This is a genomic window from Acidibrevibacterium sp. (assembly GCF_049965395.1).
GTDB lineage: Bacteria > Pseudomonadota > Alphaproteobacteria > Acetobacterales > Acetobacteraceae > Acidibrevibacterium > Acidibrevibacterium fodinaquatile.
Genome location: NZ_JBMFWJ010000015.1, coordinates 1 through 57,240 on the forward strand (window position 1 = coordinate 1; position 57,240 = coordinate 57,240).

Annotated in this window: 47 protein-coding genes (1 of these 47 only partly in view); 29 read left to right on the forward strand and 18 right to left on the reverse strand. The window is 66.2% G+C overall.

Translation table 11 applies throughout. From position 1 onward, the window contains the following. The first annotated feature begins 60 nt into the window (after positions 1–60). The 7 genes from lysA to ACP5M5_RS06610 all read left to right on the forward strand — a co-directional run bounded on the left by lysA (position 61) and on the right by ACP5M5_RS06610 (position 10,754). A complete protein-coding gene (gene lysA / locus ACP5M5_RS06580; protein WP_427936304.1) occupies positions 61–1,386 on the forward strand; it encodes a diaminopimelate decarboxylase in 1,326 nt (441 codons plus the stop codon). Beyond that, positions 1,383–4,040, forward strand: coding sequence for a DUF4175 domain-containing protein (locus ACP5M5_RS06585; protein ID WP_427936305.1), 2,658 nt, complete (start codon positions 1,383–1,385; stop codon positions 4,038–4,040). Before lysA ends, ACP5M5_RS06585 begins: the two co-directional genes overlap by 4 nt. 242 nt (positions 4,041–4,282) lie before the next feature. Next, positions 4,283–4,765: a MarR family winged helix-turn-helix transcriptional regulator gene (locus ACP5M5_RS06590; protein ID WP_427936306.1), complete on the forward strand. Its 483-nt coding sequence runs from the start codon at positions 4,283–4,285 to the stop codon at positions 4,763–4,765. Between the two features lie 3 nt (positions 4,766–4,768). After that, positions 4,769–8,236, forward strand: coding sequence for an FAD-dependent oxidoreductase (locus tag ACP5M5_RS06595; RefSeq protein WP_427936307.1), 3,468 nt, complete (start codon positions 4,769–4,771; stop codon positions 8,234–8,236). Between the two features lie 22 nt (positions 8,237–8,258). Then, positions 8,259–9,452, forward strand: a complete 1,194-nt coding sequence (locus tag ACP5M5_RS06600) for an amidohydrolase family protein (protein ID WP_427936309.1) — start codon at positions 8,259–8,261, stop codon at positions 9,450–9,452. 68 nt (positions 9,453–9,520) lie between these two features. After that, positions 9,521–10,408 (forward strand): alpha/beta fold hydrolase, encoded by an 888-nt coding sequence (locus ACP5M5_RS06605; protein WP_427936310.1) that lies wholly within the window; start codon positions 9,521–9,523, stop codon positions 10,406–10,408. Between the two features lie 88 nt (positions 10,409–10,496). Then, positions 10,497–10,754 (forward strand): hypothetical protein, encoded by a 258-nt coding sequence (locus ACP5M5_RS06610; protein WP_427936312.1) that lies wholly within the window; start codon positions 10,497–10,499, stop codon positions 10,752–10,754. On the opposite strand, the gene ACP5M5_RS06615 is transcribed toward ACP5M5_RS06610, so the two are convergent. Next, positions 10,708–13,620 carry an ATP-dependent DNA helicase gene (locus tag ACP5M5_RS06615; RefSeq protein ID WP_427936313.1) on the reverse strand — a complete coding sequence of 971 codons (2,913 nt, stop codon included), beginning with the start codon at positions 13,618–13,620 and terminating at the stop codon, positions 10,708–10,710. The genes ACP5M5_RS06610 and ACP5M5_RS06615 overlap by 47 nt on opposite strands. A gap of 61 nt (positions 13,621–13,681) precedes the next feature. Here ACP5M5_RS06615 and ACP5M5_RS06620 point away from each other — a divergent pair, with 61 nt between their 5' ends. Beyond that, positions 13,682–15,292 carry a lysine--tRNA ligase gene (locus ACP5M5_RS06620; protein WP_427936314.1) on the forward strand — a complete coding sequence of 537 codons (1,611 nt, stop codon included), beginning with the start codon at positions 13,682–13,684 and terminating at the stop codon, positions 15,290–15,292. Positions 15,293–17,258: 1,966 nt separating this feature from the next. Here ACP5M5_RS06620 and ACP5M5_RS06625 read toward each other — a convergent pair. The 4 genes from ACP5M5_RS06625 to ACP5M5_RS06640 all read right to left on the reverse strand — a co-directional run bounded on the left by ACP5M5_RS06625 (position 17,259) and on the right by ACP5M5_RS06640 (position 20,664). Then, complete coding sequence (locus tag ACP5M5_RS06625) at positions 17,259–18,536, reverse strand: TRAP transporter large permease (RefSeq protein WP_427936315.1); 1,278 nt, start codon at positions 18,534–18,536, stop codon at positions 17,259–17,261. A 17-nt stretch (positions 18,537–18,553) separates the two neighbouring features. After that, entirely contained in the window at positions 18,554–19,096 is a 543-nt protein-coding gene (locus ACP5M5_RS06630; protein WP_427936316.1) for a TRAP transporter small permease, read from the reverse strand. Then, positions 19,077–20,105 (reverse strand): TRAP transporter substrate-binding protein DctP, encoded by a 1,029-nt coding sequence (dctP, locus tag ACP5M5_RS06635; protein ID WP_427936317.1) that lies wholly within the window; start codon positions 20,103–20,105, stop codon positions 19,077–19,079. Before dctP ends, ACP5M5_RS06630 begins: the two co-directional genes overlap by 20 nt. Before the next feature lie 121 nt (positions 20,106–20,226). Continuing rightward, a complete protein-coding gene (locus tag ACP5M5_RS06640) occupies positions 20,227–20,664 on the reverse strand; it encodes a phasin family protein (RefSeq protein ID WP_114912781.1) in 438 nt (145 codons plus the stop codon). Positions 20,665–20,855: 191 nt separating this feature from the next. Here ACP5M5_RS06640 and lepA point away from each other — a divergent pair, with 191 nt between their 5' ends. Next, the gene (lepA, locus tag ACP5M5_RS06645; protein ID WP_427936318.1) at positions 20,856–22,658 is read left to right on the forward strand and encodes a translation elongation factor 4; all 1,803 of its coding nucleotides are present in this window, start codon (positions 20,856–20,858) and stop codon (positions 22,656–22,658) included. Between the two features lie 111 nt (positions 22,659–22,769). Here the strand turns inward: lepA and ACP5M5_RS06650 are convergent, their stop codons facing one another. Beyond that, positions 22,770–23,450 carry a lipid-binding SYLF domain-containing protein gene (locus ACP5M5_RS06650; protein WP_427936319.1) on the reverse strand — a complete coding sequence of 227 codons (681 nt, stop codon included), beginning with the start codon at positions 23,448–23,450 and terminating at the stop codon, positions 22,770–22,772. 259 nt (positions 23,451–23,709) lie between these two features. Between ACP5M5_RS06650 and ACP5M5_RS06655 the strand changes: the two genes are divergently transcribed. The 3 genes from ACP5M5_RS06655 (at position 23,710) to ACP5M5_RS06665 (ending at position 26,208) form a co-directional block, all read left to right on the forward strand. Next, on the forward strand, positions 23,710–24,513 hold the full coding sequence (locus ACP5M5_RS06655) for a TerB family tellurite resistance protein (RefSeq protein WP_427936364.1): 804 nt from the start codon (positions 23,710–23,712) through the stop codon (positions 24,511–24,513). Next, entirely contained in the window at positions 24,510–25,235 is a 726-nt protein-coding gene (locus ACP5M5_RS06660) for an N-acetylmuramoyl-L-alanine amidase (RefSeq protein WP_427936320.1), read from the forward strand. Before ACP5M5_RS06655 ends, ACP5M5_RS06660 begins: the two co-directional genes overlap by 4 nt. A 241-nt stretch (positions 25,236–25,476) precedes the next feature. Continuing rightward, entirely contained in the window at positions 25,477–26,208 is a 732-nt protein-coding gene (locus ACP5M5_RS06665) for a PEP-CTERM sorting domain-containing protein (protein ID WP_427936321.1), read from the forward strand. Here ACP5M5_RS06665 and kdsA read toward each other — a convergent pair. The 4 genes from kdsA to tpiA all read right to left on the reverse strand — a co-directional run bounded on the left by kdsA (position 26,205) and on the right by tpiA (position 30,003). Continuing rightward, positions 26,205–27,074 carry a 3-deoxy-8-phosphooctulonate synthase gene (kdsA, locus tag ACP5M5_RS06670; protein WP_427936322.1) on the reverse strand — a complete coding sequence of 290 codons (870 nt, stop codon included), beginning with the start codon at positions 27,072–27,074 and terminating at the stop codon, positions 26,205–26,207. The genes ACP5M5_RS06665 and kdsA overlap by 4 nt on opposite strands. A gap of 12 nt (positions 27,075–27,086) precedes the next feature. Then, positions 27,087–28,718, reverse strand: coding sequence for a CTP synthase (locus ACP5M5_RS06675; protein WP_427936323.1), 1,632 nt, complete (start codon positions 28,716–28,718; stop codon positions 27,087–27,089). 62 nt (positions 28,719–28,780) lie between these two features. Next, on the reverse strand, positions 28,781–29,179 hold the full coding sequence (gene secG, locus ACP5M5_RS06680; protein WP_427936324.1) for a preprotein translocase subunit SecG: 399 nt from the start codon (positions 29,177–29,179) through the stop codon (positions 28,781–28,783). A gap of 50 nt (positions 29,180–29,229) precedes the next feature. Then, positions 29,230–30,003, reverse strand: coding sequence for a triose-phosphate isomerase (gene tpiA / locus ACP5M5_RS06685; protein ID WP_427936325.1), 774 nt, complete (start codon positions 30,001–30,003; stop codon positions 29,230–29,232). 251 nt (positions 30,004–30,254) lie between these two features. On the opposite strand from tpiA, the gene ACP5M5_RS06690 reads away from it, so the two are divergent. Next, complete coding sequence (locus ACP5M5_RS06690) at positions 30,255–31,139, forward strand: S-methyl-5'-thioadenosine phosphorylase (RefSeq protein WP_427936326.1); 885 nt, start codon at positions 30,255–30,257, stop codon at positions 31,137–31,139. A gap of 10 nt (positions 31,140–31,149) precedes the next feature. On the opposite strand, the gene ACP5M5_RS06695 is transcribed toward ACP5M5_RS06690, so the two are convergent. Next, positions 31,150–31,932, reverse strand: a complete 783-nt coding sequence (locus ACP5M5_RS06695; protein WP_427936327.1) for a DUF1217 domain-containing protein — start codon at positions 31,930–31,932, stop codon at positions 31,150–31,152. A gap of 213 nt (positions 31,933–32,145) precedes the next feature. On the opposite strand from ACP5M5_RS06695, the gene ACP5M5_RS06700 reads away from it, so the two are divergent. Continuing rightward, entirely contained in the window at positions 32,146–33,381 is a 1,236-nt protein-coding gene (locus ACP5M5_RS06700; RefSeq protein WP_427936328.1) for a flagellin, read from the forward strand. Positions 33,382–33,458: 77 nt separating this feature from the next. Beyond that, complete coding sequence (locus ACP5M5_RS06705) at positions 33,459–33,878, forward strand: flagellar biosynthesis regulator FlaF (protein ID WP_427936329.1); 420 nt, start codon at positions 33,459–33,461, stop codon at positions 33,876–33,878. Here the strand turns inward: ACP5M5_RS06705 and folK are convergent, their stop codons facing one another. Continuing rightward, a complete protein-coding gene (gene folK, locus ACP5M5_RS06710; RefSeq protein WP_427936365.1) occupies positions 33,879–34,430 on the reverse strand; it encodes a 2-amino-4-hydroxy-6-hydroxymethyldihydropteridine diphosphokinase in 552 nt (183 codons plus the stop codon). It abuts the gene before it with no gap. Between the two features lie 126 nt (positions 34,431–34,556). On the opposite strand from folK, the gene ACP5M5_RS06715 reads away from it, so the two are divergent. Further along, entirely contained in the window at positions 34,557–35,153 is a 597-nt protein-coding gene (locus tag ACP5M5_RS06715; RefSeq protein ID WP_427936330.1) for an NYN domain-containing protein, read from the forward strand. Next, entirely contained in the window at positions 35,140–35,826 is a 687-nt protein-coding gene (locus ACP5M5_RS06720; protein WP_427936332.1) for a uracil-DNA glycosylase, read from the forward strand. Before ACP5M5_RS06715 ends, ACP5M5_RS06720 begins: the two co-directional genes overlap by 14 nt. Before the next feature lie 72 nt (positions 35,827–35,898). On the opposite strand, the gene ACP5M5_RS06725 is transcribed toward ACP5M5_RS06720, so the two are convergent. Further along, entirely contained in the window at positions 35,899–36,858 is a 960-nt protein-coding gene (locus tag ACP5M5_RS06725) for an NAD(P)H-dependent flavin oxidoreductase (RefSeq protein WP_274965961.1), read from the reverse strand. 212 nt (positions 36,859–37,070) lie between these two features. On the opposite strand from ACP5M5_RS06725, the gene ACP5M5_RS06730 reads away from it, so the two are divergent. The 12 genes from ACP5M5_RS06730 (at position 37,071) to ACP5M5_RS06785 (ending at position 52,152) form a co-directional block, all read left to right on the forward strand. Beyond that, positions 37,071–38,306, forward strand: coding sequence for a branched-chain amino acid ABC transporter substrate-binding protein (locus ACP5M5_RS06730; RefSeq protein ID WP_427936334.1), 1,236 nt, complete (start codon positions 37,071–37,073; stop codon positions 38,304–38,306). A 29-nt stretch (positions 38,307–38,335) separates the two neighbouring features. Then, entirely contained in the window at positions 38,336–39,274 is a 939-nt protein-coding gene (locus ACP5M5_RS06735; RefSeq protein WP_427936335.1) for a branched-chain amino acid ABC transporter permease, read from the forward strand. A gap of 1 nt (position 39,275) precedes the next feature. Beyond that, the gene (locus ACP5M5_RS06740; RefSeq protein WP_427936336.1) at positions 39,276–40,571 is read left to right on the forward strand and encodes a branched-chain amino acid ABC transporter permease; all 1,296 of its coding nucleotides are present in this window, start codon (positions 39,276–39,278) and stop codon (positions 40,569–40,571) included. Continuing rightward, a complete protein-coding gene (locus tag ACP5M5_RS06745) occupies positions 40,568–41,329 on the forward strand; it encodes an ABC transporter ATP-binding protein (protein WP_427936337.1) in 762 nt (253 codons plus the stop codon). Before ACP5M5_RS06740 ends, ACP5M5_RS06745 begins: the two co-directional genes overlap by 4 nt. Continuing rightward, positions 41,326–42,030 (forward strand): ABC transporter ATP-binding protein, encoded by a 705-nt coding sequence (locus tag ACP5M5_RS06750; protein WP_427936338.1) that lies wholly within the window; start codon positions 41,326–41,328, stop codon positions 42,028–42,030. Before ACP5M5_RS06745 ends, ACP5M5_RS06750 begins: the two co-directional genes overlap by 4 nt. A 27-nt stretch (positions 42,031–42,057) precedes the next feature. Next, complete coding sequence (locus ACP5M5_RS06755) at positions 42,058–44,172, forward strand: 3-hydroxyacyl-CoA dehydrogenase NAD-binding domain-containing protein (protein ID WP_427936339.1); 2,115 nt, start codon at positions 42,058–42,060, stop codon at positions 44,170–44,172. 16 nt (positions 44,173–44,188) lie between these two features. After that, positions 44,189–45,868: a dicarboxylate--CoA ligase PimA gene (gene pimA, locus ACP5M5_RS06760; protein ID WP_427936340.1), complete on the forward strand. Its 1,680-nt coding sequence runs from the start codon at positions 44,189–44,191 to the stop codon at positions 45,866–45,868. A gap of 13 nt (positions 45,869–45,881) precedes the next feature. Next, complete coding sequence (locus ACP5M5_RS06765; RefSeq protein WP_427936342.1) at positions 45,882–47,063, forward strand: acetyl-CoA C-acyltransferase; 1,182 nt, start codon at positions 45,882–45,884, stop codon at positions 47,061–47,063. 161 nt (positions 47,064–47,224) lie between these two features. Further along, positions 47,225–48,424 (forward strand): pimeloyl-CoA dehydrogenase large subunit, encoded by a 1,200-nt coding sequence (gene pimC, locus ACP5M5_RS06770; protein ID WP_427936343.1) that lies wholly within the window; start codon positions 47,225–47,227, stop codon positions 48,422–48,424. Positions 48,425–48,431: 7 nt separating this feature from the next. Beyond that, on the forward strand, positions 48,432–49,571 hold the full coding sequence (locus ACP5M5_RS06775; protein WP_427936344.1) for an acyl-CoA dehydrogenase family protein: 1,140 nt from the start codon (positions 48,432–48,434) through the stop codon (positions 49,569–49,571). A gap of 65 nt (positions 49,572–49,636) precedes the next feature. Continuing rightward, positions 49,637–50,983: an amidase gene (locus ACP5M5_RS06780; protein ID WP_427936345.1), complete on the forward strand. Its 1,347-nt coding sequence runs from the start codon at positions 49,637–49,639 to the stop codon at positions 50,981–50,983. After that, complete coding sequence (locus tag ACP5M5_RS06785; protein WP_427936346.1) at positions 50,980–52,152, forward strand: MFS transporter; 1,173 nt, start codon at positions 50,980–50,982, stop codon at positions 52,150–52,152. Before ACP5M5_RS06780 ends, ACP5M5_RS06785 begins: the two co-directional genes overlap by 4 nt. Here the strand turns inward: ACP5M5_RS06785 and ACP5M5_RS06790 are convergent. The 5 genes from ACP5M5_RS06790 to dcd form a co-directional block, all read right to left on the reverse strand. Beyond that, positions 52,053–52,691 (reverse strand): phosphatase PAP2 family protein, encoded by a 639-nt coding sequence (locus ACP5M5_RS06790; protein ID WP_427936347.1) that lies wholly within the window; start codon positions 52,689–52,691, stop codon positions 52,053–52,055. The genes ACP5M5_RS06785 and ACP5M5_RS06790 overlap by 100 nt on opposite strands. After that, a complete protein-coding gene (locus ACP5M5_RS06795) occupies positions 52,688–54,049 on the reverse strand; it encodes a cytochrome P450 (RefSeq protein ID WP_427936348.1) in 1,362 nt (453 codons plus the stop codon). Before ACP5M5_RS06795 ends, ACP5M5_RS06790 begins: the two co-directional genes overlap by 4 nt. A gap of 229 nt (positions 54,050–54,278) precedes the next feature. Then, positions 54,279–55,280, reverse strand: a complete 1,002-nt coding sequence (locus tag ACP5M5_RS06800) for a 4-hydroxyproline epimerase (protein ID WP_427936349.1) — start codon at positions 55,278–55,280, stop codon at positions 54,279–54,281. An 8-nt stretch (positions 55,281–55,288) separates the two neighbouring features. Next, positions 55,289–56,545 carry a UDP-N-acetylglucosamine 1-carboxyvinyltransferase gene (murA, locus tag ACP5M5_RS06805; protein WP_427936350.1) on the reverse strand — a complete coding sequence of 419 codons (1,257 nt, stop codon included), beginning with the start codon at positions 56,543–56,545 and terminating at the stop codon, positions 55,289–55,291. A 149-nt stretch (positions 56,546–56,694) separates the two neighbouring features. Next, a protein-coding gene (gene dcd, locus ACP5M5_RS06810) for a dCTP deaminase (protein ID WP_427936352.1) crosses the window boundary here: on the reverse strand, positions 56,695–57,240 show its 3' portion. Its footprint extends 9 nt past the window's final position; 546 of the gene's 555 nt are visible here — the last part of the coding sequence; its start codon lies beyond the right edge, outside the window; the stop codon is at positions 56,695–56,697.

The following is a 57,240-nucleotide window of genomic DNA, read 5'->3' on the forward strand; positions in this document are numbered from 1 at the left end:
GCGCCCGGCCCGAAAGACCAGATCACCTACCCCCGCGTCTATCCGCCGTATTGAGCCGCCATGGACAACGATCTCTCCGGACCCGATCCCACGCCCGCCGACCTCATCGCCGCGCGGCCGCCATTTTCTTACCATGCGATGGATGGGTTGCTGCTCGAGGGGGTGCCGCTCAACGCCATCGCCGATAGCCTCGGCACCCCGACCTGGGTTTATGCCGCCGGCGTGATGCGGGCGCGCTATCGGGCGCTGGCGGCGGCGCTCGCGGGGCTCGCGGCCATTCATTACGCGGTCAAGGCCAATGACCATCTCGCCGTGCTGCGCCTGTTCGCGTCGCTTGGCGCCGGCGCCGATGTCGTCAGCGGCGGCGAATTGGCGCGCGCACGCCGCGCCGGTATCGCGCCCGGGCGGATCATTTTTTCCGGCGTCGGCAAGACCGAGGCCGAACTCCGCGCGGCGCTGGCCGCGGGGATCGGGCAGATCAACGTCGAAAGCGCCGAGGAACTCGCGATGATCTCGGCGATCGCCGAGGCGATGGGGCGGGAGGTGCCGGTTGCACTCCGCGTCAATCCCGATATCGACGCGAAAACCCATCCCAAAATCACCACGGGGCGCCGCGGCAATAAATTCGGCATCCCGTTCGACGCCGTCCCGGCGCTTTATGCCGAGGCGGCGCGGCTTCCCGGTCTTCGTCCGCTCGGCCTTGCGGTTCATATCGGCAGCCAGATCACGGAGGCCGGCCCCTATCGCGCCGCGCTCACGCGCCTTGCCGGGCTGGTGCGCGATCTTCGCGCCGCCGGCTTGCCTGTCACCCGGCTTGATTGCGGCGGTGGTCTCGGCATCACCTATCGCGATGAGGCGGCGCTCGCGCCCGCGGTTCTCGCTGGAGTCTTGCGCGCGACCCTCGGCGGGCTCGATCTCGATCTCGTGATCGAGCCCGGGCGCTGGTTGGTCGGGCCGGCCGGTGTCTTGCTCGCCAGCGTCGTCCTGGTCAAGAACGCGGCGCCGCGCCCTTTCGTGGTGCTGGATGCGGCGATGAACGACCTCCTGCGCCCGGCGCTCTATGAGGCCTGGCATGGCATCGTGCCGCTCGCGGCGAAAGACGCGAAAGCGCCGCCGATCGCGGTCGATATCGTCGGCCCGGTCTGCGAGAGCGGCGATAGTTTCGCAACCAATCGTCTCCTCCCCCCTCTTGTTCCGGGCTCACGCGTCGCCATTCTGGAAGCAGGAGCCTATGGAGCGGTGATGAGTTCCACCTATAACGCGCGCCCGCTTGCCGCCGCGGCGATGATCGACGGCGCGCAGTGGGCGGTGATCCGGCCGCGCCAGCGCGAGGACGACCTCTGGCGGGGCGAGAGCGTGCCGCCTTTCATCGAGGCGTCGGGGTGACGGCGCCGCGCCGCGAGCCAGCTGCGCCCGCGCTTCCCGGGCTGCGCCGGGCCAGGGCCCGCGCGCGCGTCGTGATTGTCCTCGAACAACTCGGGCCGGCGCTGTGGCCGGCGCTCGGCGTACTCGGGCTCGCGCTGCTCGCGGCCCTCCTCGATCTTCCGGCGCACCTGCCGCCGATGCTGCATGCGGCGCTGCTCGCGGCGCTGGCCCTCGGGCTTGGGTTTCTGCTCTGGCGCGGTGGCCGCGGTCTCGTCTGGCCCGATCGCGCGGCCGCGGAGCGGCGGCTGGAGCGCGCCTCCGGCCTCGCCCATCGCCCGCTTGCTGCCCTCGCCGATCAGCCCGCGCCATTCGGCACAGCGAGCGAGGCGCTGTGGCGCGCCCACCGCGACGCAGTGCGCGCCCGGATCGGGCGGCTTCGCAGCGGCTGGCCGCATCCTGGGCTCGCGCGGCACGACCGCTTTGCGCTGCGCGCCGCCCTTCTCGTCGCCCTCGCCGCCGCTTTGGTGATCGCCGGGCCGGAGGCGCCTTCGCGGCTTCGCCGCGCCGTGACCCCGGATCTCGTTTTCGCCGCGGGGCGGCCGGCGCCGCTTCTCGAGGCCTGGATCACGCCGCCGGCCTATACCGGCCTGCCGCCGCTTTTTCTGCATCCGCCGGGCAGCGCGGTGAGCGTGCCCGCGGGTTCGCGCCTTTCGGTCACGCTGAGTGGCCGCAAGGCGGTGCCGCGGCTCCTGATCGGCGGCCAAAGCGTTGCGTTCACCGCGCTCGACGCCGATAGTTTTCAGATCGAGGCGGCGCTCCCAGAGAGCGGGCGGGTTGCGGTGCGCCAAGGCTGGACGGAGCGTGGCGCGTGGACGGTGACGCTGATTCCGCCAACGCCCCCCGATGTCGCCTTCACCGCCCCGCCGGGGCCTGTCCTGGCCAGTGCGCGTTCTTCCGAGCCGGCGCACCCCGAACTGCGCGTGCCGTGGCAGGCGCATGACCAATACGGCATCAAGACGCTCGACCTCCGTCTTTCGCTTGCCGCGCGGGCGGAGGCGCGGGCATCCGACATCGCCCTGCCGCTTCCCGGCGCCGACCCGAAATCCGCCCACGCGACCGCCATCCTCGATCTCACCGCGCATCCTTGGGCGGGCTTGCCGGTCACGGCGCGGCTGGTCGCGCACAATGAGGCCGGGCTCGAAGCCCAGAGCGAACCCGCCTCCGTCACCCTGCCGGAGCGCCATTTCAGGAATCCGATCGCGCAGACGCTCATCGCCGCGCGAAAATTGCTCAGCCTCGATCCCGACGCGCGGCTCGGCGCCATCGCGCTCCTCGAACGTTCGGCGCAGCGCACGGCGCTGTTTGGCGCCGACTATGGCGGATGGGTCAATTATCGCGCGATCGAGGCGCTGTTGCGCCTGAATCCGGCGCCGGCGGCGGTAAACGAGGCGCAAACGCGGATGTGGCAGCTCGCGTTGCATTTCGAGGAGGGCCACGCCGGCGAGACCGAGCGGGCGCTGGAGGCCGCGCGTCAGAAACTGCACGATGCGCTTGAGCGTCGCGCCGCCGGTGAGAAGGTCAGCCCCGAGGAGATTAACCGCCTGATGCAGCGGTTTCAGGAGGCGCTCGCCGAGCATCTCCAGGCGCTTGCCGAGGAGGCCAAAAACGCCCCGCCGGTCACCGCGCCCGCGCAGCGGATCGATGGTGACAAACTCCGGCAAATGGCCGAACAAATGCGCAAAGACGCCGAGGCCGGCCGGATGGACGCGGCGCGCGCCGAGATGCAGGCGATCGAGCAGCGGCTGGCGGCACTTCGCAACGCCCGCGCCCATCCCCGCGATGCCGCCCGCGAGGCGGCCCGCGAGGCCGCCCGCAAACAGCAGCGCGCGGAACAGGACGCGCTCCGTGATCTCATCCGCCGACAAGGCGCGCTGCTCGATCGTGCCCAGGCGCGCGCCGAGGCGGAGGATGACACTGCCGGCGGGCCGCTTCGCCAACCCGGCGGACTGCCGCTCGGCCTGATGCCCGTCCCGCGCGCGCCGAAGCCGGCCAACCCCGCGCGCGCCAGCGCCGAGCAGCAAGCGGATCAACATGGCGAGGCAGCACTTCGCCAGGCGCTAGAGGCCCTTCGCCGCAAGCTTGGCCAGAATGGTGGTGCGCCTGCCGCCGACGCGGCTGGGCTGCCTCAGCAAAACGCCGCCGCCAATTTCAACGAAGCCGATATGGCGATGCGCCAGGCCGGCACCGAACTCGGCCAGGGCGAGGACGCGGCAGCGGCGGCGGCCGAGCAGCAAGCGTTGAGTGCGCTCGCCAAGGGCGGCCAGGCGCTGGCGCGAGCCGAGGCGGAAACGCGAGACGACAGCGATCAGAACGCCGATGAGCAGGGCGAGGGTGAAAACCAGCTCGGCCAAAGCGGTGGCGAGGCCCAAGGCGGCGACGACGGCAGCGATCCCAACGGCACCGGCCATTCCCGCAGGCTGCGCCACGACCCGCTCGGCCGCGCCATCGAGCAAGGGAGCGCCGGCGCCGACGAAGCGAACGATGTCGCGGTGCCAGACACCATGGAACAGGCGCGGAGCCGCAGTATCGAGGACGAACTTCGCCGCCGCGGCGGCGAACGCGAACGCCCGGCGGAAGAGCTGCGCTATATCGACCGCTTGCTGCAGCCATTTTGACCCGCGCAAGTCATTTCATTATCGCGAACGCCCCCGGTGCGCCACCGGCTCTGGCCAGACCACGCGGATGATACCACGCCGATGATGGCGAGCGACGACGGAGCCGCGGGGCGGCTGAATGGTCTTTTCAAGCCTCTTGACGCCTCGCCCGCGCCGGGTCGATTATTTGTATACAAACAATATCGGCTCTTGCCCCGCGCTTGACACCGGGGCGGGCGGGCTTGGCGAAAGTGAGTAAAACGATGACCAAAGCTGCCGGCATGGGCGCGCCCGCGTGCGACGAGGCCGCCGCTGCTGATGCCCCGGCCTGGGGGGGCTATGTGGTGGAAGCGCAGGCCGGTTTCCTGCTGCGCCGCGCCCACCAGCGCCACGCCGCTTTGTTTCAGGACATGATGGGCGCGCGCGATCTGACGCCGACCCAGTTCACCGCTCTCATCAAGATCGTCACCTGCGGCGCGGTGACGCAAAACCGCCTCGGCCGTCTCGCCGCGATGGATCCGGCGACGATCCAAGGCGTCGTCCGGCGTCTCGTCGCGCGCGGGTTGGTCACCCGCGACTTTGACCCCGCTGACCGCCGCACCCATGTGCTCCGGGCAACCCTGGCAGGGCTTGAAGTGGCCCGCCAAGCCGTGGCATGCGCAACCGAAATCACCGCAGCAACCCTGGCGCCGCTCTCGCCGACGGAGCGGCCTTTGTTTCTCTCTCTTCTCAAGAAGTTGATCTGAACGATGCTGGAACACCCCGCCCCCACGCTCGGCTTTGGCTTCGATTTCCCGTCGCTCGCGACGCGGGAGGGGCTGATCCGCCTCGATCAGGCGTTTCTCGCTGCCCTCGGTGCCGAGGAGCCGGCGCTGGCGACGCGCCTGCTTGCCGCCCGTGCCGCCCCGAAGGCGCTCGCGCCCAAGGATGAAAGCGATCTCGTCATCGCGCTCGGCCGCCATCTCGACCGGTTCGTTGCAAACCTGTTTGGCATCGGCGCCGAGGTCGAGTCGCTTGCCCGCCGCACCCATGAACTCGACCCGATCCACGCCTGCAAGCGGCTTTTCGTCCAGCGCCAAGCGGTGCGGCAATTTCCCGAAGCGACGGGGTTCGACGGCGAGGCGCTGCGCGCTGCGTTCGAGGCGAAACTGGGTGCGCCGCTGACCGAGGCGCGCTTTGCCGCCGCCGTCACTGGGTTCGAGGCCGCCGGCGACGAGGAAGGGCTCGATCTCGCGCGCCGCTATGCCGCCTGGGCGGTGCTGAGTGACGCCGGCCAAGCGCGGCACCGCGATGGCACGCTTTTCAAGGTGCCGCACAAGCCCGATCCCGCTCGCCTCGTTCCCGTCGAAACCATTCTCCGCGACGGCGTCACCATGCTGCGTCTTCCCGAGCATGATTGGCGCGCCCGCGATGGCTTCGCGCTCACCGATCCCGGGATGGGCGACCAACAGGCGCTCGATCAGGTGAATTATTGCATCTGGTGCCACAATCAGGGCAAGGATTCCTGCTCGAAGGGCCTGCGCGATCGCAAAAGCGGCGAATTCCAGAAATCCCCCTTCGGCGTCACCCTCGCCGGCTGTCCGCTCGAAGAAAAAATCAGCGAAATGCACACGCTCCGCGCTGAGGGCGCGGCGATCGGCGCCTTCGCGATCATCGCCATCGACAATCCGATGATGGCGGCGACCGGGCATCGCATCTGCAATGACTGCATGAAAGCCTGCATCTATCAGAAGCAGGATCCGGTCGATATTCCCCAGGCCGAAACCTCGGTTCTGCGCGATGTTCTGGCGCTCCCCTGGGGGGTTGAGATCTATGCCCTGCTGACCCGCTGGAACCCGCTCGACATCCGCCGCCCGCTGCCGCACCCGCAAAGCGGGCGGACGGTGCTCGTCGTCGGGCTCGGCCCGGCCGGGTTCACGCTCGCCCATCACCTGCTCAATGACGGCCATAGCGTGGTTGCGATCGACGGGCTCAAGATCGAGCCGCTCGGCTTCGATCCGCATGTGCCGATCCGAGACGCCGAGACCTTGTTCGAAAATCTCGATGACCGTGCAATGGCCGGGTTCGGCGGTGTCGCCGAATACGGCATCACGGTGCGCTGGAACAAAAACTATCTCAAGCTGATCCGCCTGCTGCTCGAGCGGCGGGCGGGGTTTGCGATGTTCGGTGGCGTGCGCTTCGGGGGTGGGGCGACGCTCTCGATCGATGACGCCTGGGCGATGGGCTTCGATCATATCGCGCTCGCCATGGGGGCGGGGCGGCCGACGGTGCTCGACGTGCCGAACGGGCTCGCGCGCGGGGTGCGCCAGGCCTCCGATTTCCTGATGGGGCTGCAATTGACCGGGGCGGCGAAATTCTCCTCGATCGCCAATCTGCAAATCCGTCTCCCGGTGGTGGTGATCGGCGGCGGCCTCACCGCCATCGACACCGCGACCGAAAGCCTCGCCTATTACGTCCGCCAGGTGGAAAAATTCGCCCGCCGCTATGAAATCCTGATCGCCGAGCGCGGTGTGGACGCGGTGCGCGCCACCTGGTCGGCGGAGGAGCGCGAGATCGCCGCCGAATTCCTCGCCCATGCCGATGCCATTCGCGCCGAGCGCGCGGCGGCGGCGGCGTCCGGCCGGGCGCCGCATTTCGCGCCGCTGCTGGAGTCCTGGGGTGGCGCCACCATCGCTTATCGCCGCCGGCTGATCGACGCGCCCTCCTATACCCTCAATCACGAGGAGGTTGCGAAAGCGCTCGAGGAGGGCGTGCGTTTCGCGGAAGGGTTGACGCCGGTCGCGGTCACGGTCGATCAGCATGGCCACGCTGCTTCTCTGCGCTGCCGGCGCGGCGATGGCAGCGAGGCGGTCTTGCCGGCGCGCGCCATTCTGGTCGCCGCCGGCACCCAGCCCAACACCGTTCTCGCGCGCGAAGATGGGCGCATCGCCCTCGATGGCCGCTATTTCCAAGCGATCGGCGAGGATGGCGCGCCGGTGACACCCGTTCGCGGCCTCGCCAAGCCGGAACGCGCCGACGTGCTGATGCACCGCGCCCCCGATGGCCGCTTCGTCAGTTTTTTCGGCGATCTCCACCCGAGTTTCTTCGGCAATGTCGTCAAAGCGATGGGGAGTGCGCGGCGCGGCTATCCGGTGGTCTCGCGCGTGCTCGCCGCGCGCCCGCCCGCCGCAAGCGATGCCGCCGCGGTGATCGCGCGTTGTGGGGCGGCGCTGGTCGCGCGCGTGCACGCCGTGAACCGCCTCACGCCAACCATCGTCGAGGTGGTGGTGCACGCCCCGGCGGCGGCGCGCGCCTTCCGCCCCGGCCAGTTTTTTCGCCTGCAGAATTACGAGCGCTTCGCCCCGCGCCTCACCGAGCCAGGGATCGGCGAGACCCTGCTCGCGATGGAGGGGCTTGCCATGACCGGCGCCTGGACCGACCGGGCGCGCGGCCTGGTCGCGGTGATCGCGCTCGAGATGGGCGGCAGCTCCGATCTCTGCGCGACGCTCACGCCGGGTGAGCGCGTCGTGCTGATGGGGCCGACCGGAACGCCGACCGAATTGCCGGAACAGAGTGTGGTCGCCCTGGTCGGCGGCGGCCTCGGCAACGCGGTGTTGTTCAGCATCGGCGCCGCCTTGCGCGCGCGCGGCACACGCGTTCTCTATTTCGCCGGCTATAAGAAGATGATCGACCGCTACAAGGTCGAGGAGATCGAGCGCGCCGCCGATGTCATCGTCTGGTGCTGCGATGAGGCGCCGGGCTTCACCCCGGCCCGGCCGCAGGACCGCAGCTTTGTCGGCAATATCGTCGCCGCCATGGTGGCCTATGGCGAGGGCCGGCTCGGCGAACAGGAGGTGCCGCTCGCCGCGTGCGAGCACCTCATCGCCATCGGCTCTGACCGCATGATGCAAGCGGTGGGGGCGGCGCGGCATGGCGTGCTCGCGCCGTTCCTCAAGCCCGGCCACAGTGCCATCGGCTCGATCAACTCGCCGATGCAGTGCATGATGAAGGAGGTCTGCGCGCAATGCCTGCAGCCGCAGATCGACCCGGCGAGCGGCGAGCGAAGTGTCGTTTTTTCCTGCTTCAATCAGGATCAAGGGCTTGACCGGGTGGATTTCCCGGCGCTCGCTGAACGCTTGCGTCAGAACAGTCTTCAGGAAAAACTGACCGCGCACTGGATCGACCGCGCCTTGCGGCGGCTCGGCCTGCGCGCCGCCGAGGCCGCCCGCGCCTCGTAAACCCGAGAGCAGGAGACGTCTCATGGCCCTCGCCGCCGGACCGGAAACCCAGATCGGCAAGCTCGTCATTCGCAATATCGGGCTGATTCTCTCGGGCGCACTCGAAGCGCCCATCCTCGATGCCGACACCGTGGTGGCCGAAGCCGGCCGCATCACCGCGTTCGGGCGCGAGAAGGAGTGCGATACCGAGAATGCCAAGGTGGTGATCGACGCGCAGGGGACGGTGCTCGCCCCCGGCCTCATCGACAGCCACGTCCACCCCGTGTTCGGGGACTGGACGCCGCGCCAGAGCCAGCTCGGCTGGATCGAAAGCTGCCTTCATGGTGGCGTCACCACCATGATCTCCGCCGGTGAGGTGCATCTCCCCGGGCGGCCGCGCGACATCGTCGGCGTCAAGGCGCTGGCGATCACCGCCGAGCGGGCATTCGCCAATTTCCGACCCAACGGCGTCAAGGTCCGCGCCGGCGCGCCGGTGCTCGAGCGTGGCATGGTGGAAAGCGATTTTGCCGAACTCGCCGCCGCCGGCGTGAAGCTGCTCGGCGAGGTCGGGCTCGGCACCGTCAAAGCCGGCTATGAAGCCAAGGAGATGGTGGCGTTCGCGCGCAAATACGGCATCCAAAGCACCATCCATACCGGCGGGCCGAGCGTGCCGGGCTCGGGCTATATCGATGCCGATACCGTGCTCGAAGCCGATGCCGATATCATCGGCCACATCAATGGCGGCCACACCGCCTTGCCGCCCCGGCAAATCCGCTGTCTTTGCGAGGGCTGCGGGCGCGGCATCGAGATCGTCCATAACGGCAACGAACTCGCCGGCCTCAGCGCGCTCCGCTTCGCGCGCGAACTCGGCCAGCTGTCGCGCGTCATTCTCGGCACCGACAGCCCAGCCGGCTCTGGCGTGCAGCCGCTCGGCCTTCTCCGCCTGATCGCTTTTCTTGCGAGTTTCGGCGAAATTCCGGCCGAGACCGCGTTCTGCTTTGCAACCGGCAACACCGCGCGGCTGCGCGCCCTCGATGGCGGCCTGATCGAGGTCGGCCGGGCAGCCGATTTCGTGCTGATGGACCGCGCGCAGCACAGTTCGGGAAAAGATCTGCTGGAAAGCGTGCGCTTGGGCGATCTCCCGGGCATCGGCATGGTGGTGATCGATGGCATCGTCCGCGCCGGGCGCAGCCGCAACACCCCGCCGGCTGAACGCATTCCGGTGATCGTCGCCTGATCTCTCGGCGTTTTCCGGGGCTGGCGCTATAATGTTGAAGAAAATGAAAATGCCGCGAGGAGGAAACCATGCCGCATGCCCGGACCGATGATGGTGTCAACCTGCATTACGAGGAAACCGGCCGCGGCACGCCGATCGTCTTCGTTCATGAATTCGCTGGCGATTGCCGCGCTTGGGAGCCGCAGCTCCGCCATTTCGGCCAGCGCTACCGCGCCATCGCCTATAACGCGCGCGGCTATCCGCCGTCGGACGTGCCGGCCGATCCGACGCAGTATTCCCAAGCCCGCGCAGTTGGCGACATCGTCGCCGTGCTCGATCATCTCGGTATCGTGCGGGCGCATATCGTCGGCCTCTCGATGGGCGGCTTCGCGACCCTCCATTTCGGGCTGACGCATCCCTCGCGCGCGCTCTCGCTCACGGTTGCCGGGTGCGGCTATGGCGCCGAGCCGGAGGGGCGGGCGGCGTTTCAGGCCGAGGCGGAGGCGACGGCGGCCTATCTCCAACGCGAATCGATGGCCGATTTCGCCGCCAAATATGGCGACGGGCCGACCCGGGTGCAGTTCGCCAATAAGGATCCGCGCGGATTTGCGCAGTTCCGCGCGATGCTCGCCGAGCATTCGGCGCTGGGTTCGGCCAATACCCAGCTCGGCGTGCAGCGCGCCCGGCCCTCGCTCTATGATCTGACGCAAGAGATGGCGCGGCTCGATGTGCCGACCCTGATTCTGACCGGCGATGAAGACTGGCCCTGCCTCAACCCCGCCCTCCTGATGAAGCGCACCATCCCGACCGCCGCACTCGCGGTGATGCCGAATTGCGGTCACACCATCAATCTCGAGGATCCCGATCAGTTCAACCGCATCGTCGGCGAATTCCTCGCCCAGGTCGACGCCGGACGCTGGCCGACGCGCGACCCGCGCGCCCTCGGCCGCTCCGCGACCGGCATGCTGGCGCCGTGAGGCGGTTGCGAAATATCTACCGGACGCGCTATATGTAAGGCAATGAGTTGCGAATGATTCGCAAAACCTACGGAAGGCGACCCGAGCCATGGCCCAGGCTAACATCCCCTCCGGTCACGATCGGCCGATCAGCCGGCGCTGCGAACGCGCCGTGGTCACCGCCTATCGCGAGCTGCGTAGCTTTGGCACCCCCGATCCCGACGCGTTCCGCAGCTGCACCACGCTCTATCGCATCCACCATCCGGAGGCGTCGCTGAACGAAGCGCGCCGTCTGGTCGCGGAATGGATCGACCATCACGTCATTCGTGACGATCCCGGCCCGACGCCGGGCTGCGGCTGCGACTGAGCGGCGGCGTTGTCGCTGTCTCGGCCACGCCCGCAGTGAGAAACGCCGCCGTCGCCGCGACCGCTGCGGCGAGGCCGCTGCGCTGGATCGGAACCCCCTCGGGAAACGCGGAATAAAGCCGCGTCGGCAGCCGCCGGTCGAGCAGCACGAACACGCCGCGATCGCCATCACGGCGAATCAGCCGCCCGAACGCCTGGCGCAGGCGAAGCCGCACCAGCCGGTCATCATAAGCCCCGGGCGCGCCGCCGGAGAGATGGATCCGCCGCTCGCGGTGCAGGATATCGGGGCGTGGCCACGGCACTCGCTCGAACACCACGAGGCGTAACGCGCGGCCCGGCACGTCGACGCCATCGCGCATCGCATCGGTCCCCAAAAGACAGCTCTCCTCCTCGGCGCGGAAAATATCGACCAATGTTGCGTTGTGCATGGCATCGACATGCTGGGCGTAAAGTGGAATGCCGGCCGCGGCGAGCGCCGGGGCGAGCCGGGCATGCACCGCGCGAAGCCGGCCGATCGCGGTGAAAAGCCCGAGCGCGCCGCCGTGCGCGGCGAGGAACAGGGCGCGAAAGGCGCCGGCGAGGGCGGCGATGTCGCCACCGGCGACGTCGTCGACGATAAAGACCCTGGTTTGCGCTGCGTAGTCGAATGGGCTGGGGAGTGCCGCGCGCACCGCCGGGCCCGGCAGATACTCCGCCCCGACCCGAGCCTCGGCGGCTTCCCAAGCGGCAACGGGATCGCCCGCACCCTCGTCGCGCAGCGTCGCCGACGTGATCAGAATGCCGTGCGCGGGCGCGGCAAGGGTGGCGGCGAACGGCTCGGTCGGGTCGAGCCAGTGGCGATGGAGGCCAACTTCGATCCCGCCGCCAGGCAGCGTCTCGCGGCGCAGGAAAGCGATGAAACGCGGCCGCGTGCCGGGTGCGGGCGGTGGTTCGGCAAGCGCCACCAGCATCTCGCGCCACGCCGCCAGCCGCTCCAACGCGCGCCGGCCAAGGGTGCGGCAGGCAGCGGCGATGCGGTTGCGGGTCGCGCTGTCGAGCGTCTCCGCCGCATCCTCGAGCCGCGTCTGGAGCCGCGTGCGCAGCGCAGCCAGCGGCGCGGCGAGACGCGCAAGCGCCCGTTCCAGCACCGTCGCGGCGGCGATGACGGCGGGGTCGAGCGGGTGGAGATTGACCTCGAGCGGCATCCGCGTGCTTTCCGGTTTGGGGGCGGCGCCGGGCGTGCGCGCGAGGATTTGGCGGTTGAGGGCGTGGAAAAACGCCTCCGCTGGGTTCGCCGGGCCAATCGGATCACCGGCGAGATCGCCGCTTTCTGGCCCCTCGCCGCCCGCGAGTCGGCCCGCCCAGCCGGGTGCCGGCAAGGCCCGCGCCGCGACCAGCGCCGCCTCCAGCGCGGCCTCGAGCGGCGCGAGCCCCGCGACCAATTCGCCGACCCGGGCGCGCAGGCCGCGGGCGCGCGAGCGCGACCCCTCGGCCCCGAGCAGCCAACGGCGCAATTCCGCGGCCTCCACCCCCGATAGCACGGCGGCGAAAGCGGCATCGGCGGCGTCGAACAGGTGGTGCCCCTCGTCGAAAACATAGCGGGTCGGCACCGCGCTCTCCTCCGCGCCCTCGCCCCAGTTCCAGAAATGCGCCGCCTGATTCATCACCAAGGCGTGATTGGCGATGACCAGTTCAGCACTCTCGGCGCGGCGGATGGCGTGCTCGACGAAGCAGCGCCGCCAATGCGCGCAGGCGGCGTGGATGCATTCGCCGCGCCGGTCGGCGAGCGCCAGGATCGCGCCCTGGCCAAAAAGTTCGGCGAACCAGCCAGGAAGATCGCCGCCCTGGATGTCGCCGTCATGGGTTGCGAGCGCCCAGCGCGCAATCAGCCCGAGCGCGAGCGGCGGGACGGTAAGCCCCATGCCCTGCGCCGCGTCCTGGAAATTGAGCAGGCAGAGATAATTCTCCCGCCCTTTGCGCACCACCGAAAGCCGCCGCCGCGCCGCCGGATCGGGATAGAGGCGGGCGAGTTCGCCCTCGATCTGGCGCTGCAAATGCCGCGTGAAGGTGCTGATCCACACCGGCCCCTGATTGCGCTGCGCCCAGAGACTCGCGGGCGCGAGATAGCCCAGCGTCTTGCCGGTGCCGGTGCCGGCCTCGGCGAGCACGAGATGCGGTGCGCCACGCGCGGCGCGCGGGGCGAAGGCTTCGGTCGCGGCGGCGGCATAGTCGGATTGCCCGGGGCGCGCCTCGGCGTCGGCGCCGAGGATCTCCGCGAGCCGCCGCCTGGCCTCGGCGGCGCCGACGGGATGCGCCGAAGGCGGCGGCAATGGCGCCGTATCCGGCCATTCCGGCAAACGCCGCCAGACCGCGAGCGCCTCCGCGGACGGCAGCGCCGCCGGCTCATCGAGCGCCGCCAGCACCGCCTCGGTCCAGCCCCAGCCGGCGCGCCCAAGTCCCGCGGCAAGCGCCGCCGCGTCGCGGTTGTGCGGCAGCCGGCGGGCGCGGGCGAGGTCGGCAAGCAGGGACGCGGCAAACCCCGCGAGCAGGCCGACCTGCTCGGCGGGATCGGGGCCGGGCGATGGGTGATCGAAAAAGCTGGCGAGCCCGCGCGGCGTCGGCACCAGCGCCCGCGCCGGGTGGACGAAGGCGAAGAGTTCGAGAAGATCGAGCGCCGGCCGCGGCCGGATGCCGAGCCGTCGCCACACCGCCGGGGCATGCACAAGAAGCGGCGGCGGCAAAGCGGCGAGGGGGCCGGTGATGGCGGCAGGCGGCCCGGCGATGATCTCGCCCGCCGGGGTCAAAAGCGCCGCCCGCCCCTCGACGGCGACCAGAGCGGGGGATTGCCGCGGGGACGAGGCGAGGGGCGGCGAGGATGATTGTGACATTGCCGAATTATAAGGCGTCTTGCACATTGACCAAGATCGGGGTGGTTTCTAGCTTGCGTTCATGACGGACACATTTCGCAACATGGCGCCACCCCCCCCGCAATCGCTGCTCGCTGACCTGCCCAAGGCGTGGCCGTTCGAGGAGGCCGCTAAACTCGCCACGCGGCTCGCCAAAACCGGCGCGCAGCGGGCGCTGTTTGCGACCGGCTACGGCCCTTCCGGCCTTCCCCATATCGGCACGTTCGGCGAGGTCGCCCGCACCTCCTGGGTGCGCCATGCGTTTGGCGTGCTCACCGGCCTGCCCTCTCGGCTCATCGCTTTCAGCGATGACATGGATGGTCTGCGCAAGGTGCCGGACAATGTGCCCAACCGCGCAATGCTGGAGGGTCATCTCGGCAAGCCGCTCACCCGGATCCCCGATCCGTTCGGCACGCATGAAAGCTTCGGCGCCCATAACAATGCCCGTCTGCAAGGGTTTCTCGACACCTTCGGCTTCGATTATCAGTTTGCCTCGGCGACCGATTATTACACCGCCGGGCGGTTCGATGCCGCGTTGCTCCGCCTGCTCGAAGTCTATGACGAGGTGATGGCGGTCATTCTCCCGACCCTCGGCTCCGAACGCCGGGCAACCTATGCGCCGGTTCTGCCGATCCATCCCGAAACCGGCATCGTCATGCAGGTTGCCCTGACGAAAATCGACCGCGACGCCGGAACCGTCGCTTGGCGCGATCCCGAGAGCGGCAAATCCTACGAAACCCCGGTGACCGGCGGGCATTGCAAACTGCAATGGAAGGCGGACTGGGCGATGCGCTGGCATGCGCTCGGCGTCGATTATGAAATGTCGGGCAAGGACCTCATCGACAGCGTGCGGCTTTCGGGAAAAATCTGCCGCATCCTCGGCAGTATGCCGCCCGAGGCCTATACCTACGAATTGTTCCTTGACGAAAACGGCCAGAAAATCAGCAAATCGAAGGGCAACGGGCTCTCCGTCGAGGATTGGCTGCGTTACGCGCCGCCCGAATCGCTCGCGCAATTCATGTATAATGCGCCGCACCGCGCCAAGCGGCTCTATTTCGACGTGATCCCGCGCGCCGTCGATGAATACCTCGCCAATCTCGAACGCGCCCACGCCCAGGATGGGGCGGCGCTGATGGCGAACCCGGTCTGGCATATCGGCGGCGGCGCCATCCCCGTCGAGGACGTGCCGCTCTCGTTTACGCTGCTGCTCAACCTCGCCGCCGTGGTCAATGCCGAACGCGCCGATATTCTCTGGAGCTTCATCCGCCGCTATGCGCCGGCGGCAACCCCGGAGGGCAATCCGCTGCTCGCCCGCCTCGTCGAGCACGCGATCATCTATTATCGTGATTTCATCCGCCCGGCGAAGCGCCATCGCGCCCCCGATGACCTCGAGCGCACGGCCCTCGCGGAACTGGCCGCGGAACTTCCCCATCTCGCGCAAGGCGCCGACGAGACGGCGATCCAGACCCTGCTTTATGACATCGGCAAGCGTCACCCGTTTCCCGATCTTCGCGCCTGGTTCGGCACCCTCTATCAGGTCCTGCTCGGTCAGGCGGAGGGGCCGCGTTTCGGTAATTTCGTCGCGATCTATGGCATTCCGGAAACCATCGCGCTGATCGAGGCGGCGCTCGCGCGCCCCGCCGATGCCGCCTGAGGCGCCAGCACTCTCTGCCAAGTCGGTGCGGCGGGCGGTTTTTTCGCTGCGCCATGTGCCGCCACTGCTCGGGCTCGTCCTACTGATTGCGGCGGTGTTCGTGGTCCAGCGCGAATTCCGCTCGCTTCGGCTCGAGGACATCATCGCCGCACTCGACGCCATCCCCGAGCGCGCGCTGGCGAGCGCCTTTGGCTTTACCCTGCTCGCTTATGGTGTGCTGACATTCTATGACCGCCTTGCGATCATTTATGCCGGGGCGCGGGTTTCCTATTGGCGAACCGCGTTCGCTTCGTTCTGCGCCTATGCGCTTTCGCATAATCTCGGCTTTGCCGCGGTGTCCGGGGCGGCGGTGCGCTTTCGCCTCTATGCCCATTGGGGCCTCACGCCGGTGCAGATCGGCAAGGTGATCGCCTTTTGCAGCCTCACCTTCGGCCTTGGCGGCATGGTGTTGGGCGGTGCGATTCTGTTCGTCGAGCCCGGCGCGGTGCCTTTGTTCGGCGACAAGCTGCCGCCTTATCTTCCCGCCGTCGCCGGCGCCGGCCTTTGGGCACTGGTGCTCGGCTATCTCTGGATTGCCCGCAGCCTCGGCCATCTTCGCCTGTTCGGCCACGACATCGCGCTGCCCGACAGCCGGATGGCGGTTTTGCAGGTGATGATCGCCGCCGCCGACGTCGCCGTCACCTCCCTGATCCTCTATGCGCTTTTGCCGCCGGCGCCGGGGCTCAGCTATCTGCGGTGCCTTGCGGTCTATGTCGTTGCGACCAGCGCCGGCCTGCTCGCGAGCCTGCCGGCCGGAATCGGCGTCTTCGATAGCCTCGTCCTGCTCGGCCTCTCGCCCTATCTCGGTGCCCCGCAAATCGCCGGCGCGATTATCGTCTTTCGGCTTTATTACTCGATCATTCCGCTGTTCCTCGCCGGCGGCCTGTTCGCCGGCAACGAAATTCTCTTGCGCGGGCGCGAGATCCTGCCGGGCGGGGCGCCGGCGCCGGGCTGGATCAGCGGTCTTGGCAGCTGGAGCGAGCCGGATTTCGCGGTCGCGATCGCGACCGGGGCAGTGACGATCTGCGGCGCCATGCTGCTTTTGCTCGGTGTCGTCGGGCCGATGCCGGACATGTCATGGGTCGATGCCGATCTCGCCGAGTTGAGCACCCCCTCGGGACAATTCATCCCCTCGCTGCTCGGCGCCGGGCTGCTCGCCCTTGCCTTCGGGCTCTCGCGGCGTGTCACCCTCGCCTGGGGGGCGGTGGTGGTGCTGCTTTTGGCCGCCGCCGCGGTGACCTTCGTCGAAGGCGTGCGCTGGTGGGTGCCGGCCATGCTGCTCGCGGCGACGGCGCTGATCGCGCCGTTCCGGCGGGCGTTTTACCGCCATGTCCATCTCACCTCCGACCCGTTCGATCTCGCCGCATCGCTACCGCTGCTCGCGCTCGTGCTCTGTGTCATCACCCTCTCCGCTTTCGAGCATCATGTCCGCGGCCTCGCCGATCAGAGCTGGTGGGAGGTGGTCGCTTCGCCGCAAGCGCCCAATGGGCTCCGGCTCAGCCTCGCGCTCGCGGTCGGCTTGGGGGTCCTCGCGATCTGGCAATTGCTGCGCCCGGGGCAGGTGCGGCTCGAGCCCTGGAGCGGTGACGCGCGGCGGCGGTTCCAAGCGCTCGGCGGCACGCCGCCGGCGGCGGCCGATGGCCTGCTCTGGGGGGAGGCGGGTGACGCGGCGCTGCCGGTGCGGCGGTTCGGCCATCTCGTCGTCGGGCTCGGTGATCCTGTCGGAGCGGTCGCCGATCGGGTTTCGGCGATCTGGCGGCTGCGCGATCTCGCGACTCAGGAAGGGGCGACGCCGGCGGTCTGGCAAGGCGGCGAAGCCTTGCTCGGGGTCTATGCCGATATCGGCCTCTCAGCAGTTCCGGCCCCTGGTGAGGCGGGACACTACGCGCTTTGCCGCACCGAGCGCGATCTCACCCTTTTGCTCGCCTCAATGGAACACGAGATGGGGCAGCCAGAGGGTGAGGATCGGCACATAGGTGATGATCCCGAGTACGACCAAGAGCAGGATCAGAAACGGCAGGATGCCACGGATCACCTCGCCGATGGGCGCATTTGAGATCGTCGACAGCACGAAGAGATTGAGCCCGACCGGTGGATGGACGAGGCCGATTTCCATGTTGTGGGTGAAAATGATGGCGAAATGCACGGGATCGACGCCGAGCGGCACCAAGGCCGGCGCCAGCACCGGCAGCACCAGGAGGAGCGTTGCCGTCACCTCCAGAAAGCAGCCGAGCACGAGCAAAAGGACATTGATCGCCAGCAGGAATTGCCAGGTGCGAAACCCGTGCGCGACGGTGAAATGAACAAGCGCGGCGGGAATGCCCGATTGCGTCATCCAATGGCCGAACGCGAGCGCCGAGGCGACGATCAGCATGATCGCGCCGGCGCTGCGCAGCCCATCGGCGACCACCGCGAGCGTCTCCGCGGGGTGAAAGCCGCGGTAAAAGACCAGGCTGACGAAGAGGGCCACCACCGCCGCCACCGCCGCCGCTTCGGTCACCGTCACCAGCCCGCCATAGATCCCGACCAGAACCACCGCCGGCACCGCGAGTGCGGGGAGCGCCGCCCAGGTGACGGCGAGGCGGCGGCGCCAGGGCAGGGACGGCTCGATCGGGAAATTATTGCGCCGCGCCGTGTACCACACCCAGCCGAAAAACGCCGTCGCCTGTAAGAGGCCCGGCAGGATGCCAGCGAGAAACAGGCGCGGCACCGATTGCTCGGCGACGATGCCGTAGAGAATGAGCGCGATCGAGGGCGGCACGACGATGCCGATGGTCCCCGAGGCGCCAATGACGCCGAGCGCGAAGGAACGCGGGTAGCCACGCGCCAGCATCGCCGGCAAAAGGATGGTGCCCATCGCCAGCGCGGTCGCGACGCTCGAGCCGCAGATCGCGGCAAACAGCGTGCAGGCAACGACGGTGACGAGGCCGAGCGAGCCGCGCACGCCGCCGAGCCAGGCGACGGCGAGATCGACCAGCGCCTGCGCAACCCCGCCGCGGCGCATGAAGGCGGCGGCCATGACGAAGAGCGGCAACGCCATCAGCGTCGTCGAATTGAGCTGATCGATGATCACCTGCGCAACGCCGATCAGCGGCTGGCCGGAGACCGCATAGAGGATGGCAGCGCACACCCCGAGCACCAGAAAAATCGGCAGCCCGACGGCGAGCAGGCCGAAAAACAGCACGAGAAAGAGGAGAACCGTCATCGTCCGAAAAAACGCGCTTATTCGGTGCGCGTTACGTCGCTGCGGCCGATCGTCATCCGGCGCGCATCGAACGCGAAGAGATAGCGACCGAGGCGCGCGAGATAGCGGAGCGCCATCAGCCCGCCGCCGACCGGGAGGGCGAGATAATAGAGCCACATCGGGAATTGCAGATCGGTCGAACTCCGCTCATCGAGCAGCCAGGCGGTCGCGACGATCTGCCAGCCATAATAGACGAGACCGGCGCAGAAAACGATCGCGACCAGGGAGTTGGCGATCTCAAGCCAACGCTGGCCGGCCGGTGGCAGCAGCCGCAAGACGACATCGGGGCGGACATGGCCATCACTCCGCGCGAGTTCGGAGGCGACGATCATCACCGCCCAGACCAGGAGATAGACAATGACCTCCTCGGCCCAGGAGATCGCGTGTGCCGGCGCGAGATAGCGGCCAAGCACCTGGACACTGCCGGCAAGCAGCGCCGCGAGCCCGAGCAACCCGACGATGACGCGTTCGGCCCGCGACCAGAGAGCGCGTGCGCCTCGTTCAGGCGGCAGTGCCGACATCTTCGCTGACCAGACGCACCATGTCCGCCGACACCTTGATCTCGCGCGCGACTTTGTCCTGGTCGGCCAGCATCTTCTTGCGCTCGGCGGCGACCTGATCGGCGGGCGGGACGGTGTAGGTCACGCCATGGGCGATCAATTTTTCGCGCGCGGCGTCCTGATCGGCCTGCATAGCGGCGCGGTAGGTCGGGATGTTCGCAGCCCAAAGATCGGTCATCAGTTTCTGCAGATCGGGCGCAAGGCCGCTCCAGAAGCTATTGGCGACGATCGGGATATATTCGCCGATGAATTGATGATCGGCGAGGACGTATTTCACCCCCGCTTCCCAGAGCTGGGCGCTGGCGACGCTCTCGTCGGTGCTGACGAGGCCATCGAACGTGCCTTGCGAGAGGGCCAAGGGCACGTTCGGCCAGGCGGTGGTATTGGGGATGGCGCCGAAGAAGCGCGCCCGCCAGGCTTGGCCGGCGCCGCCGGAGTTGCGGATCTTAAGGCCGCGCAAATCTTCGAATGCGGTGAGCTTATGGGACGCCGCGTACCAATTCTGATAGCCGAGATCGAGCCAGGGGCCGAGAACATGACCGCGCAAGCGCTTGTCGATCTCGCCATTCACCATGGCGCCGGCGCGGCCATCGACCACTTTGTGGGTGACCGTAAAGGGCTGACCATAAAGGGCGGGGAGTTGGAAGAGATCGCAATCGGGAATGAAGCCGGTCATCGTCCAGGTGCCGGGGCAGGCCATTTCCACTTGCCCCTGGATCAGCGCTTTCGAGACATCGAGATCGGAGAAAAGCTGCCCGCTTTGGAACAATTCGGTCTTGATCCGGCCTTCTGACGCGGCATCGAGCTTTTTGAGATAATCGGCGAGCGATTTGTTACGCCCGTGCGAGGGCGCGGTGTCGAGCGAGCAGCGGAGCCGGATCGCGGCGTCTGCCCGGGCGTGGCGCAACACTGCCGGCATCGCGAGAATGGCCGCGCCGAGGGCGCGGCGGCGGGTCAAACACGGCGTCATGGATCACTTCCTCCCAATCGCAACCGCTCGATCGCAGGGGATCGATGCGGGCGCACTCTCCGGGCAAGCCTGCCCCGCCGTCAAGGGGAGACTGGCCGCGGCGCGCTGGCCGCACCAACGCTCAGCGGTCGGAGCCCGCTTTCTCCATCACCGCGCGCATTTCCTCCATGGCCTCCATGAAGCGGCGGTTGAGGATCTCCACCGCCTCGCCATTGGCGCGCTGAATAAGCTCGCTCAGTTCCTTGGCATTGCTTACCGCCCGCTCATAGGCGCGGCGCACCAGCTCGGCGTGTTTGGCGGCGCGTTGGGTGGGGTTTTCAGGGGTGCTGAGGAGTGCCACCGCCTCGCTCATCTCGGCCATGTTCTGCTGCAGGATTTCCATGTTGCGCCGCGCCACCGCCTGTGCCCCCTCCATCGCGATCCGGTTGGCCATGGTGAAAACCTCGATATTACGGCGATAGGCGCCGAGCAGCCCCTCCATATCGGGCATCTGCGGCATTTTCATCTCCCCGAACACGCCACCGAACGGGGCTTCGCCGGGTTTTTTGGCATTGGCCATGGTTTTATCCTCTATACCTGAAAGGGTCATCGTAAGCGGCATTCATCCTAGGCGTTTTCATAGCCGGCGCGAGATGAAATTTTGCGCGAGCGGGCGGCCGGATCGAAAACTCGCCCCGAGATTGCGTCCCCAAGATCGCACCCCCGAGATCACGGCTGACAGCGGCGCGAAAACTGCTTATGTCGCGCTCCATGACCGAAACACCACTCGAACTGATCCGCAACTTCGCCATCATCGCCCATATCGATCATGGCAAATCAACCCTCGCCGACCGCCTGATCGAGGCCACCGGCGCGCTCTCCAACCGTGAAATGACGGCCCAAGTGCTCGATACCATGGAGATCGAGCGCGAACGCGGCATCACGATTAAGGCCCAGACCGTCCGCCTCAGCTATCGCGCACAGGACGGCAAGACCTACGTCCTCAATCTCATGGACACGCCCGGCCATGTCGATTTCGCCTATGAGGTGAGCCGCAGCCTTGCCGCGTGCGAGGGCTCGCTCCTGGTCGTCGATGCAAGCCAGGGGGTGGAGGCGCAGACCCTGGCCAATGTCTATCAGGCGATCGAGGCCGGGCACGAAATCGTGCCGGTTCTGAACAAGATCGATCTCCCCGCCGCCGAGCCCGAGCGCGTGCGCGCCCAGATCGAGGACGTGATCGGGCTCGACGCATCGGACGCGGTGATGATCAGCGCCAAAACCGGGCTCAACATCGAAGGCGTGCTCGAAGCCCTCGTCACCCGCTTGCCGCCGCCCAGCGGCGATGCCGAGGCACCGCTCAAGGCGCTGCTCGTCGATAGCTGGTATGACCCCTATCTTGGCGTCGTCATCTTGGTCCGGGTCAAAGACGGGCGGCTCGCGCGCGGCCAGCGCATCCGCATGATGGCGACCGGCGCCGTCCATGTCATCGAGCAGACCGGCGTCTTTTCGCCCCGCTTGCAGCCGGTCGCCGATCTCGGCCCAGGCGAAATCGGCTATATCACCGCCGGGATCAAAACGGTCGCGGATTGTCGGGTCGGCGACACGATCACCGATGATCGCCATCCGGCACAAACGCCGCTGCCCGGCTTCAAGCCCTCAGTGCCGGTGGTGTGGTGCGGGCTCTATCCGGTGGACGCCGATGATTTCGAAAAATTGCGCGACAGCCTCGGCAAGCTCCGCCTCAATGACGCAAGCTTCCATTACGAGCCAGAAACCTCGGCCGCGCTCGGTTTTGGCTTTCGCTGCGGCTTCCTCGGGCTTTTGCATCTCGAGATCGTGCAAGAACGCCTCGCGCGGGAATTCGATCTCGATCTCATCGCGACCGCGCCCTCGGTGGTCTATCGCATCCATCGCACCAATGGCACCATCGAGGATCTGCATAATCCCGCCGACATGCCGGACGGCAGCGTCATCGATCATATCGAGGAGCCCTGGATCAAGGCGACCATCATGGTGCCGGACGAGTATCTCGGCGCTGTCCTCACCCTCTGCAACGAGCGACGCGGCCAGCAGGTCGATCTCACCTACGTCGGCAACCGCGCGATGGCGGTCTATCGCCTGCCGCTCAACGAAGTCGTTTTCGATTTCTATGACCGCCTGAAATCGGTCTCGCGCGGCTATGCCAGTTTCGATTACCAGATGGACGGCTATGCCGAGAGCGATCTCGTGCGGATCTCGATCCTGGTGAATGGTGAGCCGGTCGATGCCCTCGCCTTCATCGCCCACCGCGCTGCCGCCGAGGCTCGCGGGCGGGCGATCTGCCTGCGACTCAAGGAGCTGATCCCGAAACAATTGTTCAAAATCGCGGTGCAGGCGGCGATCGGTGCCCGGGTGATCGCGCGCGAAACCATCGGCGCGCTCGCCAAGGACGTCACCGCGAAATGCTATGGCGGCGATATCTCGCGCAAGCGCAAGCTCCTCGAGAAGCAGAAGGAAGGTAAAAAACGGATGCGCCAGTTCGGCAAAGTCGAAATCCCGCAATCTGCTTTCCTCGCTGCGCTGAAGACGAATTAGCTGCCCGAGCGGCGCGAGTAAGGTGAAGTCAAGGAGGTTCTTTTTTGGAAAAAAGAACCAAAAAACTTTCGGCCGTTGCGGCAGTGCCGATGGCACTGCCGCTCCTGAACATCAGTTGCCGAGCGCCGAAATCAGGGCGTTAGCTTTGTCGTTCTTCACTTGGCCGGCAATGATTTCCTTCGCCGTCACCGCCTTGCCGTAATAGGCCTTGTCATAATCCGGGCTCTGGGAGATGTCCGAGCCAGCCAGCGCAAGACCGCCGAACGCGCCTTCTGACTTCGACCAGATCACGACATCGGCGCCAGTGAGCTGATCCTGCGTCGCCGTGTTCAGATCGGCGAGCGCAAGCCCGCCCTGTGCCTTCAGCGTGAAGGTGCTGGTCTGCAGCATGCTATTATAGGCTTTGTCGGTCATGACGAACATCACGACCGAGCTTTCCTCCAAGCCGATCTGCACGCCGAGCGAGATCGAGGTCGAATCATAGAACGCCGGATCGCTCCAGCCACCGGTCCGCGCGAGCAGGACACCCTTGCCGTGCGAGGCGCCAATGCCGATCCCGCCCTTGATCATGTCGGGAAAAATGACCACCGCCTTGGCTTTCTGTAACAACGGCGTCACCTTCGCCGCCGCCGCCGTCTTCATCACGCCGACGGTATGGGTCGCGCTATCCACCAGACTCTGCTCGTCGCTCACGCCTGGTTTCGAGGATTCGCCGCCGCCGAACGCACTGCATCCGGCGAGCGCGAGAACACCGAGCGCGGTCAGCGCGGTGAGCCGAAAACTCTTGAACATGCGAAATTCCCTATCCTTGTTGTGGCCAATGAACGACGCGCCGAGGAAAACGCCGGCGGGCGCGAAGAGAGGCGTGCGAACCCTAGGAAGTTCGCCTGACCGAGGCAACCCCGGCACGCCCCGCGATAACCCTGAAAAGATGGCGAAGGCAATGCGTTCCAGGACGGGCGACGCGGCCGCTTGGTCACATCCGCGTGGGGCGGGCGCGGAATGACGCCATTTTGCGCCGCGCACGGCGGCCATGCTAGAGGGCCGAAGTATGGGATATTGGGGCAAGATCATCGGCGGGGTCGCCGGGTTCGCCATGGGCGGCCCGTTTGGCGCGGTGGTCGGGGCGGCACTCGGCCATGCTGCCGATACGGGCGCGATCGGGCAGGGCGTCAATGGCCTCAAATCGGCGCGCGGCGGCTTCAACCCGCTCAACCCGGCCCGTGTCGCCGCCTTGCTCGGCCGGCGCGAGCAGCTTTTCGCGATCACCGTCGTCGTCCTCGCCGCCAAGCTCGCGAAATGCGATGGCCCGGTGGTCCGCGCCGAGATCGACGCTTTCCGCCAGCATTTCCGCATCCCGCCCGCCTCTGTCCGCGATATCGGCCGCCTCTTCGACCAAGCGCGTGACAGCCCCGAGGGCTTCGAGCCCTATGCCGACCAGCTCGGCGAAAGTTTCGCCGGCCATCGCGGCGTGCTCGAGGACGTACTCGTCGCGCTTTTTGCCATCGCCCGCGCCGACCGCCCGATCAACATGGCGGAGACCGAGTTTCTCGCCCGCGTGCATCAGGGATTCGGCCTCGGCCGCGCCGCTTGGGAGCGCGCAACCGGCATCGCCGGCAGCCGCGCCGCCCGCCCCCCGGGGGGGGACGCGGACGACCCCTACGCCGTCCTCGGCATCGACGCCAGCGCCAGCGACCAAGAAGTCCATCTCGCTTGGCGCCGCTTGATGCGCGAAAATCACCCCGACAGTCTCGCCGCGCGCGGTGTGCCGGCGGAATTCATCGCGCGCGCGAGCGAAAAAGCCAGCCGTATCAACGCTGCCTGGGACCGCATCAAGCGCGAGCGTGGCCTGTGAGCCTCTGGATCGAGGATCGCCCGAGCCCCAATCACGACGCCCGCCCGCAAGCGACCACGATCGACATGATCGTGCTTCACTATACCGGGATGGCGAGCGCCGAGGCGGCGCTGGCGCGGCTCGCCGATCCGGCAGCCGAGGTCTCGGCCCATTACGTCGTCGCCGAGGATGGGCGGATCTGGCGCATGGTGCCCGAGGCGCGCCGCGCCTGGCACGCCGGCATCGCCTATTGGCGCGGCGCGACCGATATCAACGCCCGCGCGATCGGCATTGAAATCGTCAACCCCGGGCACGACGCGCTCTATCCGCCGTTTCCGGTGCTGCAACTCGCGGTGGTTTGCGATCTTTGCCTTGATATTCTCTCCCGCCACGCGGTGCCGGCGCGCAATATCGTCGGGCATTCCGATATCGCGCCGGAACGCAAGCGCGATCCGGGCGAGAAATTCGACTGGCAGGGGCTGGCGCAGAATGGCGTCGGGCTCTGGCCCGAGGGTGTCCCCGATCTCGGCACTGGTGGCGTGGTGCGGGATGCCGAAAGCCTGCGCGATGTCCGCGCCGCGCTCGCCGAAATCGGCTATCGCGTCGCCCCGGAAGGCGCGCTCGATCCTGCGCTGTCGACCGTGTTGCGCGCCTTTCAGCGCCATTGGCGCCCCGAGGCGATCACTGGCCAAGCCGATTCCGGCACTCTTGCGCGCCTCCTTGCTGTCGTTCGTATGTTATAATGAATGGTTGTTTTTTTAAGAAACGTCTCTTGGGCGGCTTCGCCATGGCCGCGCCTCGACGGCAACGTATAAAAAATAATCTTGACGCGCTGTGCGTTACCGGCTTATTAGCGAATAATTAACGTTTGCTGTCGCCATGCGCGAGAAAAAACGAGGCCGCCCAAAAAGGCGACGGAATACGGCGAGGCGCACGATGACGTGACGAGGTGCGCGGGCAAGGAAGCAAGAGGAGCAGAGTGAAATGAGCCGGCAGATCTCTAAGATAGCGCGCAGCGAGAGGCGTATGGGCGGCCTCGGCGAGCTTGCGGCGGCCTTCCTGTTTGCGGTCGGCGGCCTTGGCGTCGCGGCGGCGCCCGCCATTGCGGGCACGCTCGATTACACACTGAACGACTATGTCGGGAGCGGGACGTCTTCCTTGCCGTCGACCTATGGCACTGTCGCCTTGAACGATAATGGCGGCTCTGACGTCACGGTCACCGTGTCTTTGGCCGCGGGGGTCGGCTTCGTCAAAACCGGCGCCGGCTACGCGCTGACTTGGGATTTGGCCAATGCGCCGTCCATAACCGTGCCGGCGGCTTCCATAACCTCTGGGTTCTCCCTGGTCTCTTCGTCCGCGGGCTCATTACACACCGGCGGTGCCGGCACGTGGGATTACGCCATCGATTGCAGCACCACGACCTGTGGGAGCGGCGGCAGCACGCCTTATACCGGGCGGCCACTCAGCTTCACTATCGACAACGTCACCCTCGCCGATTTCATTGCCAACGGGAATGGTAATTATTTTGGCGCCGATGTCTGCCTCGGGGTCTCGAACGGCGGATGCGGTCACGGCATCACCGGCATGGTCGTGGCTAACAATGCTGGTGTCCCCGGCAACGCCAACATCCCCGAGCCAGCTTCGATGGCATTGCTTGGCGGCGCTCTCGGCGCGTTCGCCGCCGTCCGCCGCCGCGTCTCACATCGCGCTGGCTAAGCCCTTTCCGAGTCGCCCTGCGCGGGCGTAAGCGCCGAGGCGGGTGACTTCGCGAGGGTGTCGAACGCCTTGAGCCGCGCGAGCAGGGGCGGCATGGCGGCTAGCGGGATCATGTTCGGCCCGTCGCTCGGGGCGTGATCGGGATCGGGGTGGGTTTCGATGAAAACCGCCGCGACCCCGACCGCGAGTGCGGCGCGGGCAAGCACCGGCGCGAAACGGCGCTCGCCGCCCGAGGCGGTGCCGGCGCCGCCCGGCAACTGCACCGAGTGGGTCGCATCGAACACCACCGGATAGCCGGTTTCGGCCATGATCGGGAGCGACCGGAAATCGCTCACCAGCATATTATAGCCGAAACTCGCGCCGCGCTCGGTGAGTAGGATGCGGTGGTTGCCGGTGCTCGCGATCTTGGCGGCGACATGCGCCATATCCCAAGGGGCGAGGAACTGGCCCTTTTTCACGTTGATTGCCGCACCGGTTTCGCCGGCGGCGAGCAAAAGATCGGTCTGGCGGCAGAGAAAAGCGGGAATTTGCAGGACATCGACCGCCGCCGCCACCCTCGCGCACTGGCCGGCATCATGGACATCGGTGAGCACCGGAATGCCGAACCGCGCCCGCACCTCGGCGAGGATCTCAAGGCCCGCTGCCATCCCGACGCCGCGCGCCGCAGCCAGGCTGGTGCGGTTGGCCTTGTCGAAGCTGCTTTTGTAGATGAGCGGAATCTCGCGTGTGCGCGTCATCGCAACGAGCGCGTCGGCGACCTCGATCGCGTGCGCCCGGCTCTCGATCTGACAGGGGCCGGCGATCAGCGCAAAGGGGAGGTGGTTGCCGACGATAACCGGGCCGACGGTAACGCTGTTTTCGGCCATCGCGCCCCTCTCCTATACCAGCCGTGCCTGGCGCACCGAGGCGGCGATGAAATCGGCGAAGAGCGGGTGCGGCGAAAATGGCTTCGATTTCAGCTCGGGGTGGAACTGCACCCCGATGAACCAGGGGTGGTCGGGATATTCGACGATTTCGGGCAGCACTCCATCGGGCGAGAGCGCCGAAAACCGCAGACCAGCCCGCTCCAGTTGATCGCGATAGTCGATATTGACTTCGTAGCGATGACGATGACGCTCGGAAATCTCGGCCGCGCCGCCATAAACCGCGCGCACCAGCGAGCCCTCGGCGAGGCGGGCGGGGAAGGCGCCGAGCCGCATCGTGCCGCCGAGCGCGCCTTGGGCGGAGCGGCGCTCGATGGCGTTGCCGCGCTGCCATTCGGTGAGCAGGCCGACCACCGGCGTTGCGCACGGGCCGAACTCGCTCGAGGAGGCGTCGGTCAGGCCGGCGAGATGACGCGCCGCCTCGATCACCGCCATCTGCATGCCAAAACAGATGCCGAGAAACGGCACGCGGCGTTCGCGGGCGAAGCGAACGGCGGCGATCTTGCCCTCCGTCCCGCGCTCGCCGAAGCCGCCCGGCACCAAAATACCATGCACACCCTCAAGACGCAGCACCGCATCGGGCTGTTCGAAAATCTCGCTGTCCATCCAGTCGAGCTCGACCTTCACCCGGTTGGCGATGCCGCCATGGACCAGCGCCTCGGCGAGCGATTTATAACTGTCGAGCAGATTCATGTATTTGCCGACGACGGCGATGCGCACCGCGCCCTCCGGCGCGCGGATCGCCGCGACGATATCGCGCCAGCGCTTGAGATCCGGCGCGGCCTCGAGGGGCAGCGCGAAATGGCGCAAAACCTCGCGATCCATGCCTTCGTCGTGATAGCTGAGCGGCGCCGCATAGATGGTATCGACGTCGAGCGCCGCGATCACCGCATCCGGGCGGACATTGCAAAAGAGGGCAATCTTGCGCCGCTCATTCTCGGGGATCGGCCGCTCGCAGCGGCAAAGCAGCATATGCGGCTGGATGCCGACATTGAGCAATTCCTTGACCGAATGCTGCGTCGGCTTGGTTTTCAGCTCGCCTGCGGAACGGATATACGGCACCAGCGTGAGATGGACGAACATCGAGCACGCCGGCCCCAATTCGTTGCCGAGCTGGCGGATGGCTTCGAGAAACGGCAGACTCTCGATATCGCCGACGGTGCCGCCGATTTCGACCAGGACGAAATCGAGCCCCTCGGTCTCGCGCAGGATCGCGTCCTTGATGGCGTCGGTGATGTGCGGGATGACCTGCACCGTCGCCCCGAGATAATCGCCGCGGCGCTCGCGTGCGATCACTTCGGCATAGATCCGCCCGGTGGTGGCGTTGTCGGCGCGGGTCGCGGCGACGCCGGTGAAGCGCTCGTAATGGCCGAGATCGAGATCGGTCTCGGCGCCATCGTCGGTGACGAAGACCTCGCCATGCTGATACGGGCTCATCGTGCCGGGATCGACATTGAGATAGGGGTCAAGCTTGCGCAGCCGCACGGAATAGCCGCGCGCCTGCAAAAGCGCGCCCAGTGCCGCCGAGGCGATGCCCTTGCCGAGGGAGGAGACCACGCCGCCGGTGATGAACACGAACCGCGTCATGGGCGTTCAGTCTAGACCATCCGCGCGGCGGATGGAAACCGGTTTCGACATGCGCCGTGGTCTCAGTTGGTCGGCACGGGTGGCGCGGCCGGTTTTGCGGGCGTATTCGCGCCCGGCGCCGGGGTGGTTGGCGCCGGCGCGGCCGGCAGCGTGACGCCTTTTGCCGGCGGGCCGGGGAGCGCGGTCGCCGCCGGCGGTGGCGAGAGATCGAGTAAGCCGCGGCCGCTGCTGCCGGCGCCGCGGTCGAGCAGCGCGAGCACGAGGGCGATCCCCATGAACAACGTCGCGAGAACGGCGGTCGCGCGGGTGAGCAGATTGGCGGTGCCGCGCCCGCTCATCAGCCCGCCCATGCCCTGCGAGGAGCCGATGCCGAGCCCGCCGCCTTCGCTCCGCTGGATCAGCACGATGCCGATCAGGGCGATGGTGACGAACAAATGGAAAATGATCAAAACATTGGTCATCGGCGATCCTCGCGCGCGCGCGGGGCGATCCTCGTGCGGGCGGGCGGGTTCTAGCTCGCGCCGGGCGCCCTGCCAAGCGCCGGCGCGGCGGCGGCGGCGATCGTGAGGAAATCGCCGGGCACGAGACTTGCGCCACCGACCAAGGCGCCGCCGACCTCGGCAAGCGCGAGCACGGTGGCGGCATTGCCGGGCTTGACCGAGCCGCCATAGAGAATGGCGATCGCGCCGCCCGCCGCGCCAAAACGCTTGCCGAGCGCGGCACGGATGGCGCCGTGCATGGCGGCGATATCGTCTGCGGTCGGCGTCCGCCCGCTGCCGATCGCCCAGATTGGCTCGTACGCGACCAGCCCTGTGGGCGCGGCGGCAAAATCCGCAGGGAGCGAGGCGGCGAGCTGGCCCATCACCACCGCCTCCGCCCGCCCCGCCTGGCGCGCCGCCTCATCCTCGCCGACGCAGACGATCGGCGTGAGCCCCGCCGCCCGCGCCGCGGCAACCTTGGCGCATATTAGCGCATCGCTCTCGCCATGATCGGTGCGGCGTTCGGAATGGCCGAGAATGACGTGGCTCGCCCCCACCTCGCGCAGCATCGCGGCGGCGATATCGCCGGTATGGGCGCCACTCGCCCGCGCATCGCAATTCTGCCCGCCAACCTTGGCCGGCGCGTCCCCAAGGGCCGCAACGAGCGGCGCGATCAGCGTCGCCGGCGGGCAGAGCACGAGATCGCAGGCGAGTGATGCGGCGCGGGAGGAGACTTCCCGCGCCATCGCCTCGACCAGCGCCTTGGTGCCATTCATTTTCCAGTTGCCGATGATGATCTGCCGCATAATTACTCCAGATTTATTATAAAACCTTCTTTTGACTTCAGAAAAAGAAGCAAAAAGACTTTTTTCCCCGTTTTCTCGGCGCGGGCAGTGCCGCAGGCACTGCCCAACGGGCAAAAGTTTTTTGGTTCTTTTTTTCAAAAAAGAACATTTTTTCCTTTCTAGCTCAAGCCATGCCCGAAAACAAACCAGGCGATTTGACCGCGATCGGCGGTTCGGGCGAAAACGCGACTGACGCGAGGAGAAAGAATCCCATGACGGCATCTGTGGAACCGGTGATCGGCATCATTGGCGGCTCTGGGTTATATGACATCGCCGGGCTTGCCGAGCGGCACTGGCGCAAGATCGAGACGCCGTGGGGCGCGCCCTCGGATGAGCTATTATTCGGCCGCCTTGCGGGTGTGCGTTGCGTGTTTTTGCCGCGCCATGGCCGCGGCCATCGCCTGTCGCCGAGCCATCTCAATTACCGCGCCAATATCGATGCTTTGAAGCGCGCCGGCTGCACTGATGTGATTTCGCTCTCCGCCGTCGGCAGTTTGCGCGAGGATTTGCCGCCTGGGCATTTCGTCATCGTCGATCAGTTCATCGACCGCAGTTTCGCGCGCGAGAAGAGTTTTTTCGGCGAGGGCTGCGTTGCCCATGTTTCGATGGCGCATCCGGTCTGTTCGCGGCTTGGCGATGCCCTTCTTGCGGCCGCGCGCGATCTGCGGCTGCCGGTCACGCGCGGTGGCACCTATCTAGTGATGGAAGGCCCGCAATTCTCCACCAAGGCCGAGAGCGCGCTCTATCGCCAATGGGGTGCGAGCGTGATCGGCATGACCAACATGCCGGAGGCGAAGCTCGCCCGCGAGGCGGAGATGTGTTACGCGACCGTCGCCATGGTCACTGATTATGATTGCTGGCATCCCGAGCATGATCACGTGACGGTGGAGGCGGTGGTGCGGGTGCTTTTGGAGAACGCCGAGCACGCGCGGGGGCTGGTTTCGGCGCTGGTGCCGGCGCTCGGGGCGGAGCGTCCGCCTTGTCCGGCCGGCTGCGGCCACGCTCTCGATCACGCGCTGATCACCGCGCCCGAGGCACGCGATCCGGCTTTGATGGCGAAACTCGACGCGGTGGCTGGGCGGGTTCTCGGCGCCTGATCGCGCCGCGTCAGGCGATGAGGTTGACGAGCGGGTTGCTGGTGCCGCTGCTGAACGCGCTGGTGCCGCCGATGAGGTTGACGAGGGGGTTGGTGGTGCCGCTGCTTGCGCTGTTCTCCTGGTTCAGGACCAGGTACTTCTGCACGAACTGGTTGACGTAGCTCGGGTTCTGGAATTTTTTCAGATCCACCTGCTGGCTCAGGATGCTGACCTGCTGATTATAGTTGAGCAGGCCGAATTGCATCGGCAGGCCGAGCGCGGTCTGCACCACGCCGAGCAGGGTGTTGTCGGACATTAACTCCGGGATCGTCGTCACCGAACCGATATTGCGGGTGAAATAGAGCGCCGCCTGCATCCCCGGCATTTGCTGGTTGGCGCTGACCTCGAACTGGTTGGTGACGTAATTCTGAACGATGCTCGCGACGGTTTTGGCGTTGGAGAGCGGCGGCGGATTCCAGTTCGCCATGACATTGGCGAATTGCAGATAGGCGGGGTTCGCCATCTGCTGCACCAGGGAATTTTTCGCCGTCGGGTTCTGGGTCAGCAATTGCTTGAGGATACCCTGTTCGTTGATCAAGCCGCTCATCCCGAACGCGCCGAGCACCACTTGCAGCGCGCGGTAATTCTTGAGCAGCGCCTGCGGCGTGGTCAGGGTCGAGGCGACGCTTTGGAAATAGCTCACCGCCGACTGGGTCGCCGGATTGGCCTTGGCGGCGGCGTCCGCGTATTTCGTTTCGTTCTTGATGTAGGTTTCATACATCGGGATGATCGGCAGCCCGGAAATTCCCGACATGCGTTCAGTCCTTCCCCGCTCGCGTCTCGCCCGCCCTGATCGGGCGCCGCCCGCGGCCCGGCCGGGGCGGGCTGACATCACGCCTGGCGCCGACGCGACGCCGATTTTTCGAACCGTGCCTCATGTCGCGGGATAATGCCTCGTTTTTATAAACATTCCCTTAAGCATTTTCGCCGATCCTTCCGGGGTAGCTCACAAAAAGGAGACACACCCATGTCGTTTTCCATCAACACCAATGTCGGTGCCCTGGCGGCGTTGCAATCGCTCGATTCGACGCAGCAATCCCTGAACAACACGCAGAACGTCATCGCGAGCGGCCTTCTCGTCGGCAGCGCGAGCGACAATCCTGCCGTCTACTCGATCTCGCAGACCATGCAGGCGAATATCGCCGGCTTGACTGCGGTTCAAGACAATCTTTCCTTCGGCAACTCCGTGCTCGGGGTCGCCGCCGCCGCCGGCTCGCAGATCTCGAGCCAGCTCGCGACGCTGCAGAATACCGTGACGCAAGCGCAGCAGACCGGCATCTCGACGTCGACGATGAACACCCAGATCGACAACATCCTCAGTAATATCGACAATTTCGCCAACAACGCGACCTTCAACGGGGTCAATCTGCTAGCCACCACCGGCACCACCGGCGTCACCACGGACACCATGGTGATCCAGGATACGATCAATGCCGGTGGGCAGCTCTCGGTGGGCAACCAGCTTGGCGGTAGTACCTCGATGACGCAGGCGCTCGGGCTCACCAACCTTTCCTCCACGTCGGGTGGGCTTCAGTACAGCTTCAACAGCAGCTATGCGCCGGCCGCGGGAGATTATCTCCAGCTCTCCAACGGCACCAATAACTGGGTCTTCGAGTTCCAGACCACGGGCTCCACGCCGAGCGCCGCCCCCAGCGGCTACACGCTCGGCACGAACAGCAGCGGCGGCACCAACTATCTGACCAACGTGATCATGGGCACCAGCACCTCGCCGATGGCGGCGGTGGGCGCCTTGATCAACTCGCTCCAGCAGAGCGGCTTCGCTGCCTCGCTCAGCAACAACGGCAATCTCACGATCGCCGGCAATAATGTCTCCAGCACCGGCTCGGCTTGGGAAGCGGCCGGCACCGCCTACACCGCGGGCTCGACCACCAACGAGGCCGGGGTCAGCCAAACCGCCCTCTCCGGCGGCTCGGCGGCGATCACCATCGTCCAGAATGCCATTGGCACGATGAATGGCATCGCCGCGCAGATCGGTGCGACGCAACAGGAAGTCACGGGGATGATGAACTTCTCCTCCTCGCTTTCGACCTCGCTCACCACCGGCTCCGGGGCTTTGATCGACGCCAACATGGCCTCCGAAAGCGCGCAGTTGAACTCGCTGCAGACCAAACAGCAGCTCGCCATCCGCACGCTCTCGATCGCCAACGCTCAGCCGCAGGTTCTCTTGAACCTGTTCCAGTAACCAACGCCTGAACAAGCGGCCGGGCCCAGGGCCCGGCCGTTCTTGGCGCGTTCCAGAATGGAAGACGGAAACCCATCATGAACCGTAATCTCGCGCAGTACGAAACCGCCCGCCGCTTCACCGCGACCCCCCAGGATAACGAAATCCTGATTTTTTCGAACGCCAACGCGATGCTCGCCAACGCCAAGACCGCGGACGCGAAGACCCGCATCAGCGCGCTGTTTCACAACCAGCGGCTGTGGTCTGCGATCGTCAAGGATCTGGCGCTGGAAACCAATCAGCTTCCCGCGGACCTCAAGCAAAATCTCACCGACCTCGGCATCTGGGCGATGCAATACAGCACCCGCGCGATGGGCGAGGATCTGTCACTCGATCCGCTGATCGCCGTCAATCGCGACATGATCGAAGGGCTGCAAGCGCAGCGCGCCGCCGCACCGCCGCCGCTGCCGCCACGAGGCGATCTGGCGAGCGCCGGCCTCGTTCAGAGCGCCGTCTGATCAGGCCTCGCCCCAGTGCCCGCGAAAGCCTGGGGCGGCCACGCTCATCGCGGCTTCCGGCGGCGGCAATCTTCGTATCGCCTGCGCCGGCAAGGCCGCCAACAGCGCCGACGCGCTCTCGCCAAGAACCGGGTGCCGCCAGTCCGGGGCGATATCGGCGAGCGGGGCAAGCACGAAACCGCGTTCATGGGCGCGTGGGTGCGGCAAGATCGGGTCGGGCGCGGCGCGGCGGTGTCCATCGAGATCGATGATGTCGAGATCAAGGGTGCGCGCCGCGTTGGCGACGCCGCGGACACGCCCGAACCGCGCCTCGATCGCCTGCAACGCAGCCAGCAGCGCCTCCGGCGCAATAGCGCCAGCGAGACGGACGACGCCATTGATATAAGGCGGCTGGCCGGAAGGCGGCACCGGCGCGGTCTCATACCAGGGCGACGCCGCAACCAGCGTCAATCCCGGCAGCCGCGCGACCTCGGCGAGCGCGCGTTCACAGGTTTGCCGCGGCGCCATGCCGCCCGGACCCGGCAGATTAGCCCCGATCGCGACCAAAATCATCGCCACCCCCTTGTCTCATTCGCATGCGCGCTCTTTTCCCTTGGGGCGGTAAGGCGTATCGTATTCGGCCGGATCGTCTCCCGCGAGGCGGGATACCCTATTGTAGTGCGGAAAGGATTTGAAGTCATGGATTTCGTCGCCTCCGAGCGTCTCGCTTTGTTCATCGACGGCGCCAGCCTCTATTCGGTGTCGCGCAATCTCGGGTTCGACGTCGATTATCGCAGCCTGCTGGAATTCTTCCGCAACCGCTCGCACATGATCCGCGCCTATTACTATTCGGCGCTGCTCGAGACCGAGGAATATTCCCCCCTCAAGCCGCTGACCGACTGGCTCGCCTATAACGGCTATACCCTGGTCACCAAGCCCGCCAAGGAATTCACCGACGCCTCTGGCCGCCGCCGTGTCAAGGGCAACATGGATATCGAGCTTGCGATCGACATGCTTGAGCTGAGCCCGCGCATCGATCATGCCGTTCTCTTCAGCGGCGATGCCGATTTCCGCCGCCTGGTGGAAGCGGTGCAGCGCCGCGGGGTGCGCGTCTCGGTGGTGTCTTCGATCCGCACCAGCCCGCCGATGGTCGCCGATGAGCTTCGCCGCCAGGCCGACCAGTTCATCGAAATCGCCGATATCGCGCCGGAATTCACCCGCCGCCAAACCGAGCCTCGTCCCCGCCCGGCCGGGCGCCATGGCGGCATTGACGGCGCGCCGCATGACGATGTCTAAGCCCGAGCGCCGGACAGCGCTGGCCGATGACGACGATGCCGAGCCCGGGCGCGACTGTCCGCTTTGCCCGCGCCTCGTCGCCTATCGCCTCGCCAACCGTGACGCCGAACCCGCTTGGTTCAACGCACCGGTCCCCGGTTTTGGGTCGCGCGATGCGAGACTGCTCGTGGTCGGGCTCGCGCCCGGCCTGCGCGGCGCCAACCGCACCGGACGCCCGTTCACCGGCGATTACGCCGGAATCTTGCTCTATGAGACGCTGCTCCGCTTCGGCTTCGCCGAAGGTCGCTACGACGCGCGCGCCGATGACGGGCTTCAGCTCCGTGATTGCCGCATCGTCAACGCCGTGCGCTGCGCCCCGCCCGCCAACCTGCCGCAGCCAGCGGAAATCAACGCCTGCAACCCATTTCTGGTCGCGGAGTTGAAAAACATGATGCGGCTGGAGGCGGTGCTGGCGCTCGGCGTCGTCGCCCACACCGCCGTTCTCAAAGCCTGTGGCGTGCCACTCGCGCGCTACCGCTTCCGCCACGGCGCGATCCACGCTTTGCCAGACGGCCTCATGCTCGCCAACAGCTACCACGTCTCGCGATACAATACCTCAACCGGCCGGCTGACCAGCGCCATGTTCGAGAATGTCGTCGAAACGCTCGCGAACCGGCTCGCTGAGGCCACCTGAGCAAAGACGAGGAACGCAGGGGGCTTTGCCCCCTACACCCCCAGCAAAGGCAATGCCTTTGCAAACCATCCCTCAAGAATGTTGGCACAGGCGCGCCCGCGCCGCTTCGTATTCGCGCCGCAAACGCGCGATCAACGCCGCCGCCGGCACCACCGCATGCACCGCCCCGATCCCCTGGCCGGAGCCCCAGATGTCCCGCCACGCTTTGGTGCGGTCGGAGGCGAAATTCATCTTCGAGGGATCGGATTCGGGCAGATGGTCGGGATCGAGCCCGGCATTGATGATGCTGGCGCGGAGGTAATTGCCATGCACGCCGGTGAAGAGATTGGTATAGACGATATCCTCGGCGGCGCCGGCGACGATCGCCGCTTTGTAGGCCTCGGCGGCGTTGGCCTCCTCGGTCGCGATGAAGGCCGAGCCGATATAGGCGAAATCGGCGCCCATTGCTTGCGCGCCGAGCACGCCGGCCCCGGTCGCGATCGCCCCCGAAAGCGCGAGCGGGCCGGAAAACCAGGCGCGGATTTCCTGCACCAAGGCAAAAGGTGACAAGCGCCCGGCGTGGCCGCCGGCGCCGGCGGCGACCGCGATCAAGCCATCCGCCCCCTTCTCGATCGCCTTGCGGGCAAACGCATTGGTGATGACATCGTGCAAAACGATGCCGCCATAGGAATGAATCGCGGCATTGACCTCCTCGCGCGCGCCGAGCGACGTGATGACGATGGGCACGCGATGCTCGACACACACCGCGAGATCATGCGCGAGCCGGTCATTGGAACGATGCACAATGAGATTGACCGCAAACGGCGCCGCTCGCACCTCCGGCAGCATTGCGTCATGCGCGGCAAGCTCGGCCTTGATCCGGGTGAGCCATTCCCCGAGCTTTTCTGCCGGGCGGGCATTGAGCGAGGGAAAGGCACCGATGACACCGGATTTGCACTGCGCGATGACGAGATCGGGATTGGAGATGATGAAGAGTGGCGCGGCGATCGCCGGCAGCGCGAGCGGCGCCGCGAGGGAAGGGGGCAAACTCATCGACGGGCGTCCGCTTTCGCCACGCGCCGCGGCAACGTTTCGTGCATCACGTTATCTTCCTTCCCTATAAGTGAAGAGGCGTTCATTGACAGGCCTCCTTGGCCGGTGACAAAGTCCCCTATAGAAGATCGCTGACGTTTCATTGGCAAGGCCGATCGGCGAGCGACCGGCTGAAAACCACGAACGAACAGAAATGACGAGGGAGGGCGGAGATGAAGTTTACCAAAGCCGTTGTGCTCGGCACCGTCGCGGCAGGGGCCCTGCTCGCCGGGCCGGCCGTGACCGCGCGCGCCGATGAGGTTGTGCGGATCGCCTATATCGACCCGATGAGCGGCCCGTTCGCGTCGACCGGCCGGCTCGGCGAGCAGCATTTCCGCTTCGCCATCGACCGGGTGAATGCCGCCCACGCCGCCGGCAACCGCACCTTCGAATTGGTGGTGATGGATAACGAGGTGAGCCCGGAAAAGTCGCTGACCATGTTCCGCAAGGCGGTCGATGACGGCATCCACTACATCACTCAGGGCGATGGCTCCTCGGTCGCCTTCGCGTTGTCGGACGCCACTGCGAAAAACAACCGCCGCGATCCCGAGCATGCCGTGCTCTATCTCAACTATGCCGCCGTCGATCCCGCGCTCACCAACGAGAAATGCAATTGGTGGCATTTCCGCTTCGATGCCGACAGTGACATGAAGATGAAAGCGCTTGCTGACTATATTGTCGCGAGCCCCAACATCCATAAAGTCTATGTTTTCAACCAGGATTATTCCTTTGGGCAATCGGTGGAAAAAGCAGCGGTCGCGATGATCGGCGGCAAACGTGCCGATCTTGCGATCGTCGGCACCGAACGCGTGCCGCTCGGCAAAGTGACCGATTTCACCCCTTATATCGCCAAAATGCGTGCCGCCGGCGCCGATGCGGTGGTCACCGGCGCCTGGGGCGCCGATCTCACGCTGCTCGTCAAAGCCGCCGCCGATACCGGCTTTCCCGCAACCTTCTTTACCTATTATCTCGGCGCTCGCGAAACCGTGCAAGCGGTCGGCATGGCCGGCAAGGGCGACGCCCAGATCAGCGAGTGGCACGAGAATGTCGATGCCCCCGCGATCGACCGCATGGCGGCCGAGTTCAAAGCCAAATACAACGAGAATTTCTATTACTGGCGGGTCGTCGACATGATCGACACGCTGGCCGCGGCGATGAAGAAGGCCGACAGTTCCGACCCGCTCAAGGTCGGAAAAGTCTTGTCCGGGATGAAGTTCGACACCCCCCTCGGCCACGAAGAGATCCGCGCCGACAATCATCAATTGCTGCAGCCGATGTATGTCTCGATCCTGGCGCCGGACATGCCGCATATGTTCCCCGGCGTGCCGCTCGGCTTTAAGACCATCAAGCGCTTCGACGCCGAGGAGACGCGCCTCCCCACCACCTGCGCAATGAAGGCGCCGGGCTGAGCGCGGCCGCGGGAACAAGGCCAGTTTTGATGCAGGAAATCCTTCTCGTTCTGCTCAATGGCCTGGTTTACGGGCTGCTTCTCTTCATGCTCTCGAGCGGTCTTACGCTGATCGTCGGCATGATGGGCGTCCTCAACTTCGCCCATGCCAGCTTTTACATGCTTGGCGCCTATTTCGCTTATACGATCAGCGTCGGGCTCGGTTTCTGGCCGGCGCTGGTGATCGCGCCGTTTCTCGTCGGTGTCCTTGGCGTCGCGGTCGAGCGGTATGGCCTGCGTGCCGTGCATCGCCATGGCAAGCTCGCCGAGCTTTTGTTCACCGTCGGGCTTGCGTTCATCATCGGCGAGATTGTGCCGCTGATCTGGGGGCGGACGGCGGCGCCCTATCGCGTGCCGGCGGCGCTCGATTTCCCCGCGTTCACCCTCGGCGGCATTCAGTATCAGGCCTATCGGCTGTTCATGATGGCGGTTTCGGTCGCGATCTTCGCCGGGCTCTATGCCGCGCTCGCGCGCACCCGGCTCGGCCTCGTCATCCGCGCCGCCTTGACCCATCCCGACATGGTGGCGATGCTCGGCCATAACGTGCCGCGTGTGTTCACGCTGGTGTTCGGCGCCGGCTGCGCGCTCGCCGGGCTCGCCGGCGTCATCGGCGGCAATGTCTTCACGACGACGCCGGGCATGGCCGATGCCCTCGGCCCGATCGTCTTCGCCGTCGTCATCATGGGCGGGCTCGGGTCGATTCCCGGCGCCTTGATCGCCTCGCTCGCGATCGGGTTCGTCCAGACCGCGTCAGTGACGCTTGATGCGCCGCTCGGTTCGGTGCTCGGCCATATCGGCTTACCGCTCGACCCGCATGGCGCGCTCGGCCAACTCACCATCGCCCATGCCGCGCCGGCGGTACCCTATCTCATGCTGGTCCTTCTGCTTGCGCTCAATCCGCGTGGGTTGATGGGCGCGCGGGCGGATTGAGATGGCGGACCCTCTCGCCATCGCCAGCGCCGGCAAGAGCGGGATGCGCCGCGGCGTGCGCGGCGCCGCCCTGTTCTGGGGCGCGGCGATCGTGATCGCCGCCGTCGCGCCGCATTGGCTCGCCAGTGGCTTTGGTCTCTCGCTTCTCAACCGCATGGCGATCGCCATCGTTTTCGCGCTCTCCTTCAACATGTTGCTTGGCCAGGCGGGGATGCTCGATTTCGGGCATGCGGTGTTTTTCGGCCTGGGCGGCTTTGCGAGCCTGCATCTCTTGAAGCTGGTCGATGGTGGTTTGGCGCTCCCGGTGGTGTTTTTGCCGCTCGCTGGCGCCGTTGGCGGCGGGCTCACAGCCCTTCCCGCCGGCTGGCTCGCGACACGCCGCGAAGGCACCTCGTTTGCGATGATCACGCTCGGTATCGCCGAACTCGCCGTCGCCCTGGTAGTAATGATCCCGCAATGGTTTGGCGGCGAGGAGGGGGTTTCCGGCGACCGCTCGGCTGGCCCGGCGCTATTTGGCTTTGATTTCGGCTCGGCGCTGCAGATCTACTACGTGCTCGCGGCTTGGGCCATGATCGCCGCGGCGCTGATGTGGGGGGTGACGAGGACGCCGCTCGGGCGGCTGGCCAATGCCGTCCGCGACAATCCGCTGCGGGTCGATTTTCTCGGCTACGACCCGGCGCGCATCCGGTTTCTGACCTTTCTCCTCGCCGGGATCTTCGCCGGGGTCGCGGGCGGGATGCAGGCGCTGAACGACGAGATCATGACCGTCTCCAATATCGGTTCGGCGGCCTCGGGCGCGGTTTTGCTGATGACCTATATCGGCGGTGTGGGAACATTTTCCGGGCCGGTGATCGGCGCCGTGGTGGTGACGCTGCTGCAGGTCGCGCTCGGCACCGTGACTGACGCCTGGCAGCTCTATTCCGGGCTGATTTTTGTCACCATGGTACTCTGGGCGCCGGGGGGGATATCCGGGATCATCCAAAGCCATGCGCCGATCCTGCGTGCCGGCGGCGGCGCGCGGTTGCTTGCCCCCTATCTCGCGCTGTTGCCGGCGATGGCGCTGACGCTTGCGGGGGTGGTCGGGCTCGCCGAACTCGCCTACCGGTTGCAAGCCGTGCGCGGCGGCGCCAAGGCCGGGCGCCTGTTCGGCCTCGCCATTCAGCCGACGGAACCCGCGCAATGGCTGATCCCGCTGGCTCTGTTCCTCCTCGGCGCCGTTCTTCTCCACCGCCTTGCGCCGCCGGCGCGCGCCGCCTGGCAGGAGGCGGCGGCGCACGCGGCGAGGGGCGTTTCATGAGCGAGCCCGCCCTGTCGCTCCGCGGGCTTTATAAAAGCTTTGGCGCGACCTCGATCCTGCGCGATGTCTCGCTCGACATTCCGGCCGGCACCCGCCATGCCATCATCGGCCCCAACGGTGCGGGTAAATCGACGCTGTTTCATCTCATCACTGGCCGCCTCCGGCTCGATCGCGGCAGCGTCTGGCTCGCGGGCGAGGACATCACCGGGCTTTCGCCGCACGCGATTTTCCGCCGCGGCCTCGCCCGCAGTTTTCAGGTGACGAGCCTGTTTCCGCGGCTTTCGGTGTTCGAGAATCTGCGCATCGCCGGCATGCGCGTCTCCGGCTGCGGCCATGCCTTCTGGCGCCGGATCGACGGGTTCGCCGACCTTACCGCGCGCATCGAGGAGATGCTGGCTCTTCTCGATCTCGGCCCGCGGCGCAATGTCGCTGCCGGTGCGCTCGCCTATGCCGAGCAGCGGGCGCTCGAAATCGGCCTCGCCCTCGTCGGCGGTGCGCATACCATCCTGCTCGACGAGCCGACCGCCGGCATGAGCCGCGCCGAAACCGAACGCGCCGTCGCGCTGCTGCGCAGGCTTTCCGCCGGGCGCACGCTGGTGATGATCGAGCATGATCTCTCCGTCGTGTTCAACCTCGCCGATGCCATCACCGTGCTCGCCGATGGCGGGGTGATCGCCTCCGGCCCGCCGGAGACGGTGCGCGGCGATGCGCGGGTGCGCGCCGCCTATCTTGGCGCCGCGGCGGAGGTTCTGACATGATGCTCGAGATCCGCGACCTCGACGCCTGGTACGGCAAGAGCCAGGTTCTGCGCGGGGTTACGCTTGCGATCGGCGAGGGCGAGATCGTCGCCCTGCTCGGGCGCAATGGTGCCGGCCGCTCGACGACGCTGAAGGCGATCATGGGCGGGGTTACGCGCGCTGGCGCGATCCGCTTCAAGGGCGAGGACATCAGCACCCTCGCGCCCCATGAGATCGCCCGCCGCGGGCTCGGCTATGTCCCCGAGGATCGCGCCATTTTCCCCGATCTCACGGTCGCCGAAAATCTGCTGCTCGGCGAGAAGCGCGGCGTGCGTCGAGGTCAAGCGGCCTTTGCGCTGGCCGACGCCTATGCTTTGTTCCCACGCCTTGGCGAGCGCGCGGCGGCGCCGGCCGGCGCGCTTTCGGGCGGCGAGCAGCAGATGCTCACCATCTGCCGCACCCTGATGGGCAATCCGCGCCTGATCATGGTCGATGAGCCGACCGAGGGGCTGGCGCCGATGATGGTCGCGCGGGTGCGCGATCTCCTCGCCGAGGTGGCGCGGCGCGGGGTTACCATCCTGCTCGTCGAACAGAAACTGGCGATTGCCCTCGAACTCGCCCAGCGGCTCTATATCATGGGTCATGGCAGCATCGTGTTCGAGGGCACGGCGGCCGAATTTTCGGCGAATGCAAAAATTCGTCAGGAATGGCTAGAAGTGTGACAAGATAGAACGGCGGAGGAAATGATCATGGGCAATATCAATGCGGTGGTGACTTACGAAACCACAGACGGCGGCGCGATCGCGATCATTGCGATGGATAATCCGCCGGTGAATGCGCTGAGCCACGCGCTCCGGAGCGGCCTCGTCGCCGCCATCGAAAAAGCCCGTGACAGTGGTGCGGTGAAGGCGGTGATGCTGATTGGCACCGCGCGCGCCTTTTCCGCCGGCGCCGATATCAGCGAATTCGGCACGCCACGCCAGCCGCCGAGCCTGATCGACGTCATCGCGCTCCTCGATGCGATGGCAAAGCCGGTGATCGCCGCGATCAGTGGGCTTGCGCTCGGCGGCGGTTTTGAGCTGGCGCTCGGCTGCCATTATCGCGTCGCGGCGCCGGGGTCGCGCGTCGGCCTGCCGGAGGTCAAGCTCGGTCTGCTGCCCGGCGCCGGCGGGACCCAGCGCCTGCCGCGCCTGGTCGGCGCGGAGGTTGCGGCACAGATCATCGTCAGCGGCGATCCGGTGCCGGCGGCAAAAGCCTTGGCCATGGGCGCGCTCGATGCCGTTTTGGAGGGGGATTTCCGCGCCGCCGCCCTCGATTTCACCCGCGAGGTGATGAAGGCCGGGGGAAAACCACCGCGCGTGCGCGATCGCGACGACAAGCTCGCCGCCGCCAAGGCCGATCCCAGCGTCATCGACCGCGCGGTCGCAAAGCAGCTCCAGCGTCTGCGCGGTCTGCCAGCGCCGAAAGCCTGTGTGGACGCCGTGCGCGCCGCTGTCACCATGCCTTTCGAGGAGGGGCAGAAAAAGGAACTGGCGCTGTTCATGGAACTGCTTGGGAGCCCTGAGTCAAAAGCTCAGCGCCACGTTTTTTTCGCCGAGCGCGAGGCCGCGAAGCTCCCCGACATGCCGGCCGACACCAAGGAAAAGCCGATCGCCCGCGCCGTCGTCATCGGCGCCGGCACGATGGGCGGCGGCATCGCCATGTGTTTCGCCAATGCCGGGATTCCGGTGCGGGTGATCGAAACCGAGCAGGCGGCGCTAACCCGCGGGCTCGACCGGGTCGCCGAGAATTACCGCATCGCGATCTCGCGCGGCAGCCTGACCCAGGCGGAGATGGACAAACGCATGGCACAGATTTCCGGCACGATCGATTTCGGCGCCGTCGCCGAGGGCGATCTCGTGATCGAGGCGGTGTTTGAGGAGATGGATCTCAAACGCCGTGTGTTCACCGAGATCGATCGCCTCGCCAAGCCAGGCGCCTTGCTCGCGAGCAACACCTCGACGCTCGACATCAACCAAATCGCCGCGGTGACGAAGCGCCCCGAGGACGTGCTCGGGATGCATTTCTTCAGCCCCGCCAATGTCATGCGGCTTCTTGAAATCGTCCGCGCGCGCAAGACCTCGTTTACGGCGCTGGCGACGGCGCTCGGCATCGGCCGGCGTATCGGCAAGGTGACGTCGGTGGTCGGCGTGTGCGATGGCTTCGTCGGCAACCGCATGCTGGCGCGGCGTACGACGCAGGCGGAGATGCTGTTGCTCGAAGGCGCGCTGCCTTGGGATGTCGATGCCGCAGTGCTTGCCTTCGGTTTTCCGATGGGCCCGTTCGCGATGGGCGATCTCGCCGGGCTCGATGTCGGCTGGCGCATCCGCAAGGCACGCGGGGTGACAGCGGAAATTTCCGACACGCTCTGCGAAGCTGGGCGTTTCGGCCAGAAAACCGGCGCCGGCTATTATCGCTATGAGAAGGGCTCGCGCACACCGATGCCCGATCCCGAGGTCGAGAAAATCATTCTCGCGGCCTCGGAAAAACGCGGCATTACCCGCCGCCGGATCGATGCCGCCGAAATCACCGAGCGCATGATCTATCCGATGATCAATGAAGGCGCGCGCATTCTCGAGGAACGCATGGCGATGCGCGCGAGCGACATCGATATCATCTGGATCTATGGCTATGGCTGGCCGGTCTGGCGCGGCGGGCCGATGTTTTACGCCGATCAGGTCGGCTTGCCACAGATCCGCGATCGGCTCGCCCATTACGCTGCAACGAGCCCTGACAAAACCTTGAAGCCGGCGCCCTTGCTCGAAAAACTGGCGGCATCGGGCCAAGGTTTCGCGGATCTCCCGGTGCAGACCATCGCCGTTTGACGAAAGGGGCGCAGCGATGAGCGGCTCACGTCCGCATCCCTGGGAAGCGATCTATCCGCCGGGCCTCGACTGGGGGACGAAGATCGCGGCCGGCACGCTGACGGACATGCTCGACGAGGCGGTCGCCGCCTATGGCGACCGGCCGGCTTTCGAATTCAACGGTCATCGCATGAGTTTTGCGGAATTCGGTGCCGCCGTCGCGCGCGCCGCCGCCGGCCTTGCCCGCTTGGGCGCCGGGCCCGGGCGCTCGGTTGCGCTTTATCTCGCCAATCTTCCTTATCATCCGATCGCGTTTTTCGCGGTGCTCCGCACGGGCGCACGTGTCGTCCATCTCTCGCCGCTCGACCCGCCGCGCGCGCTCCGATATAAGATGGAGGATAGCGAGTCGCGCATTCTGGTCACCGCCAATCTCGCGAACTTATTGACAAACGCGGCTATATTGGCGCGGGACGGGGTTGCGGCGCATCTCGTGGTCGGCACCGCCGACGCCTGGGGGGCACTCCCGGTTCCGCTTTCGCCGCTTCCCGAAGGCGCGATCGACTTCGCAACCTTGGGCGAGGCGCCGATGCCGCCCTCGTGGCCGTCTCTGACGTCCGATGATGTTGCCGTTTTGCAATATACCGGCGGCACCACCGGTCTGCCGCGCGCGGCGATGCTCACGCATGGCAATTTCACCAGCGCCGTCGCGATTTATAATGCTTGGCTTGCCGGAAATGGGCGGGCATCGCGGCCGGATGATAAAATCATCGGCGTTTTGCCCTATTTTCATATCTATGCGCTGACCAATGTGCTTTTGCTTGGCATTAGGAACGGCGTCGAGCAGTTGTTGAGGATTCGCTTTGATGCGGAAACCACGCTCCGCGACATCAGCGAAAAGCGCGCGACCAATTTCCCTGGCGTGCCGACGATGTGGATCGCGCTCGCCAATCATCCCGACATCGAGAAATATGATTTGTCTTCGCTGCGGTCGATCGGTTCCGGCGGCGCGCCGTTGCCGCAAGAGGTGGCTGAGCGGCTGGAGAAGCTTACCGGCCATCGCCTCGGCGGCGGCTGGGGGATGACCGAAACCGCACCCGCCGGTACCTCGCTGATGCCCGGCCAGATCTATACCGCGGGGTTGATCGGCGTGCCATTGCCGGGGATCGAGATGGACATCGTCGCCCTCGATGATCCGCGCCGCGTTCTTCCTCCCGGTGAGCGCGGCGAAATCCGCATCAAGGGACCGAATGTCACCAAAGCCTATTGGAAACGGCCGGAAGAAACCGAGAGCGCTTTCGTCGATGGCTGGCTCCTGACCGGCGATATCGGCTATATGGACGAAAAAGGTCAATTCTTTCTCGTCGATCGCAAGAAGGATATGATCATCTCGGGCGGCTTCAACGTCTATCCGACGATGATCGAAAACGCTATCTATGAGCACCCTTCGGTTGCCGAGGTCATCGTGATCGGCGTGCCCGATCCCTATCGCGGCCAGGCGGCGAAGGCGTTCGTCACCTTGCGCGAGGGGGCTGAGCCATTCACGCTCGAGGAATTGCGCGCCTTTCTCGCCGACAAGCTCGGGCGCCACGAATTGCCGACGGCGCTCGAATTTCGGCCCAGCCTGCCGCGCACCCCGGTCGGCAAACTTTCCAAACGGGATCTGATCGAGCAAGAAGCGAGCCAACACACCCCCGGCGCGCCCGCGCCGGCGTCATAGAGAGGAGCCCACCATGGTCGAAGCCGTCATCGTCGCCACTGCCCGCACGCCGATTGGCAAAGCCGGCCGCGGCGCCTTCAATCTCACGCATGGCGCCGATCTCGGCGGCCATGTCATCCGCCACGCCGTGAGCCGCGCCGGAATCGAGCCTGGCGACGTCGAGGAAGTGGTGCTCGGCTGCGCCATGCCGGAAGGGGCGACCGGCGGCAATATCGCGCGCCAGGCGGCGTTGCGCGCCGGGCTCCCGGTTAGCGTCTCGGCGATGACGGTCAATCGCTTTTGCTCTTCGGGTCTGCAAGCGATCGCGATCGCCGCTCAGCGCGTCATCGTCGATGGCGTGCCGGTCGCGGTCGCCGGCGGGCTCGAATCAATCAGCCTGGTGCAAGACCACGCCAATCGCCATCATGCCCGCAATGAGTGGCTAGAAGCGCACAAGCCGGCGATCTATATGCCGATGATCGAAACCGCCGATATCGTCGCCGCCCGTTATAAAGTCTCGCGCGAGGCGCAGGATGAATACGCGTTGCAAAGCCAGCAACGCATCGCCGCGGCGCAGCGGGAAGGTAGGCTCGCCGAGGAGATCGTCGCGATGAGTACGGTAAAAGCCGTCGTCGATAAGGAAACCGGTGCCGTTTCCCACCATCCCGTGACCCTTGAGCAGGATGAGGGCAATCGGCCGGAGACTACGCTCGCCGGGCTCGCTGCGTTGAAGCCGGTGCGCGGGCCGGAGCATTTCATCACCGCCGGCAATGCGAGCCAGCTCTCCGACGGCGCCAGTGTCTGCGTCGTGATGTCGGACCGCGAAGCGTCGCGCCGTGGCTTGACGCCGCTCGGGGCCTTTCGCGGTCTCGCCGTCGCTGGCTGCGAGCCTGATGAGATGGGCATCGGCCCGGTCTTCGCCGTCCCCCGCCTGCTCCAGCGCCAGGGGCTGAAGATGGACGATATCGATCTTTGGGAACTTAACGAGGCCTTCGCGAGCCAGGTGCTCTATTGCCGCGACCGGCTCGGCATTCCCAACGATATCCTCAATGTCGATGGCGGCTCGATCGCCATCGGCCATCCCTACGGCATGAGCGGCTCGCGTATGACCGGGCACGCGCTGATCGAGGGTAAGCGGCGCGGCGCCAAGCGCGCCGTCATCACCATGTGCATCGGCGGCGGCATGGGGGCGGCCGGGTTGTTCGAGATTTTCTAAGGAAGAGTTTTTTTTGAAAAAAAGAACCAAAAAACTTTTGTCCTATCTTTGCGAAACGGGCAGTGCCACAGGCACTGCCCAAAGGACAGAAGTCTTTTTGCTTCTTTTTCTTCAGAAAAAGAAGAGTCTCTCTTGCCTTTTCTCATCTGGGAGTTTCGCTCATGGACCTCGCGTTCACCAAGGAAGAGATCGCATTTCGCGACGAAATGCGGCATTTCTTTCGCAACGAGTTTCCCGAGGCGATCCGGCGCAAAGCGAGCGAAGGACGCCATCTTTCACGTGATGAGATGGTTGTCTCGCAGCGCTTTCTGAACGCGCGCGGGCTTGCGGTGCCGCATTGGCCGAAGGCATGGGGCGGGCGCGACTGGAGCCCGATCCAGACCTATTTCTATCAGGATGAGATGCAGCAGGCGAACGTGCCGCCGCCGCTGCCGTTCAATGTCAGCATGGTCGGGCCGGTCATCGCAATGTTTGGCAATGAGCGGCAAAAACACGAGTTCCTGCCCAAGATTGCCAATATCGATATCTGGTTTTGCCAGGGATTTTCCGAGCCAGGCTCGGGCTCCGATCTCGCGAGCCTGCGCACCAGTGCGAAATGCGATGGCGATCATTACGTCGTCAATGGCCAGAAAACCTGGACCACGCTCGCGCAATATGCGGATTGGATCTTCTGTCTCGTGCGCACCGATCCTTCTGCCAAGCCGCAGGAAGGCATTTCCTTTCTGCTGATCGACATGCGATCGCCCGGAATCACGGTGCGTCCGATCCAGACCATCGATGGCGGGCATGAGGTCAACGAGGTGTTCTTCGACGATGTCAAGGTGCCGCTTGAAAACCTCGTCGGAGAAGAAAACAAGGGCTGGGATTACGCGAAATTCCTGCTTGGCAACGAGCGCACCGGCATCGCCCGCGTCGGCACCTCGAAAGAACGCATCCGGCGTATCAAGGAACTCGCGGCTCTCGAGCGCGTCGGCGAGCAACGGGTGATCGATAATCCGCGGTTTCGCGAAAAGCTGGCCGCCGTCGAGGTCGAATTGAAAGCGTTGGAGCTGACGCAGTTGCGGGTGGTTGCCAATGAGCGGCGCGGCGCCCGCGGCAAGCCCGATCCCGCCTCCTCGATCCTCAAGATCAAGGGCTCGGAAATCCAGCAGGCGACGACGGAATTGCTCATGGACGTGGTTGGCCCTTACGCCATGCCCTATCAGCCGCAATTCGAAGAAGGCTGGAACGAGCCGCCGATCGGCCCGGATTATGCCGCCCCCGCCGCCCCCACCTACTTCAACTGGCGTAAGATCTCGATCTATGGCGGCTCGAACGAGATCCAGCGCAACATCATCGCCAAGGCGATTCTCGGGCTCTGAGGGAAACATGGATTTCGATCTTAGCGAAGAACAATCGCTGCTCAAGGATAGCGTCGAAAAGCTCATCCTCCAAAATTACGATTTCGAGCAACGGAAGAAATATCTCAAATTGCCCGAGGGGTTTTCGCCCGATCTCTGGGCGCGATACGCCGAAATGGGGCTTCTCGGCCTGCCGTTCGCCGAGGCCGATGGCGGGTTCGGCGGCGGCGCGGTCGAGACCATGATCGTCATGGAGGCGTTCGGGCGCGGCCTCGTGCTCGAGCCCTATTTCGCGACCGTGGTGCTCGCCGGCGGCCTCTTGCGCCACGCGGCGAGCCCGGCACAGCGCGCCGAGCTGATCCCGGCGATCGCCGCCGGCACGCTCCGCCTGGCGTTCGCGCATGCCGAGCGGCAGGCGCGTTACGATCTCGCCGATGTCACCACCGCGGCGCGCGAAAGCGCCGGCGCCTGGCGCGTCAGCGGCGAGAAATCCCTTGTCCTCGCCGGCGAACACGCGGATCGGCTGATCGTCAGCGCGCGTGTTTCCGGCGCGCAGCGCGCGCATGACGGGATCGGGCTTTTCCTTGTCGATGCCAAAGCCCCGGGCGTCTCGCGGCGCGGCTATGCCTTGCAGGATGCCACGCGGGCTGCGGAAATTTCGTTGAGCGACACGCAAGCGATACCGCTCGGCGTGCCGGGGGAGGCGTTTCCCGTCATCGCGCGGGTGGTGGATGAGGCGATCGCGGCGCTCTGCGCCGAGGCGGTCGGGGTGATGGCGGCGATGCATGAAGTGACGCTCGATTATCTCCGCACCCGCAAGCAATTCGGCCGCGCCATCGGACAATTTCAGGTTTTGCAGCACCGCGCCGTCGATATGCTGGTTGCGATCGAGCAGGCGCGCAGCATGGCGATGTTCGCGACGATGATGGCCGCAGAAGCGGACGCCACCGACCGCCGCCGCGCGATGGCGGCGGCGAAAATCCAAATCGGGCGTTCGGGCCATAAAGTCGGCCAGGAAGCGATTCAGCTCCATGGCGGCATCGGCATGACGATGGAATATAAAGTCGGCCATTATTTCAAGCGCATGACGATGATCGAGCTTTTGTTTGGCGATGCCGACCACCACCTCGCCGAACTTGCGGCCATGGGCGGTCTGATCGGAGGATGACAGAGGGCGCCGATGGTGCCGGCGCCCTCTTTACGCCGCGCTGAGCGCGAGGCAGGATTCCGGCCATGGAAACCCTGCTCGATCTCGCCGCCGGCCTCGCCGATGGCAAACTCACCGCCCGCGCCCTCGTTGAACGTTCGCTCGCGCGCATCGGAGACCCCGCCGGCGAAGGGGCGCAGACCTTCATCAAAGTCCATGCCGAGGCCGCGCGCGCCAGCGCCGAGGCGATCGATCGGCTGCGCGCGGCAGGAAGGGCGCCCTCGGCCTTCGCCGGCATTCCGATCGCGCTCAAGGATCTCTTTGATATCGCCGGCGAACCGACCCCGGCGGGCTCGCGGGTGCTCGCCGCGGCGCCGCCGGCTGCGGCCCACGCCAGTATTGTTGCGCGCCTGATCGCCGCCGGCTTCATCCCCATGGGCCGCGCCAACATGACCGAGTTCGCCTATTCCGGCCTCGGCCTCAACCCGCATTACGGCACGCCGCGCAGCCCCTGGCAGCGGGAGATCGGGCATGTCCCGGGCGGTAGCTCCTCGGGCTCGGCGGTTGCCGTCGCCGATGGCATGGCGGCGGCGGCGATCGGCACCGATACCGGTGGCTCCTGTCGCATTCCGGCGGCGTTTTGCGGCATCACCGGCTATAAGCCGACGGCGCGGCGGATCCCGCGCGACGGCGTCTTGCCGCTTTCGGAAACCCTCGATTCGGTCGGGCCGCTGGCACCGCGTGTTGCCTGCTGCGCCATTCTCGATGCCATTATGGCGGGGGCGATCACCGCCAAGCCGCCAGCGCCGCTTCCGGTCAGCGGACGGCGCTTCGCGATTCCGGAAGGGCACGCGATGGCCGGCCTCGACCCGGCGATCGCCCACGCGTTCGAGCGCGCCTGCGCGGTCTTGCGCGATCGCGGGGCACGGATCGAGAGCCGCGTTTTCCCCCCGCTCGAAGACATTCCAGCAGCGAACCGCTTGGGCGGGTTCAGCGCCCCGGAAGCCTATGCCTGGCATCGCCAGCTGCTTGCCGAGAGCGCAGCCCTCTATGACCCGCGGGTCGCCGCCCGGATTTTGCGGGGGGCAGAGCCTCGCGCCGCCGATTACGTCGATCTCCTGGCGGCGCGGGCGCGCATCATCGCGGCGATGGATGCCGAAACCGCTGACTTCGATGCCCTGATACTGCCGACGGTGCCGATCGCGCCGCCACGCATCGCCGATGTCGCCGATGACGACGCCTATCAGCGTCTCAATCTGCAAACGCTGCGCAACACCTCGTTGGTCAATTTTCTCGACCGCTGCGCGATCAGCCTGCCCTGCCATTCGCCGGGCGAGGCGCCGGCGGGGCTGATGCTGGTTGGCGAGACGATGGCGGACGCGGCGCTGTTTGCCCTGGCCGCCGGCGTGGAAGCGGCGCTCGCGGGCGGGTGAGCGCGCGAGCCCACACCTGGCAGGTGATTTTCGCGCTCGGCACCACGCAAACGCTGGCTTGGGCATCGAGCTATTATCTGCCGGCGATTCTTGCCGCCCCGATGGCGCAGGGAACGGGAACCACCCGGACGGCAGTATTCGCCGCGGTCTCCGCCTCGCTTTTGATCGCGGCGGTGAGCGGGCCGGCGGTGGGTCGGGCGATCGATGCCCGCGGCGGGCGGCCGATCTTGATTGCCTCCAACCTCGTCTTCATCGCCGGACTAAGCGCGTTGGCTTTGGCGCATGGGCCGGTCGCGCTGTTTGCCGCCTGGGCGGTGGTTGGCGTCGGTATGGCGCTCGGGCTCTATGATTCGGCCTTCGCGACGCTTGCCGGGCTTTACGGCAATGCCGCGCGCGGGCCGATCACCGGGATCACCTTGTTCGCCGGCTTCGCCTCCACCGTCGGCTGGCCGCTCAGTGCCGTGCTCGCCGCGCATTTCGGCTGGCGCGGCGCCTGCCTCGCTTGGGCCGGGCTGCATCTCGTGCTCGGCTTGCCGCTGAACGCGTTTTTGGTGCCGCGCGCACCACCGCCAGCGCCCAAGCCCGATGAGGGGGAGCCCCGCGATCAGCGCCGCGAGATGGTATTGCTTGCCTATGTTTTCGCCAGCGCCTGGTTCGTCACCGGCGCGATGGCGACACATTTGCCGCAGCTTCTCGAGATGGCGGGGGCGAGCCCGGCGGCGGCGATCGGTGCGGCGGCGCTGGTCGGCCCGGCGCAGGTGATGGCGCGGATCGCCGAATTCCTGTTTCTCCGCCGCACCCATCCGCTGATCCCGGCACGGATCGCGACCGCGCTGCACCCGTTGGGCGCGGCGCTACTGGCGCTGTGGGGGGCACCGCTGGCGGTCGCGTTTTCGCTGCTTTATGGCGCCGGCAACGGCATTCTCACCATTGCACGCGGCACCTTGCCGCTGGCGATTTTCGGCCCCGAGGGCTATGGCGCGCGCACCGGCTGGCTCGGCGCCCCGGCGCGCGCGGCGCAGGCGCTGGCGCCCTTACTGTTCGGCCTGATCCTCGACCGGCTCGGGCTTTATGCGCTTTTGGTGTCGGCCGGGCTCGCGCTTTCCGCGCTCGCCGCGCTCTTCATGCTGCGCAAGACCGCGCCGCTCCACAGCAGCGCCGCGAAATAACTGACCAACACATCACTTGGCCAGTGGGCGCCCAGCGCGATCCGTGCCGCGAAGCCGAGCACGAGCGCCAGAACGGCGGCAACGACCCAGAGCCAGCGCCGCCGCGACGCCGCACAGAATAGGAAACACCCGATCGTCGCGCCAAACAACAGGGCGAAAGTGGAAGGGAAGGCCGATCCGGGCGGATGGCCAACGACGCGAATGAGCCCCGGCCCCGGCCGCGGCTGGAAAACGAGGTGGCGCAACAGCCGGTCGAGCAGCACCATACCAGCGAAGCTGAGCGCGACGGCGACCACGCCGCGCCCGCCGCGCAACCAGGCGGCGCCGGCGGCGGTTACGACCAGCAAAAGCCACACCGCCGGGAAACCGCCGAGCGCGGAGACGGCTTCAGCCCATCCCGGCGACGCCGGCAGCGTCGCCTGCACCAGGCGTGCCAGCGCGGGATCACCCGGCAGCCAGGACCGCGATGCCTCGGCGGCGATCAACAGGAGGAGGGCCAGGCCCGCCCCGCTCCAACGCCAGCCGAACCGCAGACTCATCGCGCATGAAGCCGAAATGGCGGCGCGCGATCGGGCTGTGTCGTCACTACGCTGACTGGCATCACCGGCGCCGCGTCCAGCCGTTCGATCACGAAGCGTCGCGCGAGCGTCGCCAGCACCAGCGTCGCCTCGGCGAGCGCGAACTGGGCGCCAACGCAGACCCGTGGGCCGGCGCCGAAGGGAAGATAGGCGAAGCGCGGCACGGGCGGCGCACCAGGAAGGAAGCGCTCGGGGTCGAAATGCTCTGGTGCTGTCCAGAGCTTGCGATGGCGGTGCAGCACCCAGGGCGAGATGAACACCAGCGCCCCGCGCGGGATGGTGAGGGCGCCGCAGCGCGTCTCGGCGGTTGCCTCGCGCACGATCACCGCTGCCGGCGGGTAAAGGCGAAGCGCCTCGCTGACCACGGCGCGGGTGTAGGAGAGCCGCTCGAGCGCCGCCGGCGCGCCCTCCGGCCCGAGATCGAGACCGTCCGCCTCGGCGGCGATGCGCGCCTGCACCGCCGGCGCGGTGGCGAGGAGAATCGCCGACCAGAATAGTGTCAGCGCCGTGGTTTCATGCCCGGCGATGATCATCGTTGCCACTTCGTCGCGGAGCTGACGGCGGCCCGCCGCGCCATCGCCGGCACAGGCGGCGCGCAGAAGGTCGAAGAGATCGGCGCCATCGCCGGTTTTGTCGTCAGCCGCCTCGCGCGCGGCGATGATGCGGCTGATCAGGCCCATCCAGCGGCGCTGAAACCACCAGCGGCGAACATCGCGCGGGCTCGGGATGCCGATCGGCAACACTAGGTCAAAAAAATCCGGCCGTGAGATGTCTCGTGACGCCGTGTTGAACATTTTCCGCATTTCGACGCCGAACATCTCCATCGCCACCGAGAACATTGAGCGTCCGGCGATGTTGAGGGCGAGAGCCTGCATCGCCGCCAGGAGATCGACCGGCGCCCCGGCCGCGGCTGCGGCGTCGAGCGCCGGCAGGGCGGCGGCGATCGCCCGCGCCGCCTCGCCCATCAGCGGCGGCAAAGCGCGCGGCGCGAGGGTCGGCCCGATCACCCGCCGCTGGCGGCGCCAGAGTTCGCCCTCGCTGAGCAAAAGCCCGCGTCCGACGAAGGGGCGAAGTAGCCGGATGGAGGGGGCCGTGCGGCGGAAATGGTTCGCCTCGCGAATGAGCACGTGCTGGATGGCATCGGGCGCGTTGAGCAGAAGGCGCGGCTTGCCGAGAAAACTCTGCCTTTCGACGTCCTGCTCATAGGCGCTATCGGTCCAGAGCTGGAGCGGGTTATTGCGGGCCGCACGCAAGACACCACGCCAGGAAAGCGACTGGCGAGGTGCCACCGGCACCGCCAGAGACGATGGTTCAGACATCCGACCCTCCCCGCCTGTGTCCTGTCTCAAGTCAAATTATGATATAACAATTAAATCAGTCAGTAAATTCCTTCTTTTTCTTCAGAAAGAGAAGCAAAAAGACTTCTGTCCCGGTTTCTCGGCGCGGCCAACGCCGCGATACGGGCAGTGCCTACGGCATTGCCCAAAAGGTAAAAGTTTTTTTTGGTTCTTTTTTCAAAAAAGAACATTTTTCTTGTTTTTCTTTTTCTCATTCCACCTGAAACCCGGCCCAAAACGGATCGCGCGGATCGACGAGGATGGTGTTGAGCCCGTGCAGGCGCGCCCAGCCGGCGATGCTCGGGCGGATCGCGGGTTTACCGCCGACCGTTGCGGCGCTTTCAACGCGGCCTTCGAACAACGAGCCGATGATGCTTTCGTGGATGAATTCGTCGCCAACCCGAAGCCGCCCGCGCGCGACGAGCTGCGCCATGCGCGCCGAGGTGCCGGTGCCGCAGGGCGAGCGGTCGATGGCGCGGGCGCCGTAAAAAACCGCATTGCGCGCGGTTGCCTTGGGATCGCGCGGCGCGCCGGCCCAGAGAATGTGGGAAACCCCGCGGATCGTCGCGTCCTCGGGGTGGGTGACGGCGATTGCGCGGTTGACGGCGTCGCGCAGCCCAGGGCTCAGGCGGAGAATAGCGTCAGCCGAAAGCGATTCGAGCCCGTCATAACCCGGCTGCTTCTCGACGATCGCGTAGAAATTGCCGCCATAGGCGATATCGACAGTGATGTCGCCCAAACCCGGGCAGGTGACGCGAAGATCGGCGGCGGCGAGGAACGCGGGAACGTTATGCAGCCGTACCTCCTCGATGAACCGCCCCTCACGCCGATAATGGGCGACGACCCGCCCGGCCGGGGCGTCGAGCGCCACCTCGCCCTCGCGCGCTGGCGTGATGAGGCCGTGTTCGAGCGCCATGGTCACCGTCCCGATGGTGCCGTGGCCGCACATCGGCAAGGCGCCGGAAACTTCGATGAACAGGATCGCCGCATCGCAATCGGCGCGGAGCGGGGGATAAAGGATGGCGCCCGACATCACGTCATGCCCGCGCGGCTCGAACATCAGGGCGCGGCGGATCCAGTCGAAGCGGGCGATGAAATCGGCGCGCCGTTCGCTCATCGTCGCGCCCGTGAGGAGCGGCGCGCCGCCGGCGACGAGGCGCACCGGATTGCCGCAGGTATGGCCGTCGAGACAAAAGAAGCTATGCGGCCCCATCGCTGGGATCACCCTTTGAGCCGCTCGACCGCGGCGCCGCAGCCAGTGAGCTTCTCGACCAGCGCCTCATAGCCGCGATCGAGGTGATAGACGCGGTTGACGATGGTCTCGCCGCGCGCGGCAAGGCCGGCGAGCACCAGCGAGACCGAGGCGCGGAGATCGGTCGCCATCACCGGCGCGCCAGAGAGCGCGCCGCCGACCCCGCGCACGATCGCCGAGGCGCCATGGACATTGATCCGCGCCCCCATGCGATTGAGCTCGGGGACGTGCATGAAGCGGTTCTCGAAAATCGTCTCGGTGATCATTGCCGCCCCCTCAGCAACCGCCATCAGCGCCATGAACTGCGCCTGCATGTCGGTCGGAAAGCCGGGATAGGGCTCGGTCATGACATCGACGCCGACGAGCTTCCCCACCCGTCGGGCGAAAAGCCCTGCCGCCGTCTCCTCGACCACGACCCCGGCCTCGCCAAGAGCCCGGATGAGGGCGGCGAGATGGGTTGCTTGCCCGCCTTCGAGCAGGATTTCACCGCCGCTCACGCCAACCGCGCAGAGATAGGTGCCGGTCTCGATCCGATCGGGAAGGATCGCGTGCGTCGCGCCATGGAGGCGCGCAACCCCGGTGATCGTCAGGCGGTCGCTGCCGATCCCGCTGATCTCCGCCCCCATGGCGTTGAGGCAGGCGGCGAGATCGCCGATTTCCGGCTCGCGCGCGGCATTGGCGATGATTGTCTCACCCTCGGCCAGCGTCGCCGCCATCAACAGATTCTCGGTCGCACCGACCGAGGGAAACGGCAGCACGATTTCGGCGCCATGCAGCCGGCCCGCGACCCGGGCATCGATATAACCGCCTTCGAGCCGGATGTCGGCGCCCATTTGCGCCAACCCCTTGAGATGGAGATCGACCGGGCGCGTCCCGATCGCGCAGCCGCCGGGGAGCGACACGCGCGCCTCCCCACAGCGCGCGAGCAGTGGCCCGAGCACAAGGACGGAGGCGCGCATCCGCCGCACGATGTCATAGGGCGCCTCGGTGCGGGTAATGCGCCCGCCGATCGCACAACGCCGGCCCTGGCGCTCGAGAGTGAGGCCGGCTTCGAGAAGCAGGCTCGCCATTGTGTCGATATCGGCAAGCTCTGGGACATTCTCCAGCACCAGCCGCTCTTCGGTCAAAAGCCCCGCCGCCATCAGCGGCAGCGCCGCGTTCTTGGCGCCGCCGATGGCAAGCCGGCCGGCGAGCGGCCGGCCGCCGCGGATCAGGATACGGTCCATGACAGGGGTTCTTTTTTGAAAAAAAGAACTTTTTCCCCGGTTGCGCGGTGCCTGCGGCACTGCTCCCCCAAGAAAACGGGACAAAAGTCTTTTTGCTTCTTTTTCTTCAGAAAAAGAAGCTCCTTCATCTTGACATCCATCCTAATCCTCTAGAGCTTGGGCAGCGCGACGCCGCGCTGGCCCATATATTTTCCCGCTTTGTCGGCATAGCTCACGTCGCAGGGGCTATCGCCTTTGAGGAACAGGAACTGGCAAATGCCCTCGCCGGCATAGATCTTGGCGGGCAGCGGCGTCGTGTTGCTAATCTCGATCGTCACCTGGCCCTCCCATTCCGGCTCCAGCGGCGTCACGTTGACGATGATGCCGCAGCGGGCATAGGTCGATTTGCCGAGGCAGATGACGACGACATCGCGCGGGATCCGGAAATATTCCACCGTGTGGGCGAGCGCGAAGCTGTTGGGCGGAATGATGCAGACGTCGCTGTCACGATCGACGAAGCTTTGCGGGCTGAAGGCTTTGGGATCGACGACGGCGGAGTCGACATTGGTGAAAATCTTGAAGGCGCGGGCGACGCGGGCGTCATAGCCGTAAGACGAAAGCCCGAAGCTGATCACCCCGTCGCGGCGCTGGGTCTCGACGAACGGGTCGATCATGCGGGTGGTTTCCGCCATTTCGCGGATCCAGTGATCGGGCAT

What these genes read in the sequence shown, in the direction of transcription:
- lysA (WP_427936304.1), top strand. Translation starts at nt 61, where the DNA reads ATGGACAACGATCTCTCCGGACCCGATCCCACGCCCGCCGACCTCATC.
- ACP5M5_RS06590 (WP_427936306.1), top strand. Translation starts at nt 4,283, where the DNA reads ATGACCAAAGCTGCCGGCATGGGCGCGCCCGCGTGCGACGAGGCCGCC.
- ACP5M5_RS06595 (WP_427936307.1), top strand. Translation starts at nt 4,769, where the DNA reads ATGCTGGAACACCCCGCCCCCACGCTCGGCTTTGGCTTCGATTTCCCG.
- ACP5M5_RS06600 (WP_427936309.1), top strand. Translation starts at nt 8,259, where the DNA reads ATGGCCCTCGCCGCCGGACCGGAAACCCAGATCGGCAAGCTCGTCATT.
- ACP5M5_RS06605 (WP_427936310.1), top strand. Translation starts at nt 9,521, where the DNA reads ATGCCGCATGCCCGGACCGATGATGGTGTCAACCTGCATTACGAGGAA.
- ACP5M5_RS06610 (WP_427936312.1), top strand. Translation starts at nt 10,497, where the DNA reads ATGGCCCAGGCTAACATCCCCTCCGGTCACGATCGGCCGATCAGCCGG.
- ACP5M5_RS06615 (WP_427936313.1), bottom strand. Translation starts at nt 13,620, where the DNA reads ATGTCACAATCATCCTCGCCGCCCCTCGCCTCGTCCCCGCGGCAATCC.
- ACP5M5_RS06620 (WP_427936314.1), top strand. Translation starts at nt 13,682, where the DNA reads ATGACGGACACATTTCGCAACATGGCGCCACCCCCCCCGCAATCGCTG.
- ACP5M5_RS06625 (WP_427936315.1), bottom strand. Translation starts at nt 18,536, where the DNA reads ATGACGGTTCTCCTCTTTCTCGTGCTGTTTTTCGGCCTGCTCGCCGTC.
- ACP5M5_RS06630 (WP_427936316.1), bottom strand. Translation starts at nt 19,096, where the DNA reads ATGTCGGCACTGCCGCCTGAACGAGGCGCACGCGCTCTCTGGTCGCGG.
- dctP (WP_427936317.1), bottom strand. Translation starts at nt 20,105, where the DNA reads ATGACGCCGTGTTTGACCCGCCGCCGCGCCCTCGGCGCGGCCATTCTC.
- ACP5M5_RS06640 (WP_114912781.1), bottom strand. Translation starts at nt 20,664, where the DNA reads ATGGCCAATGCCAAAAAACCCGGCGAAGCCCCGTTCGGTGGCGTGTTC.
- lepA (WP_427936318.1), top strand. Translation starts at nt 20,856, where the DNA reads ATGACCGAAACACCACTCGAACTGATCCGCAACTTCGCCATCATCGCC.
- ACP5M5_RS06650 (WP_427936319.1), bottom strand. Translation starts at nt 23,450, where the DNA reads ATGTTCAAGAGTTTTCGGCTCACCGCGCTGACCGCGCTCGGTGTTCTC.
- ACP5M5_RS06655 (WP_427936364.1), top strand. Translation starts at nt 23,710, where the DNA reads ATGGGATATTGGGGCAAGATCATCGGCGGGGTCGCCGGGTTCGCCATG.
- ACP5M5_RS06665 (WP_427936321.1), top strand. Translation starts at nt 25,477, where the DNA reads ATGAGCCGGCAGATCTCTAAGATAGCGCGCAGCGAGAGGCGTATGGGC.
- kdsA (WP_427936322.1), bottom strand. Translation starts at nt 27,074, where the DNA reads ATGGCCGAAAACAGCGTTACCGTCGGCCCGGTTATCGTCGGCAACCAC.
- ACP5M5_RS06675 (WP_427936323.1), bottom strand. Translation starts at nt 28,718, where the DNA reads ATGACGCGGTTCGTGTTCATCACCGGCGGCGTGGTCTCCTCCCTCGGC.
- secG (WP_427936324.1), bottom strand. Translation starts at nt 29,179, where the DNA reads ATGACCAATGTTTTGATCATTTTCCATTTGTTCGTCACCATCGCCCTG.
- tpiA (WP_427936325.1), bottom strand. Translation starts at nt 30,003, where the DNA reads ATGCGGCAGATCATCATCGGCAACTGGAAAATGAATGGCACCAAGGCG.
- ACP5M5_RS06690 (WP_427936326.1), top strand. Translation starts at nt 30,255, where the DNA reads ATGACGGCATCTGTGGAACCGGTGATCGGCATCATTGGCGGCTCTGGG.
- ACP5M5_RS06695 (WP_427936327.1), bottom strand. Translation starts at nt 31,932, where the DNA reads ATGTCGGGAATTTCCGGGCTGCCGATCATCCCGATGTATGAAACCTAC.
- ACP5M5_RS06700 (WP_427936328.1), top strand. Translation starts at nt 32,146, where the DNA reads ATGTCGTTTTCCATCAACACCAATGTCGGTGCCCTGGCGGCGTTGCAA.
- ACP5M5_RS06705 (WP_427936329.1), top strand. Translation starts at nt 33,459, where the DNA reads ATGAACCGTAATCTCGCGCAGTACGAAACCGCCCGCCGCTTCACCGCG.
- folK (WP_427936365.1), bottom strand. Translation starts at nt 34,430, where the DNA reads ATGATTTTGGTCGCGATCGGGGCTAATCTGCCGGGTCCGGGCGGCATG.
- ACP5M5_RS06715 (WP_427936330.1), top strand. Translation starts at nt 34,557, where the DNA reads ATGGATTTCGTCGCCTCCGAGCGTCTCGCTTTGTTCATCGACGGCGCC.
- ACP5M5_RS06720 (WP_427936332.1), top strand. Translation starts at nt 35,140, where the DNA reads ATGACGATGTCTAAGCCCGAGCGCCGGACAGCGCTGGCCGATGACGAC.
- ACP5M5_RS06725 (WP_274965961.1), bottom strand. Translation starts at nt 36,858, where the DNA reads ATGAGTTTGCCCCCTTCCCTCGCGGCGCCGCTCGCGCTGCCGGCGATC.
- ACP5M5_RS06730 (WP_427936334.1), top strand. Translation starts at nt 37,071, where the DNA reads ATGAAGTTTACCAAAGCCGTTGTGCTCGGCACCGTCGCGGCAGGGGCC.
- ACP5M5_RS06735 (WP_427936335.1), top strand. Translation starts at nt 38,336, where the DNA reads ATGCAGGAAATCCTTCTCGTTCTGCTCAATGGCCTGGTTTACGGGCTG.
- ACP5M5_RS06740 (WP_427936336.1), top strand. Translation starts at nt 39,276, where the DNA reads ATGGCGGACCCTCTCGCCATCGCCAGCGCCGGCAAGAGCGGGATGCGC.
- ACP5M5_RS06745 (WP_427936337.1), top strand. Translation starts at nt 40,568, where the DNA reads ATGAGCGAGCCCGCCCTGTCGCTCCGCGGGCTTTATAAAAGCTTTGGC.
- ACP5M5_RS06750 (WP_427936338.1), top strand. Translation starts at nt 41,326, where the DNA reads ATGATGCTCGAGATCCGCGACCTCGACGCCTGGTACGGCAAGAGCCAG.
- ACP5M5_RS06755 (WP_427936339.1), top strand. Translation starts at nt 42,058, where the DNA reads ATGGGCAATATCAATGCGGTGGTGACTTACGAAACCACAGACGGCGGC.
- pimA (WP_427936340.1), top strand. Translation starts at nt 44,189, where the DNA reads ATGAGCGGCTCACGTCCGCATCCCTGGGAAGCGATCTATCCGCCGGGC.
- ACP5M5_RS06765 (WP_427936342.1), top strand. Translation starts at nt 45,882, where the DNA reads ATGGTCGAAGCCGTCATCGTCGCCACTGCCCGCACGCCGATTGGCAAA.
- pimC (WP_427936343.1), top strand. Translation starts at nt 47,225, where the DNA reads ATGGACCTCGCGTTCACCAAGGAAGAGATCGCATTTCGCGACGAAATG.
- ACP5M5_RS06775 (WP_427936344.1), top strand. Translation starts at nt 48,432, where the DNA reads ATGGATTTCGATCTTAGCGAAGAACAATCGCTGCTCAAGGATAGCGTC.
- ACP5M5_RS06780 (WP_427936345.1), top strand. Translation starts at nt 49,637, where the DNA reads ATGGAAACCCTGCTCGATCTCGCCGCCGGCCTCGCCGATGGCAAACTC.
- ACP5M5_RS06790 (WP_427936347.1), bottom strand. Translation starts at nt 52,691, where the DNA reads ATGAGTCTGCGGTTCGGCTGGCGTTGGAGCGGGGCGGGCCTGGCCCTC.
- ACP5M5_RS06795 (WP_427936348.1), bottom strand. Translation starts at nt 54,049, where the DNA reads ATGTCTGAACCATCGTCTCTGGCGGTGCCGGTGGCACCTCGCCAGTCG.
- ACP5M5_RS06800 (WP_427936349.1), bottom strand. Translation starts at nt 55,280, where the DNA reads ATGGGGCCGCATAGCTTCTTTTGTCTCGACGGCCATACCTGCGGCAAT.
- murA (WP_427936350.1), bottom strand. Translation starts at nt 56,545, where the DNA reads ATGGACCGTATCCTGATCCGCGGCGGCCGGCCGCTCGCCGGCCGGCTT.